Below are 56,476 nucleotides of genomic sequence, written 5' to 3' on the forward strand. Positions count from 1 at the left end.
CTTGTGGTTCACCACCCACCCCTCGGCGCGGGCGTCGTGATACGCCCGCCGATACCCGTAGCGGGGATGGTCCTTCGCCCAGGCGCGCAGCCACTCCCTGAGCGCCCGATCCGGGTCCGCGACCGTGTCGCCCTTGAGCGGTCGCCGGTACGCGGAGCGGCTCAGCCCGACCAGACGGCACGCCATCCGTTCGCTCACCCGCAACTTGCGCTTGAGGTGACCGACGGCGGCGCGGCGCCTGTCCGGGCTTAGAAGTTTCCCTCAGCCAGCTCCTTGAGCGCGGCCTTCTCCAGCTCCGCTTCCGCGAGCAGACGCTTCAGGGTCGCGTTCTGCTTCTCCAGCTCCTTCAGGCGCTTTGCGTCGTCGGCCTTGAGGCCGCCGTACTGGTTCCGCCACCGGTAGTACGTCTGCTCGGACACCCCGAGCTCCCGGCACACCGCCGCGACGTCCTGACCATCGGCGAGCATCCTGTCGGCCTGCCCGAGCTTACGGACGACCTGCTCGGGGGTGTGACGCTTCCTGCTGTTCGTCATGATCTGACCAGTCTCCCTGCCCGCGACCGCGGGCAACAGGACGACTCTCATAACGACTGGACCTACGAAACGGGGTCAGCCCAATACGTCGTCGGCCGAACCTTCAGCAGTCCCAACCGGCACATCCAGCGTCTCGAGACCACTACCTCGATGCCGGGTGTGAGTGGTCGTTGACGGTGTAGGAGCACACACCCAAGCGTCCACCCTCCGAGGACGAAGCCGTGTTAGACCCGACTCCCCGACTCCGCCTGACGCATCAACCTGCCCACCCACCGAAATACCGGAGGTGGAGACTGGTGCGCTGACCGTTCACACCACAGCGTCCCTCCTCGATTTTGGAACTGTTCGCCGCGTGTCGTATGAACTCTTCGCTGCATCTCTACAAACGCGCCAATTTGATTCATACACGTTCTAGCGCCTCTGTCGAGATGCAGCGAAGATTTCACAAACGCGCAAATATGTTTCATACGACCACGAGCCACTTAGGTATTGACAGTTGAACCCTGTCCGGGTGCAGCTCGTGGTTCTCCAGTCAGCCCGTGTGCGACGCTGACGCCATGAACCAGCCCTCCATGGCCACCCTGTCTTCGGGAAAAATCACCCTGCGTGACGCCCGTCGCGGGACCACACGGGATGTGGAACTGGAGCCCTTCGAGATGGCCGTGCACCCCCTCCGTGACCGGAGCACCGGACGCCCGCTCACGCCTCTGACATGGTTCGAGACCATCAACCTCTGCAACGAGCTATCCAATGCTGAAGAGCTGCAGCCGGCCTACACGCATGCTGGGGACGGACGCTCCGTCACCTGGAACACGAGCGCTGACGGGTACCGATTGCCCACCGAGGCCGAGTGGGAGTACGCCTGCCGCGCCGGAACGACCTCGCCCACCTACGGGCCGCTTGAAGACATCGCCTGGACCAGCCTCGACCACCTTGAGGGCCCCCAGCCCGTCGGCATGAAGAAAGCCAACCCGCACGGTCTGCACGACATGCTCGGCAACATCTGGGAATGGTGCTGGGACTACGCCGATCCCGCCCGCTACGGCGACTACCGCAGTCTGCGCGGGGGTGGCTGGGCGGATGAACCCTGGAGCGTGCGCGCCTCAGTGCGCCGGGGCAGCGCCCCGGACGCCGTCCTGGAGGACGTGGGACTCCGCCTGGCCCGGGGTCTGGTCGGCAGCCCGGGACAAGCTCAGGGCTGGTCCCATGAGGCAGACAGGCAACGAGCCGCCATCTGCGGGCCGCTTCCCGTGGGGTGGACACCCTTGCGGGAGATCTTCGCCTGAGAAGGGAACCGCCCAGCCTCATTCGGCGGAACGGAGCCGATCCGTCGGCAACGACAACATCACCGTCGCGGTGAGATCCGGCGCCTTGGCCACCGCCCTGTCATCGAGCCGCGGCGCCACTGTGACGGCCTCTCGTGAGAACTCCTGGATGCCCACGGGCACCCATGCGTCACCCTCGGTGCGAAGCAGCCACTGTTCGCCCAACGCCTGCAAACCGACGGTGTCAAGCAGTTCTTCGGCCTCGGTCGACTCCATGGGTTCACCGCATCGCCGACGCAGGAGGTCGTAGGGGATGAAGAGGCCTTCGTCGGTCATCTCGATGTACCCGACGTGCTCGCGGTCATCAGCGCGGAGGTGATCTAAAACAGTGGTCACGGTGACAGCCTAGAGTTGTCGACTCGATACCCCAGCCTGCTCCCCGCCCCAGCACGGCAGGGGCGTCCGGCCAGGCTCCCTCACACACCGGATCCCGCCCCCTCTCCGAACGGTTCACGGCGAGTCGCGTGCAGTCTTTGCTGCATCTCGACAACCCCGAGGGTGACGACGTCCTCCACGGGATCGGCCCGGCCACTGACTGTCCCCGTGCTGCTGCGCCCGCGCGCCTTCACCAGGGTCACCGTCAGAGACCCCTGCCTGGGGTCTCCGGCACCGCGCTTCCCGAGCGTTGACCCCACTCACTGACGGGTCTGGGCGCGAGTCGGTTTCGTACCAGTCTTCGCTGCCTTCGTCGATGCGGCAAGGCAGTCCACGGTTCTGATGAGCCGAGGGGTCACTACTCTCCGACGCGCAGCGCCAGAACCCAGCGGATCGCCCCGCAGCATCGGTGCACCACAAGGCACACCTCGGACGCTCCAACCATTGTTTGCAGCACTTGCGCAATGCAGCTCACACGATCGCCTCCCTCCTTGCGGAATACCTGACATGGGTATACGTTTGACTAGTACACGTACCCGGTAGGGGTACTCCCGACGTACAACCCGACATACAAGGAGGACACCTGATGGCTTCGAACGATTACCAGGTGACGGGCATGACCTGCGGCCACTGCGAGATGTCGATCCGCGAGGAGGTCAGCGAGATCCCCGGCGTCCAGGACATCCAAGTCAGCGCGCAGACCGGCAAGCTCAACGTCACCGCCGAGGGCGAGATCGACGACGCCAAGGTCCTCGCGGCGGTCGAGGAGGCCGGCTACTCGGCGGTGCGCGTCTGATGAAGGCCGGAGGACGGCTCGCGCTCTACGGGGCCGGGTTGGTGGTGGCGTTCGGCGGGGCCTTCGGCCTCGCCGGCGCCGTCATTCCCGATAGCTTCGCAGCAGCATGGGCAGAAGGAAGCGGCGTGAACGCACACGGTGAAGGGCACGGCGACGCTGCGCAGGAAACCGCGGAGCCCGCTCTGAACGGGGTCTCCGCAAGCGCGGACGGCTTCGTGCTCTCTCCGGTCCAGGCCCCCACGGCCGCAGGCGAGGATGGAGACCTGAGCTTCCAGATCCTCGACGAGTCCGGCGAACCGGTGACCGAATACACCACCGCGCACGAGAAGGACCTGCACCTGATCGCCGTGCGCACCGACGGCGCCGGCTTCCAGCACGTGCACCCCGAACTCGACACGAGCACAGGCACCTGGTCGGTGCCGTGGACCTGGGACGAGGCGGGCACCTACCGCGTGTACGCCGACTTCACACCCGCGGGCGAGGAAGCCGAAGGCATCACTCTCACCCGCGCAATCGAGGTCGCGGGCGACTTCACCCCTGTCGAGACCGAGGCGCAGCCCACCGACGAGGTCGACGGATACACCGTCTCCCTCAACGGCGACCTCACTGCGGGCACCTCAAGCGAGCTCACCATCTCGGTCGAGCGTGACGGTCAGCCGGTGACCACGCTGGAGCCTTACCTGGGCGCGTTCGGCCACTTAGTGGCGCTGCGCGAGGGTGACCTCGCCTACCTGCACGTCCACGCCGAGGGCGACCAGCCCCAGGCCGGGGACACGGCCGGACCCGACATCGGATTCGCAGCGGAGGCCCCGACCGCCGACCGTTACCTGCTCTACCTGGACTTCCAGGTCGACGGGCAGGTGCACACCGCCGAGTTCGTGATCGACGCCGAGCATGGTGACGGCACGAAGACAGACGATTCGCATTCCGACGGCCACTGACCCGCAGGGCCCGGCGTCGCACGAGAGCTGAGAAAGAAGGAAGAGGATGAGCACATCAGCGCCCCCAACGGGTGGGCCGGACATCGAGTTGGAGATCGGCGGGATGACCTGCGCCTCCTGCGCGAACCGGATCGAGAAGAAGCTGAACAAGCTCGATGGCGTCGCGGCCACCGTCAACTACGCCACTGAGAAGGCTAAGGTCACCGTGCCTGCCGGCTACGATCCGTCACTGCTGGTCGCCGAGGTCGAGAAGACCGGGTACACGGCCGCACTGCCCAAGCCCAAGGACACTACGGCGAACACGTCGGAGACCGAGGCCGGGGAGGAGGAAGACAGTGAGCTCACCTCGCTGCGGCATCGGCTGATCGGCGCGATCGTGCTCACTGTTCCCGTAATCGCGATGGCGATGATCCCCGCGCTGCAGTTCACGTATTGGCAGTGGGCCTCACTCGCCCTGGCCGCACCGGTGATCATCTGGGGAGCTTGGCCGTTCCACAAGGCGGCGTGGACAAACCTCAAGCACGGTGCGGCGACGATGGACACGCTCATCTCGATGGGCACCTCCGTCGCACTGCTCTGGTCGCTCTACGCGCTCTTCCTCGGCACTGCCGGCACTCCCGGCATGACGCACCCCTTCGAGTTCACGATCGCTCCGTCGGATGGCGCGGCGAACATCTACCTCGAAGTCGGCGCGGGCGTGACGATGTTCATCCTCGCCGGCCGCTACTTCGAGAAGCGATCCAAGCGCCAGGCCGGGGCCGCGCTGCGCGCCCTCCTGGAGCTGGGCGCGAAGGAAGTCGCCGTACTCCGCGACGGCGTAGAGGTGAAGATCCCCACCTCTGAGCTGGCGGTCGGCGACGAGTTCATCGTCCGTCCAGGCGAGAAGATCGCCACCGACGGTCTCGTGACCTCCGGCTCCTCCGCGGTGGACGCCTCGATGCTCACCGGCGAGTCCGTGCCGGTCGAGGTCCGCGAGGGCGACTCGGTCACCGGTGCCACCGTCAACGCCGGCGGCCGCCTGGTCGTGCGGGCGACTCGTGTGGGTTCGGACACACAGCTCGCACAGATGGCGAAGCTCGTCGAGGACGCGCAGACCGGCAAGGCCGAGGTGCAGCGTCTGGCCGATCGCATCTCCGGCATCTTCGTGCCGATCGTCATCGTCGTCGCGTTCATCACCCTCGGCGCCTGGCTGGGAGGCGGGTTCCCCGTCGCCGCCGCGTTCACCGCAGCGGTCGCCGTGCTCGTCATCGCCTGCCCCTGCGCGCTGGGTCTGGCAACCCCGACCGCGCTGCTCGTCGGCACCGGGCGCGGTGCGCAGATGGGCGTCCTCATCAAGGGTCCGGAGGTGCTGGAGTCCACTCGCAAGGTCGACACCGTCGTGCTCGATAAGACCGGCACCGTCACCAGCGGCAAGATGACTCTGACCGACGTGATCACTGAGCCCGGTGTGGATCGTGCGGAGCTGCTGCGTTTCGCCGGTGCACTGGAAGACTCTTCCGAGCATCCGATTGCGCAGGCGATCGCCAAGGGCGCGACCCAGGAAGTCGGCCAGCTGCCTACTCCAGAGGACTTCGCCAATGTCGAGGGCAAGGGCGTGCAGGGCATCGTCGAGGGGACCCCGGTCGTCGTCGGCCGCGAGTCTCTGCTGGCGGACTGGTCGCAGAAGCTCTCTCCGGAGGTCGCACAGGCGAAGGCCCAGGCCGAGGGCGAGGGCAAGACGGTCGTCGCGATCGGCTGGGACGGTGCTGCGCGTGGCATCCTGGTCGTCGCCGACACCGTCAAGCCCACGAGCGCCGAGGCGATCCGCGGGCTCAAGGAGATCGGCCTGACCCCGGTGCTGCTCACCGGTGACAACGAGGCCGTGGCCCGCCAGATCGCGTCCGAGGTCGGCATCGACGAGGTCATCGCCGAAGTGCTACCCAAGGACAAGGTCGACGTCGTCACCCGCCTCCAGGAAGAGGGCAAGATCGTCGCGATGGTCGGCGACGGCGTCAACGACGCCCCCGCGCTCGCGCAGGCCGACCTGGGCCTCGCGATGGGCACCGGCACGGACGTCGCGATCGAGGCCTCCGACATCACGCTCGTGCGCGGTGACCTGCGGGCCGCCGTCGACGCGATCCGCCTGTCCAGGAAGACCCTGTCGACGATCAAGACCAACCTGTTCTGGGCATTCGCTTACAACACCGCCGCGATCCCGGTCGCTGCGCTCGGCATGCTCAACCCCATGCTCGCAGGTGCGGCGATGGCGTTCTCCAGCGTCTTCGTCGTCGGCAACAGCCTCCGCCTGCGCGGGTTCACGAGCGTCGCCTCGAAGTGACGTACGAGAACCCACCCATCCACACGAATCCAATAACGAAGGAACACCAGAGAATGAGCAGCTGCTGCAGCACGAACGAGACCAACCCGGCCGTGGAGAACGGTGGACGCGAGAACCTTCTTGGCGGGGGCGCCGATGACATGACTACCTGCCCGGTCATGGTCGGCACCCCGGTCAGCAAGAAGACCGCCGAGGCCGCCGGCCTCTACCGCGACTTCGAGGATGAGCGCTACTACTTCTGCTGCGCTGGCTGTGGGCCCGCGTTCGATTCGGACCCAGCCAAGTACGCCGCCAACATGGCGTAATCCACCAGCGTGCGGGGTGCCGCGGCACCGCTGCGGCACCCCGCCACCTGATCGGAGCGAGCCGACATGACCACTACGACTCCCACCACCGAAACCCATCTCGACACCTGCCCCGCAGGAGGCGACGGCGACGCGTCCGTCCACGGATACATCAGCGATAAGACGAAGTACCGCAATCGCCTGCGCCGCCTGGAAGGCCAAATCCGCGGCATCGATCGGATGGTCGACGAGGACCGCTACTGCATCGACATCCTCACCCAGATCTCCGCAGTCACCAGGGCACTCGAAAACGTCGCCCTCGGCCTGCTCGACGATCACCTCAAGCATTGCGTCCTCGACGCCGCACTCGCCGGCGGACCAGTCAGCGAGCAGAGGCTCGGCGAGGCGTCCGAGGCCATCGCCCGCCTCGTGCGCTCCTGACGCCGGCGCATCAGTTCGATCACGACCAGCATCCAGGAGTTCTTCTATGACCCCACAGCACGTCCTCATCCTCGGATCGGGAGCAGCCGGGGCCGCAGCCGCCCGCACTCTCGCCTCACGCGACGATGTCCGGGTGACGCTGGTGACCCGCACCGGGGAGACGCCCTATACGCGGATGCTCATCAAGGGAATCGCGTTCGGTCAGACACCGCCGGAGATGATCAAGCTCCCGCTGCCTCAGATCGAGGTCATCGCCGACACCGTGCTTAAAGTCGATACCTCGGCGAAGCAGGCCCAGTTGACCTCCGGCGCACAAGTCTCCTACGACGCGCTCATCGTCGCGACCGGGAGCATGCCCCGCTCCCTGCCCGCTGACGTGTTCGGCGGCGACGACGCCGGACAAGGGCGGGTCACCGCTCTTCACTCCGTGGGGGATGCCCTGGGCATCCGAAAGCTGCTGACCGGACTGGGGCGACCCGCGCGGGTAGCGATCTACGGCGGTGGAATCATCGCAGCCGAGACGGCCTCGTCTCTGCAAGCCGACGGACACATGGTCACGCTGGTCTCCCGCAGTTCAGTTCCCGGCGTCGGAGCGTTTGGGGCGCCCGTGGCTGAGCGCCTCGCCGCCGACCATGCCGCCAAGGTGCAGGCCCGATTCGGTCGCACTCTCCAGCATGTCGACGAAACAGAATCCGGTGTCACCATCACCCTCAACGACGGAAATCCCGTCGTGGCTGACTTCCTTCTCCTCGCGCTCGGCACGACGCCCGCAGCCCCGTCACCGTGGACGAACGGTATCGACGTCGACGATCACCTCCGCGCCGCGGCAGACCACGTCTACGCAGCCGGAGGCGTGGCCACGCACCACGACGAAGCACTGGACGCCTGGCGCATCGACCATTGGGAAGACGCCGCCGCACAGGGTGCGCATGCCGCGCGGGCCGCATTGCACGACCTCGGCGTTAGCGACGATCCGGGCGCCTACCTGCCACGCAGCCCTTACATGGCAATGGTCTACGGTCAGATGATCTCCGGAGTCGGGTACACAGCCGGCGCAGACGCCCACCTGGAAGCGGGTGAGGAGTTCATCGTCCGCCACGAGATCGACGGCATCGTCGTCGGCGTCACTGGCATCGACGCAGTCGGCACCGTCTACCAGTGGGGGCAGCAGCTCCACGGCGTGCGGGCATAGGCAATGGCGGGAGACTGTATTAGGCAGATCCCACGGTGGGGCTTCGTGCTCTCGCTGGCAGCGACCATTCTCATGATGGCCGCTGCCAGCGCGCCGTCCTTGTTCTATCCCCAGATCGCCGAACGGCTCGGACTCATCCCCGTCGCCACCACACTCGTGTTCGCGGTCTACACCTTCACCCTCCTGGCCGCGCTGCTCTACCTCGGACCACTCTCCGACCACGTCGGCCGACGTCCGGTCGTGGCCGCCGGTTCTTTGGCGCTGGCGCTGAGCGTGGCCATGTTCTGGTTCGCCGGTAGCCTCGCGGCGCTCCTGGTCGCCCGAGCCTTGCAAGGGCTCGCAGCGGGTCTGCTGATCCCGGCGCTGTCGGCGATGATGATCGACTTCGAGTCCCCGTCACATCGGAACATCGCAGCCCTGTGGAACACGATCGGCCCGATGATTGGCCTTGGGGCCGGGGCTCTCGGTGCTGCACTTCTCCTCGATCTCACCTCCGAACCGACAACTGCCGTCTTCGGGTCGCTCGTGCTTGCCTTCCTCATCGTGGCAACGGTCGTGTGGAGCACACCGGAACTGGTCCCGAAGACCCAGATACGACGTGGCGACCTCCGTCCGCGGTTCACCGTGCCACCGCACCTACGCCGCATGTTCACCGTCGGAGTGCCCGTGATCATCGCCGGGTGGGCGACCAACGGACTCTTCCTTGCGCTCGGAGCCGACCTCGTCGGCAGTGAGCTTGGGGGCTCCACGCACACCCAAGCTGGGATCGTCCTCTTCGCACTGGCGATCTCCGGAGTCACCGCCTCCTCCGTCCTACAGCGGCGTTCCGCCCGCACCATCAGCCTGTATGCGACCAGTGCCCTGGCGTTCGGCACCGCAGTGAGCATCGGCGCCCTCGCACTCGGTTCCTACCCAGCCTATGTCGCCTCGGTCGCGATCGTCGGTTCCGGGTTCGGCACAGCGTTCCTCGGGGTACTGCGCACACTCATGCCCCACACGGCATCGTCGGAACGCGCCGCCGTGATGGCTGTGATCTACACAGTTGCCTACCTGGCATTCGGCGTGCCCACCATCGTCGCCGGATTGCTCGTGCCGGTGCTCACCCTGTCGGGGACGATGACGATCCTCGGTGCGATCATCATCGCCCTCAGCCTCGTCGCCACCGTCCTGCGCCTGCGCATCCCGCACCCGGCCGCAGGCCCGGCAGAGGCTGACGACTTCCCCGAGCCTCCCACCGGCTCTCACCGCCGATCCGCACCCGACCGAGAGGAGCAGCCATGACCTACGTGATCGCGCTTCCCTGCGTGGACGTCAAGGACCGCGCCTGCATCGACGAATGTCCTGTCGACTGCATCTACGAGGGCGAACGCTCGCTCTACATCCACCCCGACGAATGCGTCGACTGCGGAGCCTGCGAACCGGTCTGCCCCGTCGAGGCCATCTACTACGAAGACGACCTGCCCGACGAATGGTCTGACTACTCCAAGGCCAACGTCGAGTTCTTCGACGAGTTGGGTTCTCCCGGAGGAGCCGCGAAGACCGGACCGACGGGCTTCGACCATCCCCTCATCGCCGCATTGCCCATCCAACACGAGCAGACCCTCTGAGAAGGGGTTTCCGATTGATCCATACCGACACAACACACAAGTCTTGACTAGTACCCCCTAGGGGTATAGGGTAGGCATATTGATGAAAGGAAATGACATGCAGAGGAGACTGCGAACAGGACTGGCAGCGGGAGCCCTCGGAGTGGCGCTCGTGCTCGCCGGTTGCGCCAGCGGAGCAGACGACAACCAGCAGACCGACCCCTCGGCTACTGAGGAGCATCAGGGCCACGGCGGCAACAACGCAGAAAGCGGTGATGAAGAGATGGAGCACCCGATGGACGGCGGACCGGCACCCGAGGGTATCGCCGAAGCCAGTGAGCCCACCTACCCTGTCGGTACCGAGGTGCAGCTCACGGCCGACCACATGGAAGGCATGGAAGGGGCTACAGCAACGATTTCCGGCGCATTCGACACGTACACGTACTCCGTGAACTACACGCCCGCAGGTGGCGGCGACCCCGTCACTGATCACAAGTGGGTCGTGCAGGAAGAAATTGAGGATGCCGGCGACGCGCGCCTGGCCGACGGCACAGAGGTGACTCTGCTCGCCGAGCACATGGAAGGCATGGAAGGCGTAAAGGCCATCATTGCTTCGTCCACCGATGAGACGGTCTACATGGTCGACTACGAGACGGACGGCATGAAGATGACGAACCACAAGTGGGTCGTCGAGAGCGAGATCCAACCAGCGTCCTGAGCCGACGTTCGCTTGCCCGGCCACCGGGTGAGCGGCAATCGGCCTGGCTCGATGACGGAGGAGAGGAATCATGACGGACCCGAACTCACAACAGCATCACGGTCACGAAACCGATACACCCGCCCACGGCGAGCATCACCACGGGTCTGTGTCCGCGCACGCCTCGGCGGATGCGCACGGCACGCGCGAGGGTCAGCACACCGGGCATCAGGGCCACGCCATGGACCACGGGCAGCACTCAGGCCACACGGGCCTCGACGAGCACGGCGGCCACGATGAGCATGCCCAGCACGGTGGGTACGGAGATCACAGCGGCCATGGCGGGCACGGGGACCACGTTGGCCAGTTCCGCCGACTGTTTTGGATCAACCTCGTCATCGCCATCCCCGCGGTCGCCCTCTCACCGATGTTCGCCATGCTGCTGGGCTACGAGGTCCCCGGCTGGGCGGGCTGGGTCGCCGCGGCACTGGGCACCGTCATGTACGTCTGGGGCGGCAGGCCCTTCCTCACCGGTGCCGTCAGCGAGTTGAAGTCCCGCAAGCCCGGGATGATGCTGCTCATCGCTCTGGCGATCACGGTGGCCTTCTTCGCTTCCTGGGCCGCCACGCTCGGGCTCGTCCATCATGAGCTCGAATTCTGGTGGGAACTGGCGCTGCTGATCGTAATCATGCTGCTGGGCCATTGGATCGAGATGCGCTCCCTGGCCCAGACCACCTCGGCGCTCGACTCGTTGGCGGCACTGCTGCCAGACGAGGCCGAGCGCGTCGAGGGCGAGAACGTCGTCAAGGTGGCCCCAGCCGACCTCGACGTGGGCGACGTGGTCCTCGTGCGCCCCGGCGGCAGCGTCCCGGCTGACGGAACCATCGTCGACGGCCGCGCCGAGATGGACGAGTCCATGATCACCGGCGAGTCCCGCCCGGTCTCTCGCGGCGAGGGCCAGACCGTCACCGCCGGCACCGTCGCCACCGACTCCGGCCTGCGGGTGGAGATCACCGCCACCGGTGACGACACCGCCCTGGCCGGCATCAACCGGCTCGTCGCCGAGGCGCAGAACTCATCCTCCCGCGCCCAGCGGATCGCCGACAAGGCCGCGGCCTGGCTGTTCTGGTTCGCTCTTGGCGCGGCGCTGGTCACTGCGGTCGTCTGGACGCTCATCGGCATGCCCGACGAGGCCGTCGTGCGCACCATCACCGTGCTCGTCATCGCCTGCCCCCACGCCCTCGGCCTGGCGATCCCGCTGGTCGTCTCCATCGCCACCGAGCGAGCCGCCCGCGGCGGCGTCCTAGTGAAGGACCGCCTGGCGCTGGAGTCCATGCGGCAGGTCGACGCGGTCCTGTTCGACAAGACCGGCACGCTGACCAAGGGCGAGCCCACCGTCACCGGCGTCGAGCCGACCGGCGAACTCGACGCCGACCAGGTCCTCGCCCTCGCTGCCTCGGCCGAGGCCGACAGCGAGCACCCGCTCGCCAAGGCCATCGTCACCGCCGCCAAGGACAAGGGTTTTGCCCTCCAGCAGGCCAGCGGCTTCTCATCCTCGCCCGCCGTCGGCGTCACTGCGACCGTCTCCGGCCAGGAGGTCCGCGTCGGCGGGCCCCGGCTGCTCGAGGAGACCGGTCAGCACGAGGTCGGCACGGCCGAGGCATGGCGCTCCGAGGGCGCGATCATTCTGCACGTTCTCCGCGGCGGCCAGGTGGTCGGCGGGCTGAGGCTCGCCGACGAGGTCCGGCCAGAATCCCGCTACGCCGTCGACGCCCTCCACGCCCTCGGCGTCGAGGTCGTCATGATCACCGGCGATGCCGAGGCGGTCGCGAACGAGGTCGGCAAGGAGCTCGGCATCGACCGCGTCTTCGCCGGCGTGCGCCCGGAGGACAAGTCCGCGAAGGTCTCCCAGCTGCAGGAAGAGGGCAAGAGGGTCGCGATGGTCGGCGACGGCGTCAACGACGCCCCGGCTCTGGCGCAGGCCGATGTCGGCATCGCGATCGGCGCTGGCACCGATGTCGCCATCGCCTCGGCCGGGGTGATCCTGGCCAGTTCCGACCCACGCAGCGTGCTCTCGATCATCCAGCTGTCGCGACGCGCATACGGCAAGATGAAGCAGAACCTGTGGTGGGCCGCCGGCTACAACCTTCTTTCGGTGCCGTTGGCGGCCGGTATCCTCGCACCGGTGGGACTCGTCCTGCCAATGTCGATCGGCGCGATCCTGATGTCAGCCTCCACCGTGGTTGTCGCGCTCAACGCCCAGCTGCTGCGGCGCATCGACCTTACACCCGAAGCTAGCACGCGTTCCGTCCTGGAGCGCCAGAAGTAAGGACATGCCCATGTCTGTCGATAACGATTCCCACCAGCACGGCTACATCAGCGACAAGGAGCGCTATCTCGGCCGCATGAAGCGCATCGAAGGACAGGCGCGTGGGATCGCGAAGATGATCGATGAGGAGAAGTACTGCATCGACATCCTCACCCAGGTCTCCGCCCTGACCCGTGCCCTCCAGGGGGTCGCGACTGGTCTGCTCGACGACCATCTCAAGCACTGCGTGCTTGATGCCGCCAAGCTCAGCGACGAGGCGGCCGTCGAGAAGATCCAGGAAGCCACCGACGCCATCAACCGGCTCGTTCGCTCCTGAACCCGGCCCCTGACCACCGCGTTCCAGGACACGGCGGGCACAAACCCTCAGGATGCCAGCGCGCTTGATCCTCGCCGACGCGCCGCCCGCCCGCGACGCGCTCACCTTCGCTCAGCGGGCCGCGCAGGCCGGTGCCCATGGCGTGCGCTTGCAGGCCGCAGCCGCGCTAACGCCCCGTGGCCCGCTCGACCGCACTCCTACGATCCTCGTCCTTCGCACGCTCCGCTCCGACCCCGAGCTGCAGTGCGACGTCACCGTCGACACCCTGACCGCGACCGCCGACCCCCTGACCCTGGCGCTGCCGGAGACCGCGCTGGCACCCGCCTGGACCAGCGTCGAACCCCCGCAACACGGGTGGAGACTTATTGCCGATGTGACCAGCCTGACGCTGATGCGCAGCGCCCGTGCCGGCATCGAGGCCGTCGCCCAAGCACTTCCCGACAAACCCGGCGACGATGTCGTCCGCAAGATCCGGGGCACGGTCTGGGGCACCCCGGACACGGCACTCGCATCGCTGCCACAAGGCGTTGCGTTCGCCGCCTACGTCTTCGGGTTCCTCAGCCGAGGAAACGGGGCCACGATCTCAACCGCCGGCCGTTGGACGCGGTTGACCCTCCCGACTGGACACGTGCTCCTGCGCGGACCCGTCGCCTCTGGCCTCACCCCGATCCGCCGCACCCGGCCACGCGTCTCCAAGTCCGTCACATCGATTGAATAACCCTTGATACCCTATAGGGGTATAGGGTAGTATTAATGACTATGAAAGAGGTTGAGCACGCGCACGCCACGTATGACACACCGCATCTGAATGCGGCGGTCGGAGTCTTCGCGTTGCTGGCGAATCTGGTGAGTGTGAAGATGATCCTCGCCATTCGCGACATCGAGGTCTCTGCCAATCATCTGGCGGACATCGTCGACCTTCCCGTCGACCAGACCTCCCACGAGCTTCACCGCCTGGAGTCGGCCGGGATCGTGAGTCGGCAGCGACGCGAGTCCCGCGACTTCTACCTATTGAACGGTGTGCATGCCGGGGCGCTGGCTGAGGCTGCGATCTTCCATGCCGAACATCAGCAGCAGGAACGCACTCGTGCAGGTTCTCCCACCTCGAACTTGCGACCGAACTGACAGAGGAGGCATCATGCCCCGTTTTTCCCGATTAACCCCTGAGACCGCAGTGGGGGCCTCACGAGACTTGCTCGGCGATCTCGTCGAGCGGCACGGCCAGGTCGGAGACATGGTCTCGACGATGGCGCACTCCCCGGCGGTGCTCGGCGGTTATCTCGACCTGAGCAAAGCCATGCGTCGCGCCAAGCTCGACCGTAAAGTCAGCGAGCTCGTTTCGATCGCCGTGCAGTCGAAGCAGGGATGCGGAATGTGCCTGGCCTCGCACATCAGCGCGGCACGATCGCTCGGGGTCAGCGATGACGAGATCGCACTCGCCCAGCAGGGTACGGCGATGACCAGCCCGGTCGCGGCGATGATCGCGCTCGGCCTCCAGGTCTACCGTGAGCCTACGTCGATCACCGACGAGCAGATTGACGAGCTTCGGGGATACGGGTACAGCGACCGTGAGATCTCTGATGTCGTCGGGGTCGTGTCGCTGAACATTCTCACCGGCGCCTTCAACCTGGTTGCTGGCCTCACGCCGGGCGACTGACTTCGCCGGCGACTTGGTGCCTTGGCCGAGAGGATAGGCAGCGGCCTGCAAAACCGTTTACACGGGTTCGAATCCCGTAGGCACCTCCACTTCCCGCTGAGCCCAATAGGACACACGTCGCAGGAGGCGAGTGATGGAGAGCCAGCACATCTCCAACGGGGACATGACACGCGCCGCGCGCATCCTCGTGAAGGTGAGCGCCCAATATATCGCCCGCGAAGCCAACGTGACCAAGGAAGAGTTGCGCGACTTCGAGAAGGGGCGACACGACTTGTCGGAGAAGAAGCAGGAGCGTGTGCGGGCCGCCCTCGAAGAATTGGGGGCAGAGTTTCTGCCTGACGGACCCAACGGCGGCTACGGCATCCGTCTGAAGTTCGGCCGTTCCAGGATCTACTCACTTGAACGTTGCGAGGGCGAGGGCGGGCCGCGGCTCACAACAGAGTCTGATCGTCGGACCCAGGCCCATGTGCCCTTCTCGGAACCGGATTCAAACCTGCCTTTTCACCTGGAAGATCGCACCACGGCCTCACTGCGCATCCTGGTGCCGTTGCGCCTGGGCCGGCTTTGGCCGTCACACCTTGCCTCTGTTCCAGGAATGGAAGCGCGGGCACGCTGAGCTCATCGAATACAGTCGCCCGACGGACCCGATCTGGGCGCTGCGCGACGGGGGCGATCGATGCCGCACTCATCCGCTCTTCTCCACCCAAACGTGCCATTGGTCCGGGTTTGGAGCGGTTACCGCTGTTCACCGAACGCCTGGTTGTATCGGTGACGAGCAGCGACTCCCGTGCCCGGCAGGAGTCGGTGACCCTAGCCGATCTCGCTGACGGGCCGGTGGCGGTCTGCGCGACCGCTCCGACGGCCACCGGGGAGCTGTGGAGTACGACTGCTCACATGCCGCGCACGATCTCGGTGGCGAACACGGGCGAGTGGTTAACCCGCATCGCTGTCGGCGACGCCATCGGCATCACTGCAGAGGCGACAACGCACAATCACCGCGCGCCGGAGGTGGTCTATCTGCCCATCGAGGATGCCCCACCGGTGACCGTGGCGCTGACCTGGCCAGGGCAGAGGAGGAGCCACCCGCAGGTGGGGGTCGTCGCCACCTGCGCACAGGACTACTTCACCCGACTCATCGACATCGGCTCCCCACCCCGCCTGCTCTCCACCGGGGCCGATGGTCAGCTGGCGTAGCTTCCCACTGCAGCTATGCGACCGACCATCCCCCAGGTAGCCCATCCTCGGGTGCGACGGGACCCCTGAGCTTCATTCCGCGTCGGAGCGACATATCACACTCGACAATATCGCTCTAGAGCGATATGATCGGCTTATGGCGATGATTCAAGAGAAGGGGGCAACCCTCGACGAAGTGGCGACGGTAGCGTACGCCCACCTGTTCCAGGCATTTGCGGAGCCGACGAGGTTAGCGATCGTGCAGCACCTCGCCTCCGGGGAGCACCGGGTCCGGGACCTGGTCGAGCACATGGGCCTGGCCCAGTCCACGGTGAGCAAGCATGTCGGCTTCCTCGTCGAGTGCGGCCTGGCGACGATGCGCCCGGAAGGGCGCTCCACCTGGTACTCGCTGGCACAGTCCGAGCTCCTGCGTACCCTCATCGCCGCTGCCGAACGCCTCCTCGATGCCACCGGCACGCAGGCCCTGCTCTGCACGCACCTGCGACTCCCACATACCCACCACGCGTCAGATACGGACAAGAAGTAGACATGGGCGCAGGACACAATCACGGCCCCGCCGCCAGCGAGACCGGTCACCCCGGAGATTTCCGCAAGAAACTCTGGATCGCATTCTCGATCACCGCGACGATCGTCGTTGCCCAGGCCATGGGCTCGGTCATCACCGGCAGCCTCGCATTGCTGACCGACACCGCCCATGCCATTACCGATGCGTCCGGCCTGCTGGTCGCACTGATCGCCGCGACGCTGATGCTCAAGCCCGCCAACTCCAAGCGCACCTGGGGGTTCCGGCGTATTGAAGTGATCGCAGCCCTCGGACAGTCGGCACTGCTGCTGGCGGTGGGCACCTACGCCGCCATCGAAGGCATCCGGCGACTGTTCGAGCCGCCGGAGGTGCCCGCAAGCGAACTGCTGATATTCGGCATCATCGGCCTGGTCGCGAACATCATCGCCATCACCATCCTCGCCTCCAGCCGCGGCTCGAACTTCAACATGCGTGCCGCGTTCCTCGAAGTTCTCAATGATGCCCTCGGGTCGCTCGGAGTGATCATCGCGGCGATCGTCATCGCCACGACCGGGTTCATGCAGGCCGATGCCATCGCCGGACTGCTTATCGCCGCATTGATCGTGCCTCGCGCGTTCAAGCTCATGCGCGAGACCACTGGCGTCCTTATGGAGTTCACTCCCAAGGGCCTCGACCTCGACAAGGTGCGTTCGCACATCCTCGAACTTGACCATGTCAAAGATGTCCATGACCTGCACGCCTCCACTGTGGCGACCGGCCTGCCGATCCTGACCGCCCACGTCGTCGTCGAGGACGAGTGTTTCACCGACGGTCGTGCCGCGCAGACGCTCCACGAGATCAAAGATTGCGTCGCAGGACACTTCGAGGTCTCCATCCATCACTCGACCTTCCAGATCGAGACCGAGCACATTGCCGAACATGAACCGGAAATCAGCAAGCACGACTGAACGCAGTGCCCCTCCCGGGCTCGTTCCGGGCGGGGGCGCTTCCGCGTCACGCAGGTAGGCACTACCCCTATGGGGTAGTAAGGCCAATTGGCACCACGGGCAGACACGGGAAGGAATCCCATGAAAAACTTCAGGCCATTCCCGAAGTACGGCGGAACGAAAACCGCTGCAATCACCGTCGTGGTCGGTGCTTTCCTGCTCACCGGATGCACGGCCGCCAACGACTCATCCTCAGCCTCCCGGCACTAACGATCAGCTGTCACCAGTTCCTGCTTCACGCCCGCCAGCTGTTTCTCAACTGCTGACCTTTGCCTCGCAGCACGCTTCAGCACAGATTCGCAAGGCTGCACGCGAGAGCATCCCCGACTGATAGCCCGCCGTCGACCACGAGAGGTGACTCCTCTGCACCCGGTGCCTGAGGCGGAAGTCGAGCGGCAGGTGGCACGGCCTCAGAATCGCCTTCCCGGCATGAGCGCACTGTCAGGCGCGCGCCTGGGACATGTCCGCGACGCAGCGGTCAGGGTGGTCGGCTAGATGTACTGACCCTGGGCGTTGATGACTCTCTCGGCGGCCGAGGGGTACATTTCACAGACCCCGCTGAAGGTTTTGCTCCGAGAAGGGTTCACCGCGTGTCGTGTGAAATCTTCGCTGCATCTCTACATCAGGCCTTGACATAGACCAGTCCTCAACAATAATGCTCCCGCCGTTTCTGTCGAGATGCAGCGAAGAGTTCAGAAACGCATGAATATGGTTCATATCCGGGTGAGCACTTGAACCCTTGACGCCGGGGTAGATCCTGCCCCGCCGCATTCAGGGGCCGTGGGTCCAAGCCCTCTGCGAGAATTGGCGTATGGATCTGGCTCCTTCCTCGTCGCCCACGATCGAGCTGAGCTGGCACGCCGACCTGACGCCTGGCCAGCTGGATGACCTGAACCGCCTCTTCGCTGCTGAATACCTCGAGGACTTCGGAGAATGGGATCCCGACCAGCCGTACGGGTATGCGCCCCATGACATGCACGTCATCGCCACCCTCGACGCGCAGACCGTTGGGCACATCGGATGGGCCCGCCGCTCGATCACTGTGGGTGGTCATCCTCTAACGATTGCCGGCGTGGGCGGTGTGCTGGTCACCCCGAGCGGGCGCGGCCACCATCTGGGCCAGCGGCTGATGCGGGCAGCGGTGGATTCCATGCGCGCCCACTCCGATGCGGAGTTCGGTTATCTCGGGTGCGACGAGTCCGTGGTGCCGTTCTACGTCTCGTGTGGATGGCGGCGCATCGTCGCAGCTGAACGCTGCATTGGGCTCAACGGACAACCATCACAGAGCACTCAGGGGGACCCTCTGCTGATCATGCCATTACGCAACCCCAAGGGGCCTTGGCCGGCCGGGGAGATCGACCTCCAGGGGCGGCCATGGTGACGGGGGAGCGGACTTCCCTCGTTCCCTTGCCTTGCCGCGGCGCCGCAGTGTTGAGGCTTGCTCAAGACAACTGGACTGCCGGCAGGAGCGAGTGATGTCCGCAGAATCCGACGGAATGCGGCCGCATTCCCCGTCCGTCCAAGAGGCCTACGCCGCCCGCGCCGTCGAGTATGCGGACCTGCTCGGGCGCATGGACGCCGTGGCCAACGCCGACAAGAGGCTGGTCGAGGCGTGGGCCCAGAGGACGGGCGGGGTTCTGGAAGATGTCGGCTGCGGGCCGGCCCACTGGACCGCGTACCTGCACTCCCTGGGCCATGACGTGAGGGGCATCGAGCCGGTCGAGGAGTTTGTGGCCCACGCGCGCCGCGCCCACCCCGAGGTGCGCGTCGAGCGGGGCTCCTTCGAGACTGTGCCGACGGCCGCCGTCGACGGGATCCTCGCCTGGTACTCCATCATCCACACGCCACCGGCGGAGATGCCCCGTCTCTTCGAGCACGCACACCGGTCGTTGCGTCCGGGCGGATCGATGCTGCTGGGCTTCTTCGCGGGAGACGAGGTCGAACCCTTCGACCATGCCATCACCACCGCCTGGCACTGGCCGGTCGACGCGCTCTCACGCCTACTGACCACGGCAGGATTCACCGTGGTCGATCGCGGGACTCGTCAAGATCCCGGTGCGCGTCTCCACGGATGGATCGAGGCCGACCGTGAGTGATTCGTCCGTCTGAAGCGCCCTGGGTTTCGCTCCGATCTACTTCCTCAAGGAGGATCGGATCATGCCCCAGAAGTACACCCCCGAGTTCAAGGCCCGAGCCCTGGAGCTCATCGAGGAACGCATCCGTGCCGAGCAGTGCTCCGGCTGGGGGCCTGCGTAGCCGTAGGCGAAGCCCTCGGCGGGATCTCCCCTCATACGATGCGGAACTGGTGGAGGCAGGGACGCATCGATCGAGGCGAAGCTCCCGGGGTGAGCACCGACGAGTCTGAAGAGATGCGCCGCTTACGCAGGGAGAACCCCGAACTGCGCCGCGCGAACGAGATCCTGCGCAAGGCCTCGGCTTTTTTCGCAGCGGAACTCGACCGCCCCACGACGAGATGATCGCGTTCATCGACGAACACCGCGAGCGTTTCGGGGTCGAGGCCATCTGCCGCGTGCTCAGCGCGACGGAGTGTGGGTTCATCACCTCGACGTGAGCTACCGGGCCGCGAAGACCCGCCCGGCTTCCACGCGGGCGCTGCGAGACGAGATTCTCTTCAAAGAGATCCGACGGGTCCATGCGGAGAACTACTGCGTCTACGGGGTGCGGAAGATGCACCACGCGATGCGCCGCGCCGGGTGGGAGATCGGCCGGGACCAGGTCCGGCGCCCGGGTGGCAGCGGTCGGATTCACTGTCCTCGCCGCTCTCTCAGACGAGCCTGCTTGTTCCGGTTCCCACAGATCGCCATCGAGCACCACTGGCCGGTACGGGAGCGCGAGTGATCGTAGAAGGCCCATTTGCACTCGTCGTCCCTGCAGGCCTTGAGGCGAGACCACGTTCCGTCCACCGTTGCCGCCGCAACGAGGGAGAGAATCCTCCCGGCGACATAGTGCGCTCCGTCTCTCCGAGGGATGAGGCGCAAGCCCTCCTCGGTGAAGGTCGCCTCGGCCTGACTCCAGGCCAGCATTCGATCGAGCACCTCGCGGGCTGCCGGAGGCATTGAACCTCGCGAGTGATGAGCAAGCAGGCCCTCACGCAGTGCCTCACGAAGCTCACCCAGGAGCTGACGGTCGGTCGCACTCGACTCGACCGAGAGTCCTCGTTCCGCACACCACCGACCCCACGTTTCTGACGATTCCAGGGCGTCCGTGCCTTTCTCGATGTCCAGGGTGTTCACGAACGTCCGCACCAGCTCGAGGTCACCCGGCGCGTACGGCTCACTCGAAGATCCCATGCACCGATCTAACCACCAATCTGATCAAGACGGTTGCCAAGAGCATGCCCGTGGATAACCATCTATCACATGACAAGAGTTAGCGCGTGGCGCAGTCGGGACTTCCGTCGCCTCTGGGGTGCCTCAACGGCGTCAGCCTTGGGGGGCGAGATCGGCGAGCTGGCCATGCCGGTTCTCGCTCTGGTGTGGTTGGGAGCCTCGGCCGAGGAGCTGTCCTGGGTGCGAGTCGCGACGTTCCTGCCGTACCTGGTACTGCCCCTGTGGCTGGGCGTGCTGGTGGACCGGTGGAGGCGGCGACCCTTGATGATCACGGCGGAGACGGTCAGCGGGATCACTCTGCTCGGTATCGCCGGTGCGGCATTGGCCGGATGGCTCACCGTGCCGGCCCTGGTGGCCGCGGCCGCAGTGCTGGGGGCGATGTCCGTGCTGCACATGCTCGCGGACTTCTCCTTCACCCCCCAGGTGGTCAGCAGGGCAGCTCTCCCGGATGCGAACGCGAAGATGACAGCCACCTACTCGGCGATCGGCATCGGGGGTTCCGGAGTCGGAGGTGCGCTCGTCCAATGGCTCACGGCACCGTTCGCCGTCACGATCAACGGGGCGGGGCGGCTCCTCTCCGTCCTGTTGCTGCGGCGGATTCAGACCCACGAGCCGCCTGCGGAGGCTCCCGACACTTCGGCTCGACAACAGGCTCGGGAGGGGTTCTTGGCCCTGCTTCGCCACCGTGTCGTCCGGGCTCTTGCCGCGGAGGCGACGATCTGGAACCTGGGCAATGAGGTCTTCATGCTCGCCCTCACCGTCCTGATCGTCGACGCCCGGGACGACGGGCCTCTCGTGCTCGGGCTGATCTTCATGGCCGGCGGACTCGGCGCCTTCCTCGGGGCGGGCATCAGCGCCCGACTGACTGAGCGTTTCGGCTATGGCCGATCCCTCATCACGGCCATGCTCGTAGGCAACACGGCGCCGCTGATCGGCGTGCTGTTCAGCTCCGACACCTCCGTGACGTCCCTGGTGGTCCTCGCCGCGGCCTTCTTCGCGTCCGGGTTCGGCACCGGCGTCGCGAACTCCCAGGCCGTCACCGTCCGTCAGGTCACGGTTCCCGAGGAACTCCGCGGGAGGGTCAACGCCAGCTACCGCATGCTCTCCTGGGGCGCCCTCGCAATCGGTGCACTGTTGGGAGGCTGGCTGATCTCGGCTGTCGGGGGATGGCTTGCCGCCGCGCTGGGCACGGCCGCGATGGCGGCTTCCACCCTTCCCGTCGCCCTGTCACCGGTGCGGCAGATGCGGGACCTCGACGACGGCGCCCCACCCGCCGCCGAGTAACTCAGTCCCCGCCTAGGCTGGCGTCATGGACACCCCCGTCATGGCCTCGCTCCCCGCGGGGGTCATCACACTGCGGGACGCCCGTCGCTCGCAGACCCGCGAGGTAACCCTGGAGGCCTTCGAGATCGCCGTCCACCCCCTCCATGCCTCTGACACCGGCCTGCCCACAGCGCCCTTGACCTGGTTCCAGGCGATCGAGACCTGCAACGAACTCTCCCAGCGGGCGGGCCTGCAGCCGGCCTACTCGCGCGGCACGGACGGACGCGCCATCGCCTGGGACACCACCGCCGACGGTTACCGGCTACCCACCGAGGCCGAGTGGGAGTACGCCTGCCGCGCCGGCACGACGTCGCCCACCTACGGGACGCTCGAGGAGATCGCCTGGACCAGCCTCGATCACCTCGGGGGACCTCAACCCGTCGGCCGGAAGGAGCCCAACATCTGGGGGCTGCACGACATGCTCGGCAACGTCTGGGAATGGTGCTGGGACTACGCCGACCCTGCCCGGTATGGGGACTACCGCACCCTGCGCGGCGGCGGCTGGGCCGACGAGCCCTGGAGCGTGCGCGCCTCCGTCCGCCGCGGCAGCGCCCCCGACGCCGTCCTGGAGGATGTGGGCTTGCGCGTGGCGCGCGGCCCGGTGGGGACGGAGGGGTCAGCGCAAGGGTGGTCCCACGAGGATGACGTCGACCGCGCCAGTATCCGAGGCCCCTTCCCGATGGGGTGGACACCCCTGAAGGAGATCGCCCGGTGACCCCTCGGCCGGTCGGGCTCGCGGCCGCTCGTTGCCACTCTCTGCTCGTCACCGACGACGGCCATGTGCTCGCCGCGGGGCCCGCCGGAGCCTCCGAATGCGCCGTGGCCGACTGGACGGATGTGGTCGCTGTCGCCGCCGGCAACGTGCACACCGCGAAGAACACCAGCCGCTCCCATTCGGTCGGGCTGTGCTCTGACGGCACGGTCCTGGCCACCGGGTGGAACGCGCACGGCCAGTGCGACGTCGGCGCGTGGACCGACATCGTCACCGTCGCCGCCGGATGGCGCCGTATTCCGGGCGTGCGCGCCAAGGGCACCGTGGTGGCCACCGGCCGCAGGGCCGAGGGTGCGTGCGATGTGGAGAACTGGTCTCAGATCCTGGCGGTCTCCGCTGGGGACTGGCACTCCGCGGGAGTGCGGGCAGACGGCACCGTCGTGGCGGTCGGGTTGAACACGCGCGGACAGTCGGAGGTCGCGGGCTGGGCCGACGTCGTTGCCGTCTCCGCAGGCAGCCTGCACACCGTGGGACTCACCAGGAACGGCTCCGTCCTGGTATGCGGAAACCCCGCCGCAGGTCTCACTGAGACTCGCCTTTAGCGCGGCGTCACGGCGATCTCCGCCGGCAGCGATCACACGCTCGGGCTGACGGAGGACAGCCGGGTCCTCGCCGCCGGCGACGATAGCCACGGGCAGTGCCGCGCCCAGGAGTGGCGTGACATCGTGGCGATCGCGGCAGGGTCGTCACACTCGCTCGGACTCCGCAGCGACGGAGTCATCCTGACCACCGGCGACGATGCCCAAGGACAATGCCGGTGGGCATTGGCATACTCGCCTAAGTACGCTGATCGCGGACGACGCTCAGAGCAGCTGTCACCGCGGCCCGCACCGTGACTTCCTGAGGCTCCCGGCCTTCGATGAGCGCCTGGTAATGGATGGGGCCGGCCAGCAGCCGGGTGATCAGGCGCGGGTCAGCGGCACTGCCGTGCCGGCGCAGCACGGCGGCGACATCATCGATCCGCGCCTCCCAGAAGGCAGCGAGGTGGCCCTTGACCTCGGGGTCCTGCCAGGCGAGCAGCGCACGGACCAGCTCCGCCCCGTCCCCAGCGAGGTGGGCAGCCAGGCGCCCGGCCAGAACCTCCAGATCTCCTTCCACGACCCCCTCCCGGGGGAGCTGGTCCGTTGTGGAGAGCTGGCCGGCCAGGTCGGCCACGATGCCGGCCGGCCCTCCCCACCGTCGGTAGATCGAGGAGCGGTGCACGCCGGATCGGGCTGCGATCAACTCCACCCGCATGCCCGACGCCCCCTGTTCCACCAGCAGATCGCGGGTCGCCGTCAGCACCGCCTCCCGTGTGCGTGCGGTGCGCCCCCCGGGTCGAGCGCTGCCAGGAACGTGCTGGGAGTTGTTCATGTCACCACCTTAACGCGACACAAAGTTGTGTTAGCGTCCGCGTCATGTGGCCCATGAATGCTCTCCAGGAACGCGCCGCCGCCTGCGCCCGCGCTGGCGCCGTAGATGAGACCGCGCCCGTGATCGCCTCCGCGCAGATCACCGTGGAAGCCCCCGCCCAGACCGTGTGGGAAGTGCTCTCCCAGGTAGAGCAATGGCCCCAGTTCCTGCCAGGCGTCACCCGCGCCCGGTGGACCGACCAGGCCTACGCCGCCGTTCCAGGGGCCCGATTCTCCTGGGCCAACGCGGGAATCCCCGTGCACTCGAGGATCGAGGTGGCAGAGCCCGGGGCTGAACTCACCTGGACGGGCGTCGCCCTGTGGCTGGTCGCCGTGCACCGCAACACCCTGAACCCGCTTTCGGGTGACCGGTGCCGTCTGACGAGCACCGAGAGCATGGCCGGCCCCGGGGCCGGGCTGCTGATGCCGGCGGCTCGCCTGGACGCTCAGTTGGCCGAGTTCGTGGGCGCCGTCGCCGCGGAAGCTTCGAGTCGCGTCGCGTGAGACTCTTCGACGTTTTGTCTTCCTTGCGGAAATGGCTGTCTAAGTGGCGGTCGCCTGCGTCGACAGATCGACGTGACACCCACGAATTACCGGCGCACCTTCCGCGCTGACCAAAAAACGGGTCGATCAATCTCTCCGGTCAGTACAACTAGATGTACTGACCGGAGACGTTGATTGACCCGCGTGGGTGCTTTGAGCGTGAGTCTGGACCGCGCCCAAAGCACCCCGAAGGTTCAAGCGGTGAGCTGGCCCGTTGCCAGAAGTGCCATCACGATGAGTCCAACGGGAATGCGCCACGCCGCGAACCAGGCGAAGCTGTGATTGGCAACGAACTTGAGTAGCCAGGCGATGGAGGCATAGCCGAGCAGAAAGGCGATGGTGGCACCGACGAGCAGTTGTGGCGCCGAGGCCGCCTGTCCTGCGGTGGGTGCGAAGGCGTCCGGGAGGGAGAACAAGCCGGAGGCGAGAACGGCTGGGATGGCGAGGAGGAAGGAGAATCGGGTTGCAGTGGCCCGGTCCTGGTTGAGGAACAGCCCCGAGGAGATGGTGGCGCCCGAGCGCGAAACGCCGGGGATCAAGGCGAGGCACTGTGCAAAACCCATGATGACGGCGTCACGGATGGTGAGTTCCCCCGGACCGCGCCTCTTGGTGCCAGTGCGTTCGGCGATGATGAAGACCAGGGAGAACAGGATCAGCATCGCGGCGGTGAACCAGAGGTTGCGCAGGGCATCGCGGATGTAGTCCTTGCCGAGGTAGCCGATGATGCTTACGGGCAGGGTTCCCAGGATCACCATCCAACCCATCCGGTAGTCCGGGTTGGTGCGTTGGCCAGCGTGCAGGATGCCTTGCAGCCAACCGGTGGCGATGCGCCAGATGTCCCTGGCGAAGTAGACCAGGACGGCCAGCTCAGTGCCGAGCTGGATGACGGCAGTGAAGGATGCCCCGGCATCCTGGCCCCAGAACATTTCAGAGATGATCCGCAGGTGGCCCGAGGACGAGACGGGGAGGAACTCGGTCAGGCCTTGGACGATCGCGAGGACAATGGTCTGCATCCAACTCATGTCGGTGGATGCCTGAAGCAGGGGACTTGGCATGGTGTTGAGCCTGTCAAGCGGGCATCTCAGCTCACATCGTTCCGGGAGAGGAACTTGATCTCCACTCCCGGGATGAGCGTTGCGGGGCTGGATCATCCTCGGGCCCGATGTTGGATGAGCAGTGCACCGCGAAGACTCGTGGTCATGATCGAAGTGCAGAACCTGACCAAGCGCTACGGCGCAACCACCGCCGTCAATGACCTCTCCTTCACCGTCCCTGATGGAGCCGTCACAGGGTTCCTGGGCCCTAATGGTGCCGGGAAGTCCACCACGATGCGTTGCCTGCTGGGACTCAACAGACCCACCAGCGGGCGTTGCACCGTGGACGGTCGCTCCTTCCATGACAATGCCGCTCCGGCCCAAGTAGCTGGGGCGGTGCTCGACGCATCGTGGTACCACCCCGGACGCACAGGACGTGGGCACCTGCAGACAGTTGCGGCGTCGGCGGGGATCGCCCAGAGTCGCGTCCGGGAGGCGTTGGCGATGGTCGGACTCGAGAAGGCGGCCGACCGCCGTATTCGCGGCTATTCGCTGGGCATGAAGCAACGCCTGGGACTCGCAACAGCCCTGCTGGGTGATCCTCGCAACCTCGTTCTGGACGAGCCTGTCAACGGTCTTGATCCCGAAGGGGTCCACTGGATGCGTGACGTGTTGCGGCGGTCCGCCGCCGATGGCAAGGCCGTTCTGGTCTCCTCCCATCTGCTGTCCGAAGTGGAGATGGTCGCCGATCGACTCGTCGTGGTGGGTCGCGGTGAGCTGATCCGTGAGTCGAGCATCGAGGATCTTCTTGCCTCCAGCGCGCAGCGCAGCATCGTGCACACCACCGATGACGTCCGGCTGCAACAGGCCCTCCATCAACGCCAGATCCATCATGAACAGCTCGGTCCACATCTCGCCGTGGAACATTGCGATCAGCTGCCCGACCCCCGGGCCCTGTCCCAGCTGTGTCGTGACCTCGACCTGCTGGTCGTCGAACTACACCAGGACCGCACCAGCCTCGAGGATCTCTTCCTCCAGCTGACCGACGCCAGCTCCGAATACCGCTCCGAGAACTGAGACCAGCCATGATCAACGCCATCCACGCAGACCTTCGGCGCCTCGCAACGCTGCGCTCCACATGGATCTACGCGATCCTGCTCACCGGTGCCTGCTACGGCCCCATCATCCTGATGACCCTTCTCTACAACGTCGAGTACGCCGGCCCCATCGACGCGGGCGACCTCGGCAAGTGCGCCAGCATCTTCCAAATGGTCGCCATCGTCTTCGCTGGCGCCACCGTTGCCACCGAGATCCGCAACGGCTCAGTGGGGATCAGCTTCCTGACCCAACGCCGCCGCTGGACCTCACTGGCCAGCGGAGCCGTCGTTGGCACGATCTTCCTGACCGTCACCTACGTGGTGGGGATGGCTCTGGCCATCCTGGTCGCCCAGTTCTACCCCGACAGCATCACCATCGGGTCTCGCGGCTGGCCCTACCTGGCCGCCCAGCTGCTCGTCATCCTCATCTGGGCTCTCGCGGCAGCCGCCCTGGCGGTGACCACCAGATCCATCGCTGCCAGCGTCGCCATCCCCATCGTGTGGATGTTGCTCATCGAGAACCTCATCGCGATGGTGCCCATGCTCAAGGACCTCATCAACTGGATGCCCTTCAACGCCGGCCACGCCATGCTCGGCCACGTCCTCGGGGAGTCCACAGCCAGCCCCTGGCCCGGAGTCATCGTCCTCACCGTGCTCACACTGCTCGCAACCACGGCAGCAGCAACCACGCACACACAACGCGACATCCCCGCTTAACCCCGACCAAGGCCCACCGCCATACCCGTCAAGGAGAGTGAATGCCTCATCCCAACGCTGCCCTCACCCCTCGCCACCGCCTCCGAGTTGCCCAACTTGTCGTTGACCACGGCTGGCCGATCAGCGAGGTCGCCGCCCGATTCCAGGTCGCGTGGCCGTCAGCAAAGCGCTGGGCAGACCGCTACCGCGCCGGTCAGTCGATGCAGGATCGCAGCTCACGACCTCACCACTTCCCGACCAAGACCGATGCGAAGACCATGAAGCGCTGCGTCCAGCTTCGGCTACGCCTGCGAGAGGGACCGGTCCAACTCGCCTGTCGGCTCGGGATCGCGCCGTCGACGGTCCACCGGATCCTGGTCGACGCGCATCTCGACCGGCTCTCCCACGTCGACCGGGCCACCGGGGAACCAGTCCGCCGCTACGAACACGACCACCCCGGGGCAATGCTGCACGTCGACGTGAAGAAGCTCGGCAACATCCCCGACGGCGGCGGCTGGCGCTACGTCGGCCGACAACAAGGCGACCGCAACCGAGCCGCCACACCCAACAAACCCAAGAACAAGCACCACGACCCGTTGATGGGAAAGGCCTACGTCCACACCGTCATCGACGACCACTCCCGCGTCGCCTACGCAGAGATCCACGACGACGAAACGGCCCTCACCGCCACCGCCGTGCTGGTGAGGGCTGTCGAGTGGTTCAACGCTCGCGGGGTCACCGTCGAGCGTGTTCTGTCCGACAACGGTGGCGCCTACAAGTCGCACCTTTGGCGCGACACCTGCGCCGAACTCGGGATCAAGCACAGGCGCACCCGTCCGTATCGGCCGCAGACCAACGGCAAGATCGAGAGATTCCACCGCACCCTGGCCGACGGGTGGGCCTACGCCCGCTGCTACACCTCCGAAGCGGAGCGTCGCGGGGAGCTCGACGGCTGGCTGCCCTACTACAACCACCATCGGCCGCACACGGCCTGCGGCAACCAGCCGCCCTTCTCACTATTGATCAACGTCCCCGGTCAGTACATCTAGTCGCCCCTGAACAGTGGTGTACGGACTGTGGGCCGCCCCCTTCATTCGGTCCGGTCGCTCTGTGAGTCGTCGGTTTCGATTTGATGGGTGCACTGCCGAGCGTACTCGGCCGGGGGTAGGTAGCCGAGCGATGAGTGCCGACGCAGATGGTTGTACTCGGTCTTCCAGTCGCCGATCACGACCTGGGCGTGCAGCAGTGAGTAGAAGCTGTTGATGTTGAGGCACTCGTTGAAGCGCCCTGGGTTTTGTTCCGAGGTCAGGACGCAACGGGCGCTGAGTCCTGGTGGTGAGTGTAGGCCGCCTCGACCTCGGTGGGCGTGCGGTAGTCCAGGGCCTCATGGAGGCGGGTGGTGTTCCACCAGTGCACCCACCCCATGGTGGCCAGCTCGACCGCCTGCACGGACTCCCAGATCCGCTTGGAGTGGATGAGTTCGGCCTTGTAGAGCCCGTTCACGGTCTCGGCCAGGGCGTTGTCGTAGGAGTCGCCCACGGTGCCTACCGAAGCCGTCACCCCGGCGGTGATGAGCGCGTCCGAGTACGCCAAGCTGACGTACTGGCTGCCGCGATCCGAGTGGTGCACCAGGCCCTGCCGGCCACGGCTTGCACCGGTGCTCACGAGGGCGTGCTCCAGGGCGAGCAACGGCAGCCCCGCGGTATGAAGGCTGCCCGAGACCGCCCATCCCACGATCCGCCGGGAGTACACGTCGGTGATGAAAGCGACGTAGCAGAACCCCGAGATCGTGCGCACGTAGGTGATGTCTGCGACCCAGAGCTGGTGCGGGCCTTCCGCGGTGAAGCGGCGCTCGACCAGATCTGGGCGGGCATCCGGCTCGCCTGTCGGCCTCGTGGTGATCGGCTTACGTCCGCGCCGCACCCCTTCCACGCCGGCGAGCTTCATCAGTCGGACGACCTGGTCCCGGCCGATCACCCAGCCGGCACGCACGACCGCCTGATGCATCTTTCTCACCCCGTAGACCGAGTAGTTCTCGGCATGGATCCGCTTGACCTCCTCCAGGAGCAGGACGTCTCGCAGGGCCCGCGCTGAAGTCGGTCGTGTCTTCGCGGCGCGGTAGCCGCGGGAGGTGATGAACCCACATTCCGTCGCACGAAGGGTGCGGCAGATGGCCTCGACCCCGAACTGATCGCGGTGTTCGTCGATGAACGCGATCATCTCGTCGTGGGGCGGTCGAGCTCCGCTGCGAAAAAAGCTGAGGCTTTGCGCAGGATCTCGTTCGCGCGGCGCAGCTCGAGGTTCTCCCGGCGCAGCTTCTTGATCTCCTCGGCTTCAGCGGTGCTGAGCCCTGGGGCTTCGCCGTGATCGACGCGATCTTGCTTCCACCAGTTCCGCAGGGTGTGTGGGGAGATCCCGCCGAGGGCTTCGCCAACGGCGGTGCAGGCGACCCAGGCGGAGCACTGCTCGGCGCGGACGCGTTCTTCGATGAGCTTCAGGGCTCTTGCCTTGAACTCGGGGGTGTACTTCTGGGGCATGATCCGATCCTCCTTGAGGAAGTAGGTCGGAACGAAACCCAGGGCGCTTCACGTCGCGGAGGCGGCTGTTGAACGATTCGACGTATCCGTTGTGCCAGGGCGAGCCGGGCGGAATGTAGAACAGGCCGGTGCGGGTACCCGCCCAGTCGGCCATCGCGTCGCTGATGAACTCGGGCCCGTTGTCGCTGCGGAGCACACCCGGTGCACCGCGGACGGCGACGAGCTCTTCGAGGTGGGCGGTGAGCCGGTCGGCGGTGATCGACCGCTCCACGAGCCCGCCGATGCATTCGCGGGTGTGCTCGTCGACGATGGAGCAGATCTTGATCGGGCAGCCCCGCTCGTCGGCGTCGAACTGGAAGTCCACCGCCCATACGAGGTTCGGTGCGACTGCCGCCGGGGCGTCGACGGTCGAGGATCCGACACGCTTGCGGCGTCGCCGCTGCGGGACGCGGAGGCCTTCGGCTCGCCAGAGGCGTTGGATCTTCTTGTGGTTGACCGCCCAGCCCTCACCCCGGGCGTCGTGATACGCCCGCCGGTACCCGTAGCGGGGATGCTTCTTCGCCCACGCGCGCAGCCAGTCTCGCAACGCGCGATCAGGGTCGGCGACCGTGTCGCCCTTGAGCGGGCGACGGTACGCGGACCTGCTCAGCCCGGCCAGACGGCACGCCATCCGCTCGCTCACCTGCAGTGTCCTGATCAGGTGCGAGACGGCGGCGCGGCGCCTGCCCGGGCCTAGAAGTTTCCCTCGGCCAGCTCCTTGAGCGCAGCCTTCTCCAGCTCCGCTTCGGCCAGCAACCGCTTGAGCGTGGCGTTCTGCTTCTCCAGCTCCCTGAGGCGCTTCGCGTCGTCGGCCTTCAGTCCGCCGTACTGATTACGCCACCGGTAATACGTCTGCTCGGATATCCCAAGCTCCCGACACACCGCAGCGATGTCGCTGCCGTCGGCGAGCATCCTGTCGGCCTGCCCGAGCTTGCGGACGACCTGCTCCGGGGTGTGACGCTTCCTGCTGTTCGACATGATCTGACCAGTCTCCCTGCCCGCAACCACGGGCGACAGGACGACTCCCAGAACCACCGGACCTAAAAAACGGGGTCAGCCCAACTGTACAGGTGTGCCGCACGCCGTCGGACACTACATTGCACACGTGAGGTCGCAGAGGAGGATTTGTGCAGTCTTCCTCGCGTGTCCTGTGCAATCTTCGCTGCATCTCGACAACAGCACAGGAGAAGGCACTTTCACCGCCGGGGCTTCCCTGGCTGAATCAGGGAACTCCCGACAGCCTGCTCACCGCCTTATCGTGGGCCCATGGGAGAAGTCGTGTACCTCGCGGAGAGAGCGGACCAGCACCGGCAGCTGCTGTGGCGGGAAGCGATCGGCCATGTCGTTCGGCAGGAGCGGCACACGCGACGAGAGCGGCTCACAGACGTGGGCGAGCGGGCCGGCATCGCTCCGCAGTACCTCTCGGAGGTCGAGCGCGGCCTCAAAGACCCGTCCTCCGAGGTGCTTCACGCGGTCTCTGACGCCCTCGAAACTCCTGTCCACGAGATTGCCCGCCGCGCTGCGTCCGTACTCGACGGGACGGCCTGCCTCGGCCCCACGGTCCTGGCCATCGCAGCCTGACGCCGCTCACAGCGGATCAACCCCACGTCGATGTGTCCGCCAGACACACTGAAGACATGCAGATCCTCCTTCTCGGCGGTACCGGTTTCCTCGGCCGTGAGCTCGCCCGCGCCGCACTCGACGGCAGCCACACCGTGACCTGTCTCGCCCGCGGGTCGGCTCCCGCCGCATCCGGTGCCAACTTCGTCCGCGCCGATCGGGACGACCCCGATGCCCTCGCTCCCGTCGTCACCCAAGCGTGGGACGCCGTCGTCGATCTGACTTCCCACCCGGCCCACGCCCACGACGCCGTGCACCAGCTCACCGCCCGCCATCGCCTTCTCGTGTCCACCACCAGCGTGTACGCCGCGTTCGACACCCCCAACCAGTCGGAGAACGCCCCCCTGGCACCGCCCGCAGGCATCGACCGGATGACCGAGATGAACCAGTACCCCGGCGCCAAGCGCCGCTGCGAAGACATCTACCGAGGCGCGGATGGGCAGGTCACGGTGATCCGCCCCGGGCTGATCGGCGGAGCCGGCGACGACACCGGACGCTCCGGCTACTACCCCTGGCGATTCGCACACCCGACGGGGCCCGACGTGCTGGTGCCCGATGCGACGTTCCCCGTCTCCGTCATCGACGTGGCAGACCTGGCCGCGTGGATTCTGCATTGCATCGAACACACGGTCACCGGCACGTTCAACGCCGCCGGTCAGACCCACACCTTGGCAGACCTCTACCGGGCGAGCATCGAGGTCACCGGGTCGGCCGCCCAGCCACACGTGATCCCCGACGACGTCCTGCTGTCCCAGGGCGTCGCCCCGTGGGCGGGGCCGAACTCGCTGCCCCTCTGGATTCCGTTGCCGGGGTTCCGTCACGTCGGCAGCGTCGACTCCTCGGCGGCCCTGGCCCACGGGCTGGTCCGCCGCCCGCTGGGCGAAACCCTCGCGGCCGCCCTGGCCACCGAGGAGGCGCGCACGACGGAGCGCCCGGTGGGACTGACCGACCAGGAGGAAACCGCCCTGCGCGCCGCCCTCAGCCCCACCGGCGGCTGAGGCGCCCGGCTTCACGATGACCGAGATCTGCCCACTCTGCGCCGAGTGCACCGCGAGCCGTGTGGATTCTTCGCTGCAACTCGACGGCACGATCGCACAAACGCGCGGACAGGCTTTCTACCCGGCCACCCCGTGACCACACTGAGGGATCAGGCCTGAAGCCTGCCCGGGCCGGTCACCCGGACCCCCACGTCCACGGGCGTGGATCTCGGAGATTTGCCATGGATCCCGACGCTTCCCCTCGGGGATCGCTTCATCTAGCGTGCGCCCCATGCTGCTCAAGGTCTGCGTGAACGGAGCCAGGACACCCGGCGAGCATCCCCGGCTCAGTGCCTCTCCCGAGGACGTGGCCGCCGAGTGTGCCGACGCCGTTGCGGCCGGAGCGAATGCGATCCATCTCCATCCCAAGGACGAACAGGGCAGGGACAGCCTCCTGGCTCCACACGTCGACCGGTGAGTGCGAGCGGTCCGCGAGCGGTGTCCCGGCACTCCGGTCGGCGTCACCACGGGGGCCTGGACTGCGCCTCGGGCAGCGGACCGACTCCATGCCGTCCGCCGATGGCGGGAGCTGCCGGATTTCGCCTCCGTGAACTGGCACGAGGACGGCGCGGAGGACGTGGCCGCCGCCCTGCTCGAACGAGGTGTCGGCGTCGAGGCCGGCATCTGGCACGAGCGAGGCCTGCGGGCATGGGCAGCTTCCCCGATACGGCGTCGCTGTCTGCGTGTGCTGGTCGAGGTGCAGGACATGCCACCGGCAGATGCAGAGACCGTCGCCCCCGTGCTCGTCGAGAGTGTCCGCCGTGCCGATCCCGGTGCCCGCGTGCTCCTGCATGGGGAGGAGCGATCAACCTGGGCGACGATCGTTCTGGCCCGACGCCTCGGCCTCGCCTCCCGGATCGGCCTCGAGGACACCCTGGCGCTGCCGGACGGGCGGACGGCGGCGGGGAACGCGGAGCTGGTGCGAGTCGCGCAGGGCATCCTCTGTCCTGCCTGAGCAGCCCGAGCAGAGCCACGGCTCACCCGCTCCCCTCATGGTTCTCCCAGAGCTGCGCGGCCAGGTCACGGATCCGGTCAATGGCCTCAGCCGGTGCGGTGACGCGGATGTGGTCGCCGAACTGGAGCAGCTGACGGACCGACTCCACCTCCGGATACCGGACGACGATCGTGACCCATTCGACACCTGGGTCGTCGACGGCGATCAGGCGGCTGCCGAGGATGCGGCGGGCCAGATCCACCCGGCTGGAGCGCAGACGCGCGTGGACGTCGACGACCGAAGTCGGTCGAAATCCTTGCCGCAGGTACTCCCAGACGGAGCGGAGGTCCTGCTCCGGGCGCAGGAGCGCCCCCTCCGCCAGTGCCTGCCGCGCTTCGATGCGATCCACGTTGAACAGTCGCGGGCGACCGTCGACGTCGGCCACCAGGTACCAGGAAGCGGCCTTGCTCACCAGGCCGTAGGGGTCGGCGACGAGCCATCGTCCCGCCGCCTCCCCACTGCGGCGATACCGCAGTCGCAGGCGCCGCCGAGCACGGGCTGCTTCGACGAGGTCCGTGAGATCCGTGCCCGGTCCGTCCGAGAACCAGCCGGCCGCATCGACGAGCAGCACCTCGGACAGCGTGGCGGGCGTGGGTTCCGTCCGTCGTGCCAGCGTCGCTGCCACCTTGTCCTGAAGCCGGCTCCCGATCTCCTGCAGGCCGAGGCGTTCCAGCTGCGTGGAGTCGAGTCCCGCGACAGCCAGCAGCTGGAGCTCGGCCGGGTCCAGGCGCACCGGATCAAGCCGGGAGCGTCGGTCCAGGACGATGGCGCCGCCGCGGCCGCGTTCGGTGTGGACCGGAACACCGGCGGCCGACAAGGCCTCGACGTCACGAAGGACCGTCCGCTGGGAGACCTCGAAGCGTTGGGCCAGCTCCCGGCTGGTCATCCGTTCATGGGTCTGCAGAAGCAGCAGCATCGACAACAGCCGAGAGGACTTCATGCCCAAATCCTGGCAGAGAACCTGACACGTTCTGTCGTCTTCAGCTGCTCGGATGGACACGTCCGCCACCCCCGAGCGAGGAGGAACCTCATGCCGGCACCCAACCTGTTCATGACCTACGTCAGTGACGCTGAACGGTCCACAGCGTTCTACCGAAACCTGTTCGACATCCAGCCTGACTTCACCAGCCCGCGGTACGTCGCCTTCGAGGTGGCCCCGGGCGTGCTCTTCGCGATCTGGACCGGAGACAACGAGCATGCCTCTCCCCAGACGCCTCGCACGAGCGAGATCGGTCTCATGGTGCCGGGGGCGCCCACTGCGGTCGACGACCTCTATCGAGCGTGGGTCACCAAGGGGGCGCGCGTCGTCGAGGAGCCGCACGACGACGTCTTCGGCCGGACCTTTGTCGTCGCCGACCCCGACGGCAACCTCATCCGCGTCAGCCCCATCGACTGATCTTGGGTAAGCCACTCAGCGGTGGCGGCGAGTTCACGCTCGCCGCCACCATTGAGCCTGGCCGTCATCACCGTCGTGCCGAGTGGTGGGAGCCCCCCCCGACGGCGCCAGGACCTACGCTTCAGGTCGTGCCTGATCCGTCGTCTCCGAGAGATGCCCACCGCGTGTCGTGTGAAATCTTCGCTGCATTTCGACAATACGCCAAAGAGCGCCTGAACTCTTGACACCCCGCGGTCTGAGTGGTCTGGCATGCTCCCGCAACTGCCCCCCCTGCTCATCGTGCTTCGCGGCAACGCAGCCCCCTCAAGACCACCATCGCCCGCCTGGCGACCGACGGAGACGTAGCACCATCCGTCGCAACGCCGTAGAAGAGGGCTGCAGGCAACTCCGCGACAAGTTCGCCCCGAGTCGCGTGAAGTCTTCGCTGCATGTCGATAGATGCAGCGAAGAGTTCCAAAACGCGCCAATTTGATTTATACGCCGAAGAGCGCCTGAACGCTTGACAAGCCACACTCAGAGAGGTGAGCGAAGGAGCCGCCTGAGATCCACACGCCCGCTCGGAGACACCGTCATGTGGAGCACCTGCCCCACTGGACCCGATTTGAGCGGCGCGATAGTGTTCCCCCCCATGCGCAACTGATCTTCGTCCCGCTCCCGCGCCCGTGGCTGTGCCCGGCGGGAGGCCAGAGCCAATCACGAGGATCCGCATGCCTGCCACCCCCATCACTTCCTTGTCTTCCCCTGCCCATGTCCGGGTGGAGGGAATCTCTAAGTCATTCGGAGACCGACGCGTTCTGACCGACATCTCCTTCTCCGTCCCAGCCGGCGTCCGACTGGGTCTGATCGGCGAGAACGGCTCTGGCAAGAGCACGCTGCTTCGGATCATCGCCGGCCTGGTCGACCCGGATGCCGGCGCGATTCAGGCGACCGGGCCCGGCGGCGCGGCCACCATCGGGCTTCTGCACCAGCGCCCGCCCTTCGACCCGGGCGACTCGGTCGCCGACGCCCTCGAGTCAGCCGTCGCCGACGCCCGAGACGCGGCCACAGCGGTGGAGCAGGCCTCCCAAGCCCTGGCTGTAGATCCCACTGCGCACCGCGCCACCGAGGATCTCGCGGCCGCGCTGGATGCCGCCGAACGACTGGGCGCGTGGGAAGTCGATGCCCGCATCAGCGCGACCCTGGCCGGCTTCGGCCTGGCCCACCTTGCCCGGGACCTCCCCACCGGTGCCCTCTCCGGCGGCCAGCAGGCTCGGCTCTCACTGGCATGGCTGCTGCTCTCCCGCCCGGACGTGCTGCTGCTGGACGAGCCGACCAACCACCTCGACGACGCCGCCACCGAACACCTGCGCCAGACACTCGCCGGCTGGCCGGGCCCCGTACTGATCGTCAGTCACGACCGCGCTTTCTTGGACGAGGCCGTCACCGCCCTGGTCGATCTCGACCCCCACCCACTGCCCCATGCCGTCCACGACTCCGCAGACCCGGATGGTTCCGACACGGGCCTGGGCGTCACCCGCTTCACGGGCACCTACACCGACTACCTCCAGGAACGCCGACAGGCCCGCACACGGTGGGAGCGTCAATACGAGGAGGAGCAGGCTGAGCTCAAGCGTCTCTCTGCAGCCGTCGGCAGCAACCAGACGGTCGGGCACCCCGAGCGTGGACCTCGCACCGAGGTCCGCAAGGCGCGCAAATTCTACGCGGACCGCAACGCCAAAGTCGTCGCACACCGGGTCAACGACGCGCGCTCCCGGCTGGAGAACCTGAGGGAGCGGCAGATCCGGCGCCCGCCCCGGGAGCTGATCTTCCGCGGCCTGACCGCCGCCGACCAGCCCCAGCCGGCCACTGCCGGAACCGAAGCCGTGCTCAGTGCCGTGCAGGTCGGCGTGGAGCACCGGCTGGGGCCCGTGTCGCTCACCCTCGGTGCGGGCGCGAAGTGGCTGATCACCGGGGCCAACGGGGCAGGCAAGTCGACGTTGCTGCACGTCCTGGCTGGAAAGCTGGCCCCGTCTCAGGGGACCGTGACCCGCCGGACCGGTGCACGGGTCTCCCTGCTCACCCAGGAGACGTCCCTGCCCGATCCTCACCGGCGGGGCGACGGGCGCACGGCGGCGCAGGCGTACGCGGACCTCGCTGGCGCCGAGAGGGCCGAAGAGGTGCCGCTATCGACGTTCGGGCTCATCGCGCCCCGGGACCAGAACCGCCCTGTGGAGGCCCTCAGCGTCGGCCAGCGGCGTCGGCTAGCACTGGCCACGATCCTGGCCGACCCGCCGGAGGTGCTGCTGCTGGACGAGCCCACGAACCACCTCTCCCTGGCCCTGGTCACCGAACTCGAGGCCGCCATCCCGGACTACCCCGGAGCCGCCGTCGTCGCCTCCCACGACCGGTGGCTGCGACGTCGCTGGACCGGTGACGTCCTGCAGCTGGCCGCGCCTGCCGACATCCGAGATTGACAGTGAGGCGCCGAACTAGGCCGAGCGAGCCGTTTTCTCGGCTTCACTGAGCAGATATGCCACAGCGGCGAGCGTGAGGTGGCGGATGTAGTCGGCCAGCTCCTTAGAAACATCAGTCGGCTCGAGATGCCCGTGCCCGTCGCCGCCTGTGTTCCTGGTACTGGTGACTGCCTCGGCGGTCCTAATGACTTGTTGTCGAAGTGCAGCAACGGCCTTGGCGTTGGTGCTGTCGATCTCGCTGGGGATCGTCGACAGGCCAGCTGCGCGCATGGCCTGGCTCACTACTGCCGGCATGTCTCGGGCCGGGACGCCTGGGCTGCACTCCTTCAACAGGTGCTTCGCGGTTGCCTCCATGAGGTCTTTCGACGTCCCCAGAATGGCCCCGGGATCGAGGGAGGGGTCGCGCAACCTGCCTTGCAGTCGGCCCACAGTCTCCCGGCCACCCGCTTCGATGGCAGGGCCGATGACGAGGGGCTCCAAGCTGCCGTCGTCGGCGAGGAGAGCTCCTGCCCTCGCCAGTGAGACACGTAGCGCGCCGATCAACTCCTGGGTCTGTTCGTCGCTCGAGGAGAAAACCCGCTTGAACCGCATCTCCTCGATGATCTCTTTGACCAGGTTGATGGCTGCCTGCTCACCACGAGCATTCGCCTGGTCGAAGGCTCGGCGAAGGCGTTTGACCTTGTTGATGCTGGATCCCTGCCGGTCAATCTCAGGCGAATCGATCGCCAGCTTGCCGAAAATGGTGTCGAGGCCTCCATGCGAGGGGTACCACGTCTCCTCCATGAGCCGACTCAAACTCAACGCCACATCCGCTGCCCATGGGGTGTTCATGCCCCCATCCTGCAACACGCTGATGCACGTCTGTCGCGCCCACCTCATTCAGCGAGAGCGGCCGGGCTCCTGCCTTAGACGCGCTGGCCGGAGACGTTGGTCCATTGAGAAGGGCAGCCACGAGGCAATGCCCTACTGTTCCTGGTTTGGGTCGGGGTAGCGGCGGAGCATCCACGTTCGCTGGGCGATCCCCACTTCGAGGGTTCGACGGGTCTCCACTGGGGCGCCACCGCGGTCTCGCAGCTTGGTCAGGGCATTGATCTCGTCGCGTAGGCGGGTCCGCGTGCGTTCGAAGTTCTGGCGGCAGTTGCGACTGCAGAAGGTCTGGGGCCGGCCGGCAGAGGAGTCCGTAGGCCACACGCAGACGTTCGCGCAGTCCGGATGCATGCACCGCATCTGTTCCGCTGGCTGCAGCCCCCGAGCCAGTGCGTCGTCAATCTCCTCCCAAGTGCCTCTCTTCACTCGGTCGAGAGTCCGGACGATCGAGGGCGTCCGGGCACCACCTGCACCTCGAATCTCATGAGACATATGAACCACATCACCTTCATGCCAGCTTCATCCTCGCGAGGGTCGAGCACTACCCCTTGAATCAGGATAAAACTCATGAACCATCAGCGGCAGATTGATGGCTTCGGAGTGTGGCCCCGCAGATCTACGGGTGTCTAACCATACACATGGCCGAGCACCTCCGCTCGGGCGGTCATGAGGACAGCTACATGCCTGGCAGGGTGTTCGAGAGATGTATCTCTACGGAGGGGCGGCTCGCCACTCAGTGTGGCCGAGAGTCATGAGATCTATCCCGTTGCAGCTTTCGCTCGCACCCGTTACGGTCTGCATAGGCCGCCCGTGCCGACTGACTCTGGTGTCAGACGCGCGGGAGGGCGCAACGGTAGCCGCCGTCACGCCCTCCAAGTAGCGGCCCTGATACAACGCGAACTGAAGCGAAGGAACCGCCGTGTCCCAGCTTATGGGCGACCCCGGCGGAGGACCAGCCACACCCTGGAGCCATCTGGAGTTCTCCACTCCGGACGGCCGACTCCTCTGCCACCCCTCCGACCCCCTGCCCGACCTGCACAGCATCAGCTCCGTGCGGGCCCCGCGGTCGCACGCGCTGAGCCGGCACGTGCCCGTACACACCTTCAGCACCACGAACACGGACGTCGTCGCCGTGGAATCCGGGCTCGAGCAGGAGCTCGTCCTGGTCCTGGACCGGGATCCCTCCCAGGCCCGGCTGGTTGGTCAGCCGCTGACTGTGGAGTGGAGCGGCCAACGCGGAAGCGCGCGCCGCCACACTCCGGATCTGCTCGCGCTCGCTCAGGACGGATCCGTCACGGTCTGGGACGTCCGCCCTGAGGGCCGGCGGGACCGCGAATTCTGGGATGCCGTGCGATGCACCCGCGCGGTGTGCGAGCACTACGGGTGGGGCTACGAGCTCTTCGGCGGCCTACCCGAGGTGCACGCCATCAACCTGCGCTGGCTCTCCAGCTACCGGCACCCGATGCCCTGGTACCAGGACAAGCGCAGCACGCTCGAAGGGCTCGCCCGCATCGATGGCACCACCGTCGGGACCGTGCTCGGCACCGACGACGGCTCCGGTGAGCTGGTCTCAGCCATGTGGCACTGGGCGTGGGACGGACACCTGCAGCTGGATCTCACCCAACCCTGGAGAGCCACTACGCCGGTGCGATGGGAGCCGAGATGAACTTCGTCGTGGACCTGAACATCGGCGACCGCGTCCTCACCGATGCCGGGCCGGCCCTGGTGAAATCGATGTGGGCACTGGGCGTGGAGCTGGAGACCATCAGCGACCCGGCCAAGCTCGTCCCGTGGACGAACCTGGTCATCCGGCCGACCATCGACGGGCAGGCACAGGCCGTGGATGCGGCCCTGCACCCCTGGTGGGACCAGCTGCCGGAGAAGGTACAGCAGGATGCCGTGTTCAAGATGGAGTGCGTCCTCGAGATCCTCACCGGGTTCCGCAGCGGGCTGGCCTCCCTGGCACTGCCGCATGAGCCGGTCACACCGTTCGGCCCGCTCTACGAGGCCAGCCTGAACGCCCAGTGCGAAGCGATGGCCCGGCTGGTCAGCTTCGAGAAGTCCGCAGACCGGCAGCTGATGCGCCGGGTCCAGGACGGAGAACTCAACAGCCCCAGCGTGACAGCACGCGCGGTGAACAAATGGGTGAGGCGGTGGCAGGCCTCTGGGCTCAGGGGCCTGGTCGACGGGCGCGCCCTGCGCACCACCCAGGGATTCGGTGCCCTGGACCCCAGGTTCCTGAAGATCGCCGACCAGGAGTTCGCCCGCTTTGACGGGTCCGCCTCGGCCATCAACCGGCAGGAGATCCACCGGCGCATCCAGGTGCGCATGCACGCCGAGGGCATCACCGACGCCCACCTGCCCCAACGGCTCGTCAGCGACTACCTCAGCCACCGGTTCGCCCAGCTGGGCAAGACCACCCGGGCGCAGCGCTCCCGTCGGCAGCGGCAGATCTCCTCGACCGCCAGCGCTGCCCTGCACCACCTCGGGCACTGCGCCACGGACGTCACCCGGGCCGACAACCTCGTCTACGACGAGTTCACCGGCAAGCCCATCAGCGTGGAGATCGCCACCATCATGAGCGTCCCGGCCCGGGTCATTGTCGCGGTCCGGGTGTTCCCGAAGTCGGTGAGCGCCACCGAGATCGCCCTGCTGCTCTACGACGCGATGCGGCCCCAGTCGATGGCCGTCGATCAGGACGGTGCCGGTGACTGGCGCTGGTGCGGGGTCCCGACCTCCCTCCAGCTGCCCGGGCAGGCTCCCCCACTGGCCAACGACCCCGCCACCGGGTTGGGCGAGCATGCGATCCCCGCGGTGACCCCCACCCACCTGCGCATGGACAACGGATCCATCTTCCGCAGCGAGCAGCTGCGCCGGCTCGCCCTGCACTGGTCGATCACGTTGAGCCACTCCCGCGGCACCCGTCCCACGGACAATCCGCACATCGAGCGCTTCCACGAGACACTGCAGCGCTTCTACCAGCAGCTGCCCGGCTACAAGGGCCGCAACGTCTCCGAGCGCGGCAGCTGGGCCGGCGTGTTGGCCGAGGCGCCCCTGCTCACCCCAGCCGAGCTCGAGCGGCAGCTGCGACAGTTCATCGCCCTGGACTACCACCGACGACCCCACACCGGGCTGTCCCTGCCCGGGGCACCCGAGGTGAACATCTCCCCGCTGGAGATGTTCGACTGGATCCTGGCCACCACCGGACGGATCCACGTCCCCCAGCACCCGGACCTGATCTACCAGTTCCTGCCCACCCGCTGGCTCACCCCGAACCACGCCGGCGTCGAGTACCGCAACCTCACCTACGACGCCCGGATCCTGGACGAGTTCCGCGACCCCGTCCCGGGGCGGTTCCGGGACGACGACGCCACGGTCCCGTTCCACTACGACCCCAGGGACGCCACCCGGCTCTGGTTCCGCCACCCCGACACCGACCGCATCCACGAGATCCCCTGGCGCAACCGTCACCTCTTGCACGCGCCCCTGACCGACGTCGTCCTCGAGGAGGCCCGCCGGCGCATCCGCGCCCGCGGCGGCCCCAAGGCTCTGACCGGCGCGCTCATCGACCGCCAGCTCATCGAAGAGATCGGGCACCTGGCACACACCCGGTCGGACGAGACCTGGTCCACCACGATGGCCGCCTCCCGCATGCGCTTCGACCAAGCCCAGCTCGATCACGACGAAGCCGCCCTCGCGCACCGTCTCGCCACCCCAGAGGCACCTGCCGAGCTCGGCCCCGGCGGACGGCACCTCCACCTGGTTCAACCGACGGCGGAGCCGGACCGGACCGCCACCCACGGCCTCGCCGGCCTCTTCGAGCGCTGGCCCGACTACGCGCAGGAGATCTGATGGACGCCCTGCTCTGGCACACCCAGGCCATGACCCCCGCGCCTACCGCGCCTGAGCCGGTCCTGCTGCACGAGTTCGGCCAGCTCTCGCCCGAAGCCCAGAACGAGTATTGGACCCGACTGAACAGGTGGATGTGCGCGACCACCCTCGACTGCGAACGCGCCGACGCGCTGCGCGCCGGCATGGACCGGGTCGTCTACCGCAACGCTTACTCCCGGTCCGGGGCCAAGACCATCATCGGCCTGTCCGCACCCAACGGGGTGGGCAAGTCGACGTTCATCAAGTCCTACGCCCAAGACCGGTACCACCAGTCGATGCAGGGCCAGGCGGTCGACAAGCTGCCCTCCCACACGGACAGCTCCGGCGCCCCCTCGCACTGGATCCCCCAGGTCTACATCACCCTGCGCGCCGCCTCCGAGGTCGCCGACGTCAACGCCGCGATCCTCAGCTACCTGGGCTACCCGATCATGGGACGAACCACCAAGGACACCACCCTGCTGGTCCACGCCGTCGCCCGACACGGGGTCAGGCTGCTCATCCTCGATGACGCCCACATGCTCCGCGCCAAGCAAGCCCGAGCCCGCGACGTGCTCGACTACGTGAAGTTCCTCAACACGATGATGGGCGAACGCGACGGCACCCTCGTCCTCGTGGGAGCCAACATGGAAGGCGGCCCCGTCTACGAAGACCCTCAGCTCGCGGCCCGGCTGCGCACCTTCGCGCTGCACCCGTACAACGTCCAGCAGGACACCACCGAACGGATGGCATGGCAGCACCTGCTGGCCGCGGTGGAGAAGAAGTTCATGCCCTACCTGGACACCGCCACCGAAGGAACCCTCACCCGGGAACTGGCCGGACCGATCTGGGCGCGCACCCAAGGCCACCTCGGAGACACCCACCAGCTGATCACCACCGCCCTGCTCGCGGCCTTCGACCAGGGCGACACCACCCTGACCAGTGAGCACCTGCACGGTGTCCGCCTCTCCGCACGAGCGGAGGCGGCAGAAGCGGACCTGGTCCGCGAAGCCACCCTGACCTCCCGCCGGGAGCAGAACCGCAAGGCCAAACGGTGACCGACCAGGGGCATCCCCTGTTCACCCTCGCCCCGATCCCCGGCGAGTCGCTGACCGGGTACGTGCTCCGGTTCAACGCCACCAGCATGGCCCCACCCCTGGCCCTGCTACCGCGCTACGCCGACGCCGATCTGCCTTCCGCCCTGGCCGCGGCGGTGCACCAGAGCACAGGGCTGGACACCCGTCAGGTCAGGCGGATGACCATGGCCGGCTGGCCGCTGGCCCTGCGCGGACGCGGAATCCAGCACCGACACGGGTGGGCCTTGCACCGGCGCGACGTCTGGCTCTGCCCCACCTGCACCCCCTTGACCGGATACCGCGCCCTGCGCTGGCGCCTGGCCCTGGCCCCGGTCTGCCTGCGCTGCCACACCCTCTTGACCCACGAGCGGACCTTCACGCCGACCCGCTCCGCCACCACAGAGGAGCTGGCCCGTCTCCGACGCCTGGACGAGCTGACGACGAGGGCCCTGCAGGGGTCGAAGACCTCCAGGTCCCACCTGTCGGTCTTGCGCCGCATCTGTGCCGCCTCAGATGCTCATGAGCCTGAGGGCGACGTCCTGCCCAGGCCGGCTCTCGGGGACACTCCCACGCCAGCAGGGAGTCAATGGGGAGCCCATCCCCCCGGTGAACCGAGCATCGTGATGAAGCAGCTGGCTACGCTGGACCCCGCGCTGCTGAACGAGTCCCGCGCCCGAGCGCACTGGCAGCAGCTGCAGCACGAGACCGCGCTGCCCCCGAGCTCCGTCGTCGTCCCGGCACCGCTGCAGGCCGAAAGCCCGCTCACCGGCGTGACCAGCCCGGCCATGGATCGGGCCCGGCGACGCGTCCTGCTGCGCCAGCTGGCGGCGCTCTGCGCAGACACCGGCCTGCGGACCCAGCACATCCCCACCGTGGTCGATCCCTGGCGGCCAACCCGCTGGTCGCGCGTCCGTGACCTGGAAGACCAGGCATTCGAAGCCCTCGCCCTGCACACCTTGCTTCTCGAGGCACTGGGCGAGGACGCCACCGGCAGCGCCGTGTTCGTCGCGCATGGCATCCCGGCCGTCGTGAACCAGCACGACCTGCTCACCCGGGTCCGCACCCGAGACACCCTGAGCCCGGGCGAGTGCGACCGGCTGCTCGCCCGCGCGCAGACCCTCGTGGATGACGGGCTCGTCGACTACGCCTACCGCCGCGGGACCCTCCTGGCTGCCCCTTCTCTGCCCCGCCTCCCCGCCGTACGCCTGCCCCGGCACCCGTTCTGGCCGGCCCGCACCATCGTCCCGGCATGGGCATGGGTGGCGTACGCCCGCGGCCTGCCCGAATCCGGCCCCGTTCCCGATGTTTCCCTCGAGGCCGTGGACCGCTTCCACGCCGACCTCGACGCCGAAGCTCGTCTGCGACTGCTCGAGGCCTTCGACGCCCACGTCCGCGGTGAGGACTGGCCCACGATCGCCTCCGCGGTCGACAGCACCTCTCCCACTGTTGCTTCCGCCCATCAGAGGATCGCCTGATGTCGACGCTGCTGCCTATCCGCCCCAGACCCGCCCCTGAGGAAGCACTGGACTCCTACCTCGAACGCGTGGCCACCGCCAACGGGGTCACCACCAGCGGCCTCGTTCGACAGCTGACCGCGGAGGCCGCGGCGCCCCTGCGTTTCACGAACATCGCCCCACCGCCACCAATCATGGACGTGCTGGCCTCCTGGACAGGCGCGGACCCGGGCCTCCTGCAGGACTGCCTGTTGACCCGGTACCCGATCATCCCGATCATCGACAGCCAGAACCGTCATGCAACCCGGTCGCTGGTGGCCCACGGGTGGGTGCTGCTCAACCGCTCTCAGGCTTGTCCGTGGTGTCTGGCCGAGACCGGGGTCTGGAAGATCTCGTGGCGTCTGGCCTGGGTCACCGCGTGCCTGGACCACGGACGTCTCCTCGCGACCGACTGCCCTGGGTGCCAGAAGCCGCTGCGCACGACTGATCACGGTGTGCTCCGTCCCTCCGGCCCCGGATCGATCTGCGGAAACCCCCGCCCTCAGGGACAGGGCAAACGGTGCCCCTTCGACCTGAGCCGGATCTCCCCGCCCTCCGTGCCCTCGCCGGTGTTGCAACAGCAACGACGCGTCGAGCGCGCCCTCCGCGGAGCGGACGTCGATCTCGACGGCCACTCCGTGGACGGAACGGTCTACCTGCAGCTGGTTCAAGCCCTCGCTGCTGGAGTCCTGGGTCGACCGACCTCGGCACAAGCGACGCTCTCCCGTGCCGCAGACCACGTGCCGTGGACACGTCCAGGAGCAGTCATCCGCGCGCGGCCAGCCCCGCGGCCAGCGCGTCTCAGGGCGTCCGCCGGTGTTCAGATCGACCAGATCCTGGCCCTGTATTCGCTACCCATCTCGCTGGCGGCCGGAAGCCGGGGAAGACCCGCAACCCGGCAGTGACTCCGGCCCGGTAGGTCCCGACGGCTGAGCCTGGCGGTCGTGCTCCGCCCTTAGCGTCCCTCATTGAGCCCGTCGGATTCCACGTCTTCGTGGGATTCCAGCCCAAGGCGGCGCCCGCCTGTGGCCCCTGGAAGGTCGCCGTCGATCGGGGCACGCCAGCGTTCGAGTGCCTCCAGGTCGGCGATCAGTTCATCCACGCTGGAGTAGAACCGCGAGAACGGAGACAGCGCTCCGTCGTGGCTGGGAGGATCCACCTGAAAACCTGCGACGCCGTTCATCTCTTCTGAGAAGACGTAGACCGGCGTTGGCATGTCGTCCTCGTTCTGGTCGGCAGGAAGGCTTGGCTCGTAGGACCACGCCTCGTCCAGTCCGATGTCGAGTGCGCCGAGGTCGAAGCGCCAACCGCGTCGAGGCCCAAGCACGTAGAGGAGCCTCACTTCGTAGAACCACGTCCCGTATCCCGCCTCAGCGATCTGGTTCTTGATCCGCCGGACTCGGGGGTGCTCCTGCGCGGAGGTCGTGTGGTCGAGGTTCATCATCGAGCTCCTATCTGAGGCTCTCCCGGGAGCCCTTCAACGCTGCTTTCGCAGGCTTCAGACCTCTCCGGCCGCGGGCTTCTCTCTACATCTTGTGTCTGAAACTGAAGCGTCCCGGGTGCGATGCCGCTTCCTTTCGAGTTCGAGAGGATGTTGTTCATGCCGAAGAAGTTCGATCCCGAGGTGAAGGACCGCGCGGTGCGGATGGTCCTGGACCGTGTCGAGGAAGCCGGGTCAGTCACGAAGGCCGTGGCTTTGGTGTCGCCGAAGGTCGACGTGGGGCGCGAGACCTTGCGCCGCTGGGTCTGTCAGCACCGCGTCGACGCCGGCCTCAAGGACGGGCCGACCAGCGATGACCTGGCCGAGCTCAAGCGCCTGCGCGGCGAGGTCAAGCGATTGCGGGAGGACAACGAGATCCTGCGCAAGGCCTCGATTTTCTTCGCGGGGGAGCTCGACCCCCGCAACCGATGATCATGGGATTCATCGATCAGATGCGCGCCAAGGGGCATGCGGTCGAGTCGATCTGCAGGGTGCTCCGTCAGGAGGGCTGTCAGATCGCCGCACGCACCTACCGGGCGTGGCGCCGCCGCAGCGCGTCGGCTCGTGACACGTCCGACGCGGTCCTGCTCAACGTCCTGCACGACCTTGTCGGCACCCCGGAAGGGCTGTACGGGCGTCGGAAGATGACCGCGTGGCTGCGTCGAGAAGGTCACCAGGTCGGCGCCGGTCGTGTGGACCGGCTCATGCGGGTTGCGGGGATGAACGGTGTGCGTCGAGGCAGGCCAGTGCGCACCACCGTCCCGGCCAAGGACGGCTGCCGTGCCGGTGACCTGCTCAATCGAGACTTCACCGCGGCCGCGCCGAACACGAAGTGGGTCGCGGACTTCACCTATGTGCGCACGTGGGCGGGCTTCGTATACGTCGCGTTCGTGCTGGACTGCTACTCGCAGAGAATCCTCGCCTGGCATGCCGCGACGGCCAAGACGACCCCGCTGGTCCTGACCCCGCTGCGGATCGCGTTGTGGGACCGTGACCGGCACGGGCACCCTGTGCAGCCCGGCGAGCTGATCGCGCACAGCGATGCCGGGTCGCAGTACACGAGCCTTCGCTTCGCCGAGCACCTGGCCGCCGAGGGCATCGCCGCGTCCATCGGGACCGTCGCCGATGCGTATGACAACGCGCTCATGGAATGCGTCATCGGCTTGTACAAGACCGAGTGCATCACCACCACGATCTTCCACAACGGCCCGTACAAGACCATCGCCGACGTCGAGTACGCCACCGCCGGATGGGTCGAGTGGTACAACAATCGAAGGCTCCACTCGTCCCTGGCTATGACCACCCCGGCCGAGTACGAGACTGCCTACTACGCCGCCCTCAACCGAGAGCTGGCACCCACATAGGAGCGGCACGAAACCCGGGACGCTTCAAACACCTCGGACACGCCATCCAGGAGTGTTGCACAATAAACTTTCGGAGCGAATGGGAGACCCGATGGGGACAATCCACAATGTGGACAAGCAGAAGCCGTGTCGGCGTGTCGGGCCTGATTGCTGCGAATGATTTTCTCACCGCCTGTGAACAGAGGTGGAGGCGGGGGGGGATTGGTGTAATCACACAGGTGTAACTACTACATGTAGTGGCGACCCAGCCACCTCGGCGCCACATATAGACTTGGAGCGCCGGGGCATCCTTGGTCTTAGAGTCAAGGGAAAACCCGGTGCGAAACAGCTCTGGGCCGTCGCGGGTGGCACCCCGATGACGACCCAGTAGCTGGACTTGAACTAGCAGTTCATCCCTCATGCTACAGACGGCGTGGGTGCAGTTCGGCGTGTTGCGTCGCTTCTCAAATCAACCGAACCGAGAGGAAGGCGCCTCATGCCTCCTACACACCACCACACCACCCATCACCCCGGAGAGATCACCCACCGCACCGGGTACTACCCCCTCCTTGACGCCGCTGGCAGGGACACTGGCGCCCGCTATCTTCTGCAGGCTGGCAACCCGATGCCGCCAACCCCGGGCGCCGGGTGGGCCTGGGGTCACCCGCACCTCTGAGTCCTCCGCATATCTGACATGAGAGAGGGGGAGGCGCGGCGACCGCTCCTCCCCCTCTCGCAGACCCAAACGTGTAAGTGCAGCCGGGGGCAGTTCACTCTCCGGCGCACATCGAAGCGGCCTCTCTAGGTTGGGGGCCAGCGAGACGCGCTAATCAAGTCGGGACGCACCCATAGCCTTGCCACATCGAGAAGATCGGGAGGTAAGCATGGAATGGGCCCGAAGCATCTACACCAACGACGTATGGAACGCCAGGAATTTTCAACATGCCAGCGATGAGCTCAAGGCCCTACATCGCTCCAACGGCAACGGATTTCGTTGCATTGAGTGCAAGGGGCAAGCCTGGTTCGTCATCCCGTTTGGCAACTCCTGTAGAGATGCAGCGAAGATTTCACACGACGCGCGGCCAAGAGTTCACAAACACGCGCCACACGTTCGTCTCTGCAAAGTAGGCCGAGCTGGAGATGAGTGAAGAAGGGCATCCAGGACGGGGCCGTGCGAATTCGCCTGGGTGCGTAGAAGGCGCCTCCAGACTGGAGCCGCGGTACTTCCTGCGGGTCGCACGAGCGCATCCACGCCCACTCCGAACACTCTGCATGTCTAAGAGTTGCTACTGGATCGCCATCTGCCACGTCCGGCGGCAGGGTGTCCTAGTAGGCGATCAGTGGGGGCCGTGCTCCTCTCACCAGGGAAACGTGCCGCCCAAGAACTGGGTCAGTAGTGCAGTGAGGCCACTCACGGCAGCTTGGCCGGAAGCTTCGGCGGCCCCGTCGCGCAATTTTGTCAGAAACGAGCGTGTGGACTCACCGACCGTATTGCCGTCCTCATCGAGAGCTTGTCGAAGATCTGCAACCTGATCGGGCTCGAGAAGCTTGGCGGCAGCATCCAAAAGTCCCTCACGATCTCCAGGAGTCACGCGAGCGTCAATTGCAACTGAGGCGGCGCCGTCAACCTGCCCTTGTGAGACCACCGATGCCCGGTCGCCATAGATGTTTTGGGTGATGATTTGAAGAGAGACGCTGCGTGCTTCTCCCCGTGTGCCCTCCGCATCCTTGCCGACATCGCCCACTGATGGATCAATGGCTTCGAGCTCCAACAGCAGCTCTAGGGCAGAGGTGCGCACACGATCGACGATGCCCTCCAGATGCGTCCGGGGCAGGACTCTGCAGGCCGATGCGAGCTCCATCATCTCAACTCTGGGCGCTTTGCCTTCATTGCCGAGGCGACGGAACTCATCGACCCAAATGAGAGGAAGGCTAAGCTCCGGTGAGTTCTCCCGGTCTCGGGTCAGGGCGCTGACCTCCGCCACGGGCTGGCGTAGGAAGTCTGCTTCTGCGGGTACTCGTAATGACTCTGGGATGTCCGAACGACTGAGTGACTGACGCAACGAGGCGCCCATCGGACCATGGAATGTGAGCCTGTATGGAGCGAAGAGAGTTGAGCGATAGTTCGGAGGTTTAACGTCTGGTGACCCGTACCCCTGAAGCTCGCCCTTCACCCATTCCACCATAGGGTCGGACTGGATTCGCTTTGCCACTACCAGACATTGCCGCAATGCGTGTTCGATCTGCACATTCGGATCTGACAAGGTCTCAATTGCGCGAGTGATAGTGAAAGTCATCAGAAAAAGCACCAATCGGTGTGGCGGACGTGGCAGACGGTGGCACGTGGACAGTCCTAGAACTTTTCGTGAAACGGTCGCATATGGGCAAGGCTGAGGCTTCAAGAGGCTTGCGAGGGCCTTCTATCGAGCCGCAGACCTCTGACGGGGCCGCAGAGGCCAAACCATGACTGTCTCGCTCGTCAGTTTTCCAGTCTCTGCCTCCCCGGGACGCTCGATAGCTCGACATACAGGTCTGTGGCGATCCGGGACTCCTCTGCCGCGTTTGATATCGTCGAGTCCATGTACAGAGGCATCGCGTCGATGAAGCTCCGCTCCGCCCGCTGACGGCGGCGGACCACTCCTGACGAAACCCGCTCGCCGTCCTGGCACCCTGCCGGGCGGCTTTCTCGTGCTGCCCGGCTCCATGACGAGCTGAGAGACCACGATGACCCTGACCCCTCTGAACACCCCTGCCCTGCCTGCAGGCAGCGCCGCCCACATCCGAGCCGAGAGCATCACCCTCACCCTGGGCGATCGAACCGTGCTGAACGACGTGGACGTCACGGTCTCCGCCGGATCCCGGCTGGCCGTCGTCGGTGAGAACGGCCGCGGCAAGACCACGCTGCTGCATGTGCTCGCCGGCACCCTGATGCCGGACTCCGGCACCGTGACCCGCGCAGGGACGGTCGCCCTCGTCGAACAGGACCTCGACGTGGACGACGACCGCACGGTCGGTGACCTCGTCCACGACTCCATCGGCGAGTCCCTCCGTGTCCTGGACCGCCTCGAGGAGGCCACCCTCGCCATGGCAGAGGGCAGGCCTGGAGCCGATGACGCCTACGCCCGAGCGCTGGAGACGGCCACCGCCCTCGACGCCTGGGACGCCGAGCGGCGCATCGACCTCGCGTTGCACGGCCTGTCCGCCTGCACGGATCGGGCTTGTCCGCTGCGGGCACTGTCCGTCGGACAGCGGTACCGCGTCCGGCTGGCCGTCGTCCTGGGCTCTGCGGTGGACCTGCTCTTGCTGGACGAGCCCACCAACCATCTCGACGCCGGGGCCCTGGAGTACCTGACACGGGCACTGAGGGAGCACGCTGGGGGGTTCGCCGTGGTCACCCATGACCGCGCACTGATGAAGGACGTCGCCGACGTCTTCCTCGACCTGGATCCCACTCGTGACGGTCGCCCCCGGCAGTACACCGGAGGCTATGAGGCCTGGGAGAAGGGGCGGCGTGCCGAGCGGGCCGCCTGGGAACAGGAGCATGAGCAGCAGCTGGCCGAACACGCCGCCCTCACCAGCGCGGCCGAGGCCGCCCGCGGACGTCTCCAGGACCGGTGGCGTCCGGACAAGGGGACGGGCAAGCACCAGCGGGCCACTCGCGCCGGCGGCGTGGTCCAAACCTTCAACCGCAGGATGCGGGATCTGGCGGCGCACGAGATCACCGTGCCGGACCCGCCCCGGTCCCTGACGTGGCCGGCCTCGACGACCAGGGCAGGCCGGCCACTGCTCAGTGCGGAGGGGGTCGGCCTGGCCGGCCGCCTCCACGGGCCGGCCTCCGTCGAGCTCCACGGCGGGGATCGCCTGCTGCTCACCGGCCCGAACGGCGCCGGCAAGTCCACGTTGCTCCAGGTCCTCGCCGGCATCCTCGAGCCCACTGCCGGCCGCATCCTGCGGCACACGGGCGCGAAGATCGCGCTGCTCGCCCAGGAAGTGCCCGCATGGAACCCGCGACACACGGCGCGGCAGGCGTTCGAGGCGCACCTGCACCGCAACGGTCTGATGGCGAGGAACAACGGTGTGCCGTCACTCGGGTCATTGGGCCTGCTAGAACCGCGGAGCCTGGACACGCCCGTTGGGCGGATGTCTCAGGGGCAGCAGCGAAGGCTCCACCTGGCGCTGTGCCTGGCTGAACAGCCGGACCTGTTGATGCTCGACGAGCCGACCAACCACCTCTCCGCCGCGCTGGTGGACGAGCTCACGGACGCCATCCGGGAGACCCGGGCGGCCGTGGTGGTGGCCACTCACGACCGCCAGATGCTCCGAGACCTGACCGACTGGCCGCGTCTCGAGCTGAGCACCGAGGGGGTGAGCCGTTGACCTCGATCACCGCACTGGCACCTCTGTCCTCTCCCCGGTATCGGCCGCTGTTCCTGGCGATGGTGCTGGCCATCTTCGGCCAGGGTGCCTGGAACCTGTACCTGGCCATGCAAGTGCTGGAGCTCGGAGCTGATCCGCCGACGCTGGCCGGCGTCGTCATGTGGAGCGGTGTCGGCCTGCTGGCTGCCTCACTGCCGGCCGGCGTCGTCGCCGATCGCCTGTCGAAGAAGGGGATCCTGGTGGCCGTCCTGGTCGTCAATGCGGTGGCGGCCGGTGTCGTCTCCGGCCTCGCCACGATGGGGGCCGTTCAGTACTGGCTCCTGGGATTGTCAGCACTGATCGTCGGGGCATCGACGGCGTTCTTCTTCCCGGCCTACACGGCGTTGGTGCCGCTGCTCGTCGAGGAAGAGCAGCTGATGGCCGTGAACGGCCTCGAGGGGGCGACGCGGCCCGTCGTCGGTCAGGCCCTGGCACCAGCCCTGACCGGGGCGGTCATCGGTGCGACGACACCTCCTGCGGGCGGGCTGCTCATTGCCCTTTCGCTCGCGGCCGGCGCGGTGCTGGCCGCCCGCCTGCCTGCGGTGGGCCCTCCAGATACGAATGCGGCGCCTCAGCACCCGTTCCGGGACCTGGCCGAGGGATTCACGTACGTCCTCCGGACGCGCTGGGTGAGGAGCAGCGTCCTGTTCGCCGCCGTCATGGGCCTGGTGACGACCGGCGTCCTCGAGGTGCTGCTGCCGGTGCTGCTGCGCGACGGCCACGAGAACGGTGCCGCGGTCTACGGGGCGGTGCTGGCGGCGCTGGGCGTCGGCGGGCTGGTCGGCTCGCTGCTTGCTGGCGGCATGGAGGCGCCGCGGCGGTTCCTGCCCGTAATGGTGGGAGTCTGGGCTCTGGCCTGTGTCCCGCTGGCCCTGCCTGCTTGGACGCTGAACCCCTGGATCATCGGGGCCGGTCTGATGCTCTACGGGGCCGGCATCGGAGTGGGCATGGTGATCTGGGGGACCGTCCTCCAGGCGCACGTGCCCTTGGACATGCTCGGACGGGTGGCGAGCCTGGACTTCTTCGTTTCGATCGCGTTCATGCCGCTGTCCGTCGGGCTCGTGGGGGCGGTCTCCGCCGCCGTCGCCCCAGGAGCACTGTTCGTGGCCGCGGGGATGGTCCCGCTGGCCTTGGCCGGCGTCCTGGCACTGGCCGGGCAACTGCGTTCCGACGAGCCCCACGCGGCGTGACTCGTGCCTCGCGGCGGGGTCGGGCGATGGCTCGGCCCCACCACGCGGCAGGGGGCGCCCCCTGCTGTTCCGACGCTTCAATCGACGCGCCCACTCAGGAGGCCCGCGTGCGTCCCCTGGCCCTCACGGCGCGTAGTCGCACGATGGCAAGGGACTGCTGCACGGATAGGTGACATCTGATCTGTGACGCTGTGAGGCGTTGCTGGAAGGATGAACACCGTGCCCAAGCCCTATCCCCAGGAGTTCCGCGACGACGTCGTGCGCGTCGTCCGCGATCGTGAACCTGGCCAGACCATCAAGCAGATCGCCGCGGACTTCGGCATTGCCGAGTCCTGCCTGCGCAACTGGATGCGCCGGGCGGACGTGGAAGAGGGCTCCACACCCGGAACGAGCGCCGCCGAGCACGCCGAGCTCCGGGAGGCCAAGAAGCGCATCCGGCTGCTGGAGCAGGAGAACGAGGTTCTGCGCCGGGCGGCGGCCTATCTGTCCCAGGCGAACCTGCCGGGAAAATGAAATACCCGCTCGTCCGTGAGCTGGCCGCCGACGGGATCCCCGTCACGGTGACGTGCCGGGTCCTCAAGCTCGCCCGCCAGCCCCTACTACCGCTGGCGCGCCACCCCGGTCACCGACGCCGAACTGGCCGAGGCGTACCTGGCCAACGCGTTGTTCGACGCCCATCGCGACGACCCCGAGTTCGGCTACCGGTACCTGGCCGATGAGGCCCGAGACGCCGGCCACGCCGCGTGTGACCGGACGATGTGGCGGGTGTGCTCGGCCAACGGCTGGTGGAGCGCGTTCGGCAAGAAGCGCGGCAAGAACGGCAAGAAGCCGGGCCCACCGGTCCACGACGATCTGGTGAAACGCGATTTCACCGCCGACGCCCCGAACGAACTCTGGTTGGCCGACATCACCGAACACCGCACCGGTCAAGGCAAGCTCTACCTGTGCGCGGTCAAGGACGTGTACTCCAACCGGATCGTGGGCTACTCGATCAGCGACCGGATGAAGTCGCGCCTGGCCGTGAATGCGCTAAACAATGCCGTGGCCAGACGCACCGAGGTGGCCGGCTGTATCCTGCACACAGACCGCGGATCGCAATTTCGGTCCAGGAAATTCGTCCGCGCCCTGCACCACCACGACATGGTCGGTTCGATGGGCAAGGTCGGTGCCGCCGGTGACAACGCGGCCATGGAGAGCTTCTTCGCGCTGCTGCAGAAGAACGTCCTGGACCGTCGCACCTGGGCCACTCGCCAGGAGCTGCGGATCGCGATCGTCACCTGGATTGAGCGGACCTACCACCGCCGGCGCAGGCAGACAGCCCTGGGCCGATTGACTCCCGTTGAATACGAGACCATCATGACCGCACCGGCCGCTCAGGCAGCCTGACCCACCCTGTCACCTATCCGTGCAGCAGTCCCGGCTATACATAAAACCCGAGCTGCGCCCCTGGCCACAGCTCACGCGCATTATGGAGCCAGCACTACGAACTACGTGCCACCAACCTTACGAGACGCCCTCCCCCACGGTGTTGACCCCCAACTCTGGGCCCTTCAGCACCATGGGATGCCTTTTCTCACGCAAGGGCACATGACGCGGTACGTGTCCATCACCACTTTGGAAGACGCCGCGATTGCCATCCATCAGGTGACTGTGGAGTACTGGCGCGTGCGAGTAGAAGGCGGGACCGTCTATGAGTCGCTCGGCGGACTGGGTGGAACTGGCGACGACAATATGGCGCGGTTCATCGCGACCTTGAACACCCGCGGGAGGCACCACGGGGTCGTGCCCGCCGTTCGCGTCACAACGTTCGGAGAAGGTTCCCACGTAGTCGATTCAGCAACTGACGGGCCGCACAGGGTGACCTCGACTAGGGAGCTGGCAATGTTGCTAAGGATCATCCCGGATGAACCTGGTTGCTACACGTGGGCCGCCACTATCCGAGCCAGCATCAACGGCATCTACCAAGACTTCGAGATTCGTACCAGCGAGTGGTATGGCCACAGGTTCGAGAACCAGTTCTACTTTGGCCAAGGACACCAAACCTACAAAGAGGTCCTCAATGCCGACTTCCAGCCCGCCGGGTGGGAACTGGAGACATAGTGGTACTCGTCGGGGTCGCTGGTTGCCCCACCGACTTTTCGCACAGACGGTGTCGGAGCTGGTTCTGCGAAGGATTCGCCGCGTGTCGTATGAACTCTTCGCTGCATCTCTACAATATGTCTCATAGGTAGTTGAGCGTTCTGCCTCTTGACGGTGTCTGCGCACGGTGGGGGGACTATTGACCAGGCGCGACTCAGATAGGTTTCAACCGTGACGCGCACCCTCGAGGAGATCTGGCCGCCCTACGGACTCGTCGTCGAGGCCGGTGATCTGCGGATGACCGCGCTGCGCGAGGCCGACGTGCCGGAGGTGCTGGACGTGGTGGCGGGCGGAATCCACGACCCGTCGTGGACGCCGTTCCTGTTCCCGTGGACCGACGGCCCGGCCGAGGAGATGCCCGCGAACTACCTACGGTTCTACGCCTCCACCCTCACCCGCACTGTGGACGGCGACGTGAGCCTCGAGCTTGTGGTGCGGCGGAACGGCCAGGTGATCGGCATGCAGGGCATGAACGGTCCCGACGTTGCCGGCACCCGCCGCCTGGAGACCGGCTCCTGGCTGGGCCTGCCGTTCCAAGGCCAGGGGCTGGGCACTCGGATGCGGCGCATGATGTGCGCGCTCGCGTTCGACGGCCTGGGTCTCGACGCCGTCACCTCCTCCGCCTGGGAGGACAACGCCGCCTCCCGGCGGGTCAGCGAGAAGGTTGGCTACCTGGAGACCGGCCGCGGCCAGGCTGAGCGCCGCGGCGTGCCGACCGGCGAGGTGTTCTTCGAGCTGCGCCCGAAGGACTTCGTGCGCGGCGACGATCCCGTGGAGATCACGGGCGCGGCGGCGCTCCGCCGGTTCCTGGGGCTGGGATGACCCCACCAG

Annotated in this window: 54 protein-coding genes, 1 tRNA gene, 5 pseudogenes and 3 other annotated features; of the genes and pseudogenes, 48 read left to right on the forward strand and 12 right to left on the reverse strand. The window is 66.8% G+C overall.

Annotation, left to right across the window (positions count from 1 at the left end; translation table 11 throughout):
* A pseudogene (locus ACUXPL_RS11465) lies at positions 1–533 on the reverse strand (transposase); the annotation flags it as partial.
* A 557-nt stretch (positions 534–1,090) separates the two neighbouring features.
* Here ACUXPL_RS11465 and ACUXPL_RS11470 point away from each other — a divergent pair.
* A complete protein-coding gene (locus ACUXPL_RS11470; protein ID WP_223246359.1) occupies positions 1,091–1,819 on the forward strand; it encodes a formylglycine-generating enzyme family protein in 729 nt (242 codons plus the stop codon).
* An 18-nt stretch (positions 1,820–1,837) separates the two neighbouring features.
* Here ACUXPL_RS11470 and ACUXPL_RS11475 read toward each other — a convergent pair whose 3' ends face one another.
* Positions 1,838–2,194 (reverse strand): hypothetical protein, encoded by a 357-nt coding sequence (locus ACUXPL_RS11475; RefSeq protein WP_061873204.1) that lies wholly within the window; start codon positions 2,192–2,194, stop codon positions 1,838–1,840.
* Positions 2,195–2,819: 625 nt separating this feature from the next.
* On the opposite strand from ACUXPL_RS11475, the gene ACUXPL_RS11480 reads away from it, so the two are divergent.
* The 23 genes from ACUXPL_RS11480 (at position 2,820) to ACUXPL_RS11590 (ending at position 20,351) form a co-directional block, all read left to right on the forward strand.
* Complete coding sequence (locus tag ACUXPL_RS11480) at positions 2,820–3,029, forward strand: heavy-metal-associated domain-containing protein (protein ID WP_006213359.1); 210 nt, start codon at positions 2,820–2,822, stop codon at positions 3,027–3,029.
* On the forward strand, positions 3,029–3,970 hold the full coding sequence (locus tag ACUXPL_RS11485; RefSeq protein ID WP_061873203.1) for a hypothetical protein: 942 nt from the start codon (positions 3,029–3,031) through the stop codon (positions 3,968–3,970). The genes ACUXPL_RS11480 and ACUXPL_RS11485 overlap by 1 nt, the downstream gene beginning before the upstream one ends.
* 46 nt (positions 3,971–4,016) lie before the next feature.
* The gene (locus ACUXPL_RS11490) at positions 4,017–6,287 is read left to right on the forward strand and encodes a heavy metal translocating P-type ATPase (protein WP_061873202.1); all 2,271 of its coding nucleotides are present in this window, start codon (positions 4,017–4,019) and stop codon (positions 6,285–6,287) included.
* Between the two features lie 140 nt (positions 6,288–6,427).
* Positions 6,428–6,592, forward strand: a complete 165-nt coding sequence (locus tag ACUXPL_RS11495) for a hypothetical protein (RefSeq protein ID WP_306462451.1) — start codon at positions 6,428–6,430, stop codon at positions 6,590–6,592.
* 66 nt (positions 6,593–6,658) lie between these two features.
* Positions 6,659–7,012 carry a metal-sensitive transcriptional regulator gene (locus ACUXPL_RS11500; protein ID WP_006214162.1) on the forward strand — a complete coding sequence of 118 codons (354 nt, stop codon included), beginning with the start codon at positions 6,659–6,661 and terminating at the stop codon, positions 7,010–7,012.
* Positions 7,013–7,058: 46 nt separating this feature from the next.
* Positions 7,059–8,204 (forward strand): FAD-dependent oxidoreductase, encoded by a 1,146-nt coding sequence (locus tag ACUXPL_RS11505; protein WP_088477534.1) that lies wholly within the window; start codon positions 7,059–7,061, stop codon positions 8,202–8,204.
* A gap of 45 nt (positions 8,205–8,249) precedes the next feature.
* A complete protein-coding gene (locus ACUXPL_RS11510) occupies positions 8,250–9,485 on the forward strand; it encodes an MFS transporter (RefSeq protein ID WP_135101183.1) in 1,236 nt (411 codons plus the stop codon).
* Complete coding sequence (gene fdxA / locus ACUXPL_RS11515; RefSeq protein WP_088477532.1) at positions 9,482–9,811, forward strand: ferredoxin; 330 nt, start codon at positions 9,482–9,484, stop codon at positions 9,809–9,811. The genes ACUXPL_RS11510 and fdxA overlap by 4 nt, the downstream gene beginning before the upstream one ends.
* 97 nt (positions 9,812–9,908) lie before the next feature.
* Complete coding sequence (locus ACUXPL_RS11520; RefSeq protein ID WP_088477531.1) at positions 9,909–10,508, forward strand: YdhK family protein; 600 nt, start codon at positions 9,909–9,911, stop codon at positions 10,506–10,508.
* Positions 10,509–10,914: 406 nt separating this feature from the next.
* On the forward strand, positions 10,915–12,816 hold the full coding sequence (locus tag ACUXPL_RS11525) for a heavy metal translocating P-type ATPase (RefSeq protein WP_227718676.1): 1,902 nt from the start codon (positions 10,915–10,917) through the stop codon (positions 12,814–12,816).
* A gap of 10 nt (positions 12,817–12,826) precedes the next feature.
* A complete protein-coding gene (locus ACUXPL_RS11530) occupies positions 12,827–13,132 on the forward strand; it encodes a metal-sensitive transcriptional regulator (protein WP_088477530.1) in 306 nt (101 codons plus the stop codon).
* A 64-nt stretch (positions 13,133–13,196) separates the two neighbouring features.
* The gene (locus ACUXPL_RS11535) at positions 13,197–13,850 is read left to right on the forward strand and encodes a hypothetical protein (RefSeq protein ID WP_224356247.1); all 654 of its coding nucleotides are present in this window, start codon (positions 13,197–13,199) and stop codon (positions 13,848–13,850) included.
* A gap of 41 nt (positions 13,851–13,891) precedes the next feature.
* Positions 13,892–14,257 carry an ArsR/SmtB family transcription factor gene (locus ACUXPL_RS11540; protein ID WP_088477528.1) on the forward strand — a complete coding sequence of 122 codons (366 nt, stop codon included), beginning with the start codon at positions 13,892–13,894 and terminating at the stop codon, positions 14,255–14,257.
* A gap of 13 nt (positions 14,258–14,270) precedes the next feature.
* A complete protein-coding gene (locus ACUXPL_RS11545) occupies positions 14,271–14,789 on the forward strand; it encodes a carboxymuconolactone decarboxylase family protein (protein WP_088477527.1) in 519 nt (172 codons plus the stop codon).
* Between the two features lie 15 nt (positions 14,790–14,804).
* Positions 14,805–14,878 (forward strand) — tRNA-Cys (locus ACUXPL_RS11550).
* Positions 14,879–14,922: 44 nt separating this feature from the next.
* Positions 14,923–15,405, forward strand: coding sequence for a hypothetical protein (locus tag ACUXPL_RS11555; protein WP_180971856.1), 483 nt, complete (start codon positions 14,923–14,925; stop codon positions 15,403–15,405).
* Positions 15,354–15,983 (forward strand): LysR substrate-binding domain-containing protein, encoded by a 630-nt coding sequence (locus ACUXPL_RS11560; protein ID WP_088477526.1) that lies wholly within the window; start codon positions 15,354–15,356, stop codon positions 15,981–15,983. Before ACUXPL_RS11555 ends, ACUXPL_RS11560 begins: the two co-directional genes overlap by 52 nt.
* Before the next feature lie 175 nt (positions 15,984–16,158).
* Positions 16,159–16,509: an ArsR/SmtB family transcription factor gene (locus ACUXPL_RS11565; protein ID WP_224356246.1), complete on the forward strand. Its 351-nt coding sequence runs from the start codon at positions 16,159–16,161 to the stop codon at positions 16,507–16,509.
* A gap of 2 nt (positions 16,510–16,511) precedes the next feature.
* Positions 16,512–17,453 carry a cation diffusion facilitator family transporter gene (locus ACUXPL_RS11570; RefSeq protein ID WP_088477524.1) on the forward strand — a complete coding sequence of 314 codons (942 nt, stop codon included), beginning with the start codon at positions 16,512–16,514 and terminating at the stop codon, positions 17,451–17,453.
* 850 nt (positions 17,454–18,303) lie between these two features.
* On the forward strand, positions 18,304–18,873 hold the full coding sequence (locus ACUXPL_RS11575; protein WP_185194547.1) for a GNAT family N-acetyltransferase: 570 nt from the start codon (positions 18,304–18,306) through the stop codon (positions 18,871–18,873).
* 94 nt (positions 18,874–18,967) lie between these two features.
* Positions 18,968–19,588, forward strand: a complete 621-nt coding sequence (locus ACUXPL_RS11580; RefSeq protein WP_260446544.1) for a class I SAM-dependent methyltransferase — start codon at positions 18,968–18,970, stop codon at positions 19,586–19,588.
* A gap of 249 nt (positions 19,589–19,837) precedes the next feature.
* Positions 19,838–19,969, forward strand: a complete 132-nt coding sequence (locus ACUXPL_RS11585) for a hypothetical protein (protein WP_260446545.1) — start codon at positions 19,838–19,840, stop codon at positions 19,967–19,969.
* Positions 19,927–20,023: a sequence feature (AL1L pseudoknot), on the forward strand. It overlaps the preceding gene by 43 nt.
* Positions 20,024–20,060: 37 nt before the next feature.
* Positions 20,061–20,351, forward strand: a complete 291-nt coding sequence (locus tag ACUXPL_RS11590) for an IS3 family transposase (RefSeq protein ID WP_185194548.1) — start codon at positions 20,061–20,063, stop codon at positions 20,349–20,351.
* On the opposite strand, the gene ACUXPL_RS11595 is transcribed toward ACUXPL_RS11590, so the two are convergent.
* The gene (locus ACUXPL_RS11595) at positions 20,258–20,803 is read right to left on the reverse strand and encodes a CGNR zinc finger domain-containing protein (RefSeq protein WP_185194549.1); all 546 of its coding nucleotides are present in this window, start codon (positions 20,801–20,803) and stop codon (positions 20,258–20,260) included. The genes ACUXPL_RS11590 and ACUXPL_RS11595 overlap by 94 nt on opposite strands.
* A 69-nt stretch (positions 20,804–20,872) precedes the next feature.
* On the opposite strand from ACUXPL_RS11595, the gene ACUXPL_RS11600 reads away from it, so the two are divergent.
* From ACUXPL_RS11600 to ACUXPL_RS11615, 4 genes are read left to right on the forward strand one after another with little or no spacing between them, the layout of a single operon-like run.
* On the forward strand, positions 20,873–22,126 hold the full coding sequence (locus tag ACUXPL_RS11600; RefSeq protein WP_185194550.1) for an MFS transporter: 1,254 nt from the start codon (positions 20,873–20,875) through the stop codon (positions 22,124–22,126).
* 25 nt (positions 22,127–22,151) lie between these two features.
* On the forward strand, positions 22,152–22,880 hold the full coding sequence (locus tag ACUXPL_RS11605) for a formylglycine-generating enzyme family protein (protein ID WP_260446546.1): 729 nt from the start codon (positions 22,152–22,154) through the stop codon (positions 22,878–22,880).
* Positions 22,877–23,479, forward strand: a complete 603-nt coding sequence (locus ACUXPL_RS11610) for an RCC1 domain-containing protein (protein WP_260446547.1) — start codon at positions 22,877–22,879, stop codon at positions 23,477–23,479. Before ACUXPL_RS11605 ends, ACUXPL_RS11610 begins: the two co-directional genes overlap by 4 nt.
* Before the next feature lie 15 nt (positions 23,480–23,494).
* Entirely contained in the window at positions 23,495–23,773 is a 279-nt protein-coding gene (locus ACUXPL_RS11615) for a hypothetical protein (protein WP_260446676.1), read from the forward strand.
* On the opposite strand, the gene ACUXPL_RS11620 is transcribed toward ACUXPL_RS11615, so the two are convergent.
* The gene (locus ACUXPL_RS11620; protein ID WP_185194551.1) at positions 23,715–24,290 is read right to left on the reverse strand and encodes a TetR/AcrR family transcriptional regulator; all 576 of its coding nucleotides are present in this window, start codon (positions 24,288–24,290) and stop codon (positions 23,715–23,717) included. The genes ACUXPL_RS11615 and ACUXPL_RS11620 overlap by 59 nt on opposite strands.
* A 44-nt stretch (positions 24,291–24,334) precedes the next feature.
* Between ACUXPL_RS11620 and ACUXPL_RS11625 the strand changes: the two genes are divergently transcribed.
* A complete protein-coding gene (locus ACUXPL_RS11625) occupies positions 24,335–24,832 on the forward strand; it encodes an SRPBCC family protein (RefSeq protein ID WP_454183993.1) in 498 nt (165 codons plus the stop codon).
* Positions 24,833–25,065: 233 nt separating this feature from the next.
* On the opposite strand, the gene ACUXPL_RS11630 is transcribed toward ACUXPL_RS11625, so the two are convergent.
* On the reverse strand, positions 25,066–25,926 hold the full coding sequence (locus ACUXPL_RS11630) for an undecaprenyl-diphosphate phosphatase (RefSeq protein WP_454183995.1): 861 nt from the start codon (positions 25,924–25,926) through the stop codon (positions 25,066–25,068).
* Positions 25,927–26,070: 144 nt separating this feature from the next.
* On the opposite strand from ACUXPL_RS11630, the gene ACUXPL_RS11635 reads away from it, so the two are divergent.
* The 3 genes from ACUXPL_RS11635 to ACUXPL_RS11645 are packed head-to-tail and all read left to right on the forward strand — an operon-like array spanning position 26,071 to position 28,747.
* On the forward strand, positions 26,071–26,982 hold the full coding sequence (locus ACUXPL_RS11635; protein ID WP_454183997.1) for an ABC transporter ATP-binding protein: 912 nt from the start codon (positions 26,071–26,073) through the stop codon (positions 26,980–26,982).
* A gap of 8 nt (positions 26,983–26,990) precedes the next feature.
* The gene (locus ACUXPL_RS11640; RefSeq protein WP_454183999.1) at positions 26,991–27,719 is read left to right on the forward strand and encodes a hypothetical protein; all 729 of its coding nucleotides are present in this window, start codon (positions 26,991–26,993) and stop codon (positions 27,717–27,719) included.
* A gap of 41 nt (positions 27,720–27,760) precedes the next feature.
* A complete protein-coding gene (locus tag ACUXPL_RS11645; RefSeq protein WP_185194559.1) occupies positions 27,761–28,747 on the forward strand; it encodes an IS481 family transposase in 987 nt (328 codons plus the stop codon).
* Positions 28,748–28,788: 41 nt separating this feature from the next.
* Here the strand turns inward: ACUXPL_RS11645 and ACUXPL_RS11650 are convergent.
* The 3 genes and pseudogenes from ACUXPL_RS11650 to ACUXPL_RS11660 all read right to left on the reverse strand — a co-directional run.
* A pseudogene (locus tag ACUXPL_RS11650) lies at positions 28,789–29,049 on the reverse strand (integrase core domain-containing protein); the annotation flags it as partial.
* A protein-coding gene (locus tag ACUXPL_RS11655) for an IS3 family transposase (protein ID WP_454184001.1) occupies positions 29,004–30,235 on the reverse strand; the annotation gives its coding sequence in 2 pieces (ribosomal slippage) (positions 29,004–29,956 and positions 29,956–30,235; 1,233 coding nt in all). The gene ACUXPL_RS11655 and the pseudogene ACUXPL_RS11650, both read right to left, overlap by 46 nt.
* Positions 29,854–29,957: a sequence feature (AL1L pseudoknot), on the reverse strand. Its footprint overlaps the gene before it by 104 nt.
* Before the next feature lie 52 nt (positions 30,236–30,287).
* Positions 30,288–31,252, reverse strand: a pseudogene (locus ACUXPL_RS11660) (IS3-like element ISPfr10 family transposase); the annotation flags it as partial.
* Between the two features lie 288 nt (positions 31,253–31,540).
* Here ACUXPL_RS11660 and ACUXPL_RS11665 point away from each other — a divergent pair.
* The 3 genes and pseudogenes from ACUXPL_RS11665 to ACUXPL_RS11675 all read left to right on the forward strand — a co-directional run bounded on the left by ACUXPL_RS11665 (position 31,541) and on the right by ACUXPL_RS11675 (position 33,886).
* Positions 31,541–31,855, forward strand: a complete 315-nt coding sequence (locus ACUXPL_RS11665) for a helix-turn-helix domain-containing protein (RefSeq protein ID WP_185194561.1) — start codon at positions 31,541–31,543, stop codon at positions 31,853–31,855.
* Positions 31,856–31,911: 56 nt separating this feature from the next.
* Positions 31,912–32,892, forward strand: coding sequence for an NAD-dependent epimerase/dehydratase family protein (locus tag ACUXPL_RS11670; RefSeq protein ID WP_185194562.1), 981 nt, complete (start codon positions 31,912–31,914; stop codon positions 32,890–32,892).
* Positions 32,893–33,163: 271 nt separating this feature from the next.
* Positions 33,164–33,886, forward strand: a pseudogene (locus ACUXPL_RS11675) (3-keto-5-aminohexanoate cleavage protein).
* 22 nt (positions 33,887–33,908) lie between these two features.
* Here ACUXPL_RS11675 and ACUXPL_RS11680 read toward each other — a convergent pair.
* The gene (locus tag ACUXPL_RS11680) at positions 33,909–34,841 is read right to left on the reverse strand and encodes a helix-turn-helix transcriptional regulator (RefSeq protein ID WP_260446550.1); all 933 of its coding nucleotides are present in this window, start codon (positions 34,839–34,841) and stop codon (positions 33,909–33,911) included.
* A gap of 114 nt (positions 34,842–34,955) precedes the next feature.
* Here ACUXPL_RS11680 and ACUXPL_RS11685 point away from each other — a divergent pair, with 114 nt between their 5' ends.
* Both ACUXPL_RS11685 and ACUXPL_RS11690 read left to right on the forward strand, forming a co-directional pair.
* Positions 34,956–35,321, forward strand: coding sequence for a VOC family protein (locus tag ACUXPL_RS11685; RefSeq protein WP_185194564.1), 366 nt, complete (start codon positions 34,956–34,958; stop codon positions 35,319–35,321).
* A gap of 755 nt (positions 35,322–36,076) precedes the next feature.
* Entirely contained in the window at positions 36,077–37,774 is a 1,698-nt protein-coding gene (locus ACUXPL_RS11690; protein ID WP_454184004.1) for an ABC-F family ATP-binding cassette domain-containing protein, read from the forward strand.
* Positions 37,775–37,789: 15 nt separating this feature from the next.
* Here the strand turns inward: ACUXPL_RS11690 and ACUXPL_RS11695 are convergent, their stop codons facing one another.
* A complete protein-coding gene (locus ACUXPL_RS11695) occupies positions 37,790–38,605 on the reverse strand; it encodes an abortive infection family protein (RefSeq protein ID WP_221625883.1) in 816 nt (271 codons plus the stop codon).
* Positions 38,606–39,560: 955 nt separating this feature from the next.
* Here ACUXPL_RS11695 and ACUXPL_RS11700 point away from each other — a divergent pair.
* The 5 genes from ACUXPL_RS11700 to ACUXPL_RS11720 are packed head-to-tail and all read left to right on the forward strand — an operon-like array spanning position 39,561 to position 45,982.
* Positions 39,561–40,307 carry a TnsA-like heteromeric transposase endonuclease subunit gene (locus tag ACUXPL_RS11700; RefSeq protein ID WP_185194567.1) on the forward strand — a complete coding sequence of 249 codons (747 nt, stop codon included), beginning with the start codon at positions 39,561–39,563 and terminating at the stop codon, positions 40,305–40,307.
* Positions 40,292–42,493, forward strand: coding sequence for a hypothetical protein (locus ACUXPL_RS11705; protein WP_454184007.1), 2,202 nt, complete (start codon positions 40,292–40,294; stop codon positions 42,491–42,493). Before ACUXPL_RS11700 ends, ACUXPL_RS11705 begins: the two co-directional genes overlap by 16 nt.
* A complete protein-coding gene (locus ACUXPL_RS11710) occupies positions 42,493–43,566 on the forward strand; it encodes a TniB family NTP-binding protein (RefSeq protein ID WP_185194569.1) in 1,074 nt (357 codons plus the stop codon). The genes ACUXPL_RS11705 and ACUXPL_RS11710 overlap by 1 nt, the downstream gene beginning before the upstream one ends.
* Entirely contained in the window at positions 43,563–45,059 is a 1,497-nt protein-coding gene (locus ACUXPL_RS11715) for a TniQ family protein (RefSeq protein WP_185194570.1), read from the forward strand. The genes ACUXPL_RS11710 and ACUXPL_RS11715 overlap by 4 nt, the downstream gene beginning before the upstream one ends.
* On the forward strand, positions 45,059–45,982 hold the full coding sequence (locus ACUXPL_RS11720; protein ID WP_185194571.1) for a TniQ family protein: 924 nt from the start codon (positions 45,059–45,061) through the stop codon (positions 45,980–45,982). Before ACUXPL_RS11715 ends, ACUXPL_RS11720 begins: the two co-directional genes overlap by 1 nt.
* A gap of 50 nt (positions 45,983–46,032) precedes the next feature.
* Here the strand turns inward: ACUXPL_RS11720 and ACUXPL_RS11725 are convergent, their stop codons facing one another.
* The gene (locus tag ACUXPL_RS11725) at positions 46,033–46,518 is read right to left on the reverse strand and encodes a hypothetical protein (RefSeq protein ID WP_454184010.1); all 486 of its coding nucleotides are present in this window, start codon (positions 46,516–46,518) and stop codon (positions 46,033–46,035) included.
* Between the two features lie 159 nt (positions 46,519–46,677).
* Here ACUXPL_RS11725 and ACUXPL_RS11730 point away from each other — a divergent pair.
* Positions 46,678–47,921, forward strand: a protein-coding gene (locus ACUXPL_RS11730) for an IS3 family transposase (protein WP_088477947.1) whose coding sequence is annotated in 2 segments (ribosomal slippage) — positions 46,678–46,951 and positions 46,951–47,921 — 1,245 coding nt in all. Because the reading frame shifts where the segments join, the coding sequence is not laid out codon by codon here.
* Positions 46,947–47,081 (forward strand) — a sequence feature (AL1L pseudoknot). Its footprint overlaps the gene before it by 135 nt.
* A gap of 1,337 nt (positions 47,922–49,258) precedes the next feature.
* Here the strand turns inward: ACUXPL_RS11730 and ACUXPL_RS11735 are convergent.
* On the reverse strand, positions 49,259–50,197 hold the full coding sequence (locus ACUXPL_RS11735) for an AbiTii domain-containing protein (RefSeq protein WP_127435182.1): 939 nt from the start codon (positions 50,195–50,197) through the stop codon (positions 49,259–49,261).
* A gap of 427 nt (positions 50,198–50,624) precedes the next feature.
* Here ACUXPL_RS11735 and ACUXPL_RS11740 point away from each other — a divergent pair, with 427 nt between their 5' ends.
* The 5 genes and pseudogenes from ACUXPL_RS11740 to ACUXPL_RS11760 all read left to right on the forward strand — a co-directional run bounded on the left by ACUXPL_RS11740 (position 50,625) and on the right by ACUXPL_RS11760 (position 56,467).
* Positions 50,625–52,277, forward strand: coding sequence for an ABC-F family ATP-binding cassette domain-containing protein (locus ACUXPL_RS11740; RefSeq protein WP_135019341.1), 1,653 nt, complete (start codon positions 50,625–50,627; stop codon positions 52,275–52,277).
* The gene (locus ACUXPL_RS11745; RefSeq protein ID WP_240009023.1) at positions 52,274–53,506 is read left to right on the forward strand and encodes an MFS transporter; all 1,233 of its coding nucleotides are present in this window, start codon (positions 52,274–52,276) and stop codon (positions 53,504–53,506) included. The genes ACUXPL_RS11740 and ACUXPL_RS11745 overlap by 4 nt, the downstream gene beginning before the upstream one ends.
* Positions 53,507–53,725: 219 nt before the next feature.
* A pseudogene (locus ACUXPL_RS11750) lies at positions 53,726–54,892 on the forward strand (IS3 family transposase).
* Between the two features lie 213 nt (positions 54,893–55,105).
* Positions 55,106–55,606, forward strand: a complete 501-nt coding sequence (locus tag ACUXPL_RS11755) for a hypothetical protein (RefSeq protein WP_454184013.1) — start codon at positions 55,106–55,108, stop codon at positions 55,604–55,606.
* A gap of 210 nt (positions 55,607–55,816) precedes the next feature.
* Positions 55,817–56,467 (forward strand): GNAT family N-acetyltransferase, encoded by a 651-nt coding sequence (locus ACUXPL_RS11760; protein WP_371485270.1) that lies wholly within the window; start codon positions 55,817–55,819, stop codon positions 56,465–56,467.
* The last annotated feature ends 9 nt before the right edge of the window (positions 56,468–56,476 follow it).

This window comes from Micrococcus sp. 140720015-1 (assembly GCF_053627595.1).

Coding starts and splice junctions, on each gene's coding strand:
- ACUXPL_RS11470 (WP_223246359.1), top strand. CDS start 1,091: ATGAACCAGCCCTCCATGGCCACCCTGTCTTCGGGAAAAATCACCCTG.
- ACUXPL_RS11480 (WP_006213359.1), top strand. CDS start 2,820: ATGGCTTCGAACGATTACCAGGTGACGGGCATGACCTGCGGCCACTGC.
- ACUXPL_RS11485 (WP_061873203.1), top strand. CDS start 3,029: ATGAAGGCCGGAGGACGGCTCGCGCTCTACGGGGCCGGGTTGGTGGTG.
- ACUXPL_RS11490 (WP_061873202.1), top strand. CDS start 4,017: ATGAGCACATCAGCGCCCCCAACGGGTGGGCCGGACATCGAGTTGGAG.
- ACUXPL_RS11495 (WP_306462451.1), top strand. CDS start 6,428: ATGACTACCTGCCCGGTCATGGTCGGCACCCCGGTCAGCAAGAAGACC.
- ACUXPL_RS11500 (WP_006214162.1), top strand. CDS start 6,659: ATGACCACTACGACTCCCACCACCGAAACCCATCTCGACACCTGCCCC.
- ACUXPL_RS11505 (WP_088477534.1), top strand. CDS start 7,059: ATGACCCCACAGCACGTCCTCATCCTCGGATCGGGAGCAGCCGGGGCC.
- fdxA (WP_088477532.1), top strand. CDS start 9,482: ATGACCTACGTGATCGCGCTTCCCTGCGTGGACGTCAAGGACCGCGCC.
- ACUXPL_RS11520 (WP_088477531.1), top strand. CDS start 9,909: ATGCAGAGGAGACTGCGAACAGGACTGGCAGCGGGAGCCCTCGGAGTG.
- ACUXPL_RS11525 (WP_227718676.1), top strand. CDS start 10,915: ATGTTCGCCATGCTGCTGGGCTACGAGGTCCCCGGCTGGGCGGGCTGG.
- ACUXPL_RS11530 (WP_088477530.1), top strand. CDS start 12,827: ATGTCTGTCGATAACGATTCCCACCAGCACGGCTACATCAGCGACAAG.
- ACUXPL_RS11540 (WP_088477528.1), top strand. CDS start 13,892: ATGAAAGAGGTTGAGCACGCGCACGCCACGTATGACACACCGCATCTG.
- ACUXPL_RS11545 (WP_088477527.1), top strand. CDS start 14,271: ATGCCCCGTTTTTCCCGATTAACCCCTGAGACCGCAGTGGGGGCCTCA.
- ACUXPL_RS11555 (WP_180971856.1), top strand. CDS start 14,923: ATGGAGAGCCAGCACATCTCCAACGGGGACATGACACGCGCCGCGCGC.
- ACUXPL_RS11570 (WP_088477524.1), top strand. CDS start 16,512: ATGGGCGCAGGACACAATCACGGCCCCGCCGCCAGCGAGACCGGTCAC.
- ACUXPL_RS11575 (WP_185194547.1), top strand. CDS start 18,304: ATGGATCTGGCTCCTTCCTCGTCGCCCACGATCGAGCTGAGCTGGCAC.
- ACUXPL_RS11580 (WP_260446544.1), top strand. CDS start 18,968: ATGTCCGCAGAATCCGACGGAATGCGGCCGCATTCCCCGTCCGTCCAA.
- ACUXPL_RS11595 (WP_185194549.1), bottom strand. CDS start 20,803: ATGGGATCTTCGAGTGAGCCGTACGCGCCGGGTGACCTCGAGCTGGTG.
- ACUXPL_RS11600 (WP_185194550.1), top strand. CDS start 20,873: ATGACAAGAGTTAGCGCGTGGCGCAGTCGGGACTTCCGTCGCCTCTGG.
- ACUXPL_RS11605 (WP_260446546.1), top strand. CDS start 22,152: ATGGACACCCCCGTCATGGCCTCGCTCCCCGCGGGGGTCATCACACTG.
- ACUXPL_RS11620 (WP_185194551.1), bottom strand. CDS start 24,290: ATGAACAACTCCCAGCACGTTCCTGGCAGCGCTCGACCCGGGGGGCGC.
- ACUXPL_RS11625 (WP_454183993.1), top strand. CDS start 24,335: ATGTGGCCCATGAATGCTCTCCAGGAACGCGCCGCCGCCTGCGCCCGC.
- ACUXPL_RS11630 (WP_454183995.1), bottom strand. CDS start 25,926: ATGCCAAGTCCCCTGCTTCAGGCATCCACCGACATGAGTTGGATGCAG.
- ACUXPL_RS11635 (WP_454183997.1), top strand. CDS start 26,071: ATGATCGAAGTGCAGAACCTGACCAAGCGCTACGGCGCAACCACCGCC.
- ACUXPL_RS11640 (WP_454183999.1), top strand. CDS start 26,991: ATGATCAACGCCATCCACGCAGACCTTCGGCGCCTCGCAACGCTGCGC.
- ACUXPL_RS11645 (WP_185194559.1), top strand. CDS start 27,761: ATGCCTCATCCCAACGCTGCCCTCACCCCTCGCCACCGCCTCCGAGTT.
- ACUXPL_RS11665 (WP_185194561.1), top strand. CDS start 31,541: ATGGGAGAAGTCGTGTACCTCGCGGAGAGAGCGGACCAGCACCGGCAG.
- ACUXPL_RS11670 (WP_185194562.1), top strand. CDS start 31,912: ATGCAGATCCTCCTTCTCGGCGGTACCGGTTTCCTCGGCCGTGAGCTC.
- ACUXPL_RS11680 (WP_260446550.1), bottom strand. CDS start 34,841: ATGCTGCTGCTTCTGCAGACCCATGAACGGATGACCAGCCGGGAGCTG.
- ACUXPL_RS11685 (WP_185194564.1), top strand. CDS start 34,956: ATGCCGGCACCCAACCTGTTCATGACCTACGTCAGTGACGCTGAACGG.
- ACUXPL_RS11695 (WP_221625883.1), bottom strand. CDS start 38,605: ATGAACACCCCATGGGCAGCGGATGTGGCGTTGAGTTTGAGTCGGCTC.
- ACUXPL_RS11705 (WP_454184007.1), top strand. CDS start 40,292: ATGGGAGCCGAGATGAACTTCGTCGTGGACCTGAACATCGGCGACCGC.
- ACUXPL_RS11710 (WP_185194569.1), top strand. CDS start 42,493: ATGGACGCCCTGCTCTGGCACACCCAGGCCATGACCCCCGCGCCTACC.
- ACUXPL_RS11720 (WP_185194571.1), top strand. CDS start 45,059: ATGTCGACGCTGCTGCCTATCCGCCCCAGACCCGCCCCTGAGGAAGCA.
- ACUXPL_RS11725 (WP_454184010.1), bottom strand. CDS start 46,518: ATGAACCTCGACCACACGACCTCCGCGCAGGAGCACCCCCGAGTCCGG.
- ACUXPL_RS11735 (WP_127435182.1), bottom strand. CDS start 50,197: ATGACTTTCACTATCACTCGCGCAATTGAGACCTTGTCAGATCCGAAT.
- ACUXPL_RS11740 (WP_135019341.1), top strand. CDS start 50,625: ATGACCCTGACCCCTCTGAACACCCCTGCCCTGCCTGCAGGCAGCGCC.